This is a genomic window from Pandoraea morbifera (genome assembly GCF_902459575.1).
In the GTDB taxonomy this organism is placed as follows: Bacteria; Pseudomonadota; Gammaproteobacteria; order Burkholderiales; family Burkholderiaceae; genus Pandoraea; species Pandoraea morbifera.
Genome location: NZ_CABPSD010000009.1, coordinates 172,593 through 230,263, shown reverse-complemented (window position 1 = coordinate 230,263; position 57,671 = coordinate 172,593). Strand labels below are relative to the sequence as shown.

The 57,671-nt window shown below is 65.3% G+C and carries 42 protein-coding genes and 1 riboswitch (2 of these 43 cut by a window edge); of the genes, 24 read left to right on the top strand and 18 right to left on the bottom strand.

From position 1 onward, the window contains the following. The 12 genes from hemF to PMO31116_RS16215 form a co-directional block, all read left to right on the top strand. Positions 1–96 carry the 3' portion of an oxygen-dependent coproporphyrinogen oxidase gene (gene hemF, locus PMO31116_RS16270; RefSeq protein ID WP_150567639.1) on the top strand. 840 nt of this gene lie to the left of the window's left edge, so the window shows 96 of its 936 coding nt (coding positions 841–936); its start codon lies off the left edge, out of view; the stop codon is at positions 94–96. Between the two features lie 13 nt (positions 97–109). Next, positions 110–919 (top strand): nicotinate-nucleotide adenylyltransferase, encoded by an 810-nt coding sequence (locus tag PMO31116_RS16265; protein ID WP_281350159.1) that lies wholly within the window; start codon positions 110–112, stop codon positions 917–919. Between the two features lie 62 nt (positions 920–981). Then, the gene (rsfS, locus tag PMO31116_RS16260; RefSeq protein ID WP_150567638.1) at positions 982–1,434 is read left to right on the top strand and encodes a ribosome silencing factor; all 453 of its coding nucleotides are present in this window, start codon (positions 982–984) and stop codon (positions 1,432–1,434) included. A 34-nt stretch (positions 1,435–1,468) separates the two neighbouring features. Further along, the gene (gene rlmH / locus PMO31116_RS16255) at positions 1,469–1,939 is read left to right on the top strand and encodes a 23S rRNA (pseudouridine(1915)-N(3))-methyltransferase RlmH (protein ID WP_150567637.1); all 471 of its coding nucleotides are present in this window, start codon (positions 1,469–1,471) and stop codon (positions 1,937–1,939) included. A 290-nt stretch (positions 1,940–2,229) separates the two neighbouring features. Then, positions 2,230–3,561 carry a sn-glycerol-3-phosphate ABC transporter substrate-binding protein UgpB gene (gene ugpB, locus PMO31116_RS16250; RefSeq protein ID WP_023594666.1) on the top strand — a complete coding sequence of 444 codons (1,332 nt, stop codon included), beginning with the start codon at positions 2,230–2,232 and terminating at the stop codon, positions 3,559–3,561. Positions 3,562–3,697: 136 nt separating this feature from the next. Beyond that, complete coding sequence (gene ugpA, locus PMO31116_RS16245; protein WP_150567636.1) at positions 3,698–4,594, top strand: sn-glycerol-3-phosphate ABC transporter permease UgpA; 897 nt, start codon at positions 3,698–3,700, stop codon at positions 4,592–4,594. Beyond that, complete coding sequence (gene ugpE / locus PMO31116_RS16240) at positions 4,591–5,436, top strand: sn-glycerol-3-phosphate ABC transporter permease UgpE (protein ID WP_150567635.1); 846 nt, start codon at positions 4,591–4,593, stop codon at positions 5,434–5,436. The genes ugpA and ugpE overlap by 4 nt, the downstream gene beginning before the upstream one ends. A 2-nt stretch (positions 5,437–5,438) precedes the next feature. Then, positions 5,439–6,536 (top strand): sn-glycerol-3-phosphate import ATP-binding protein UgpC, encoded by a 1,098-nt coding sequence (locus PMO31116_RS16235; protein WP_150567634.1) that lies wholly within the window; start codon positions 5,439–5,441, stop codon positions 6,534–6,536. After that, positions 6,533–7,312, top strand: a complete 780-nt coding sequence (ugpQ, locus tag PMO31116_RS16230; RefSeq protein WP_150567633.1) for a glycerophosphodiester phosphodiesterase — start codon at positions 6,533–6,535, stop codon at positions 7,310–7,312. Before PMO31116_RS16235 ends, ugpQ begins: the two co-directional genes overlap by 4 nt. A gap of 166 nt (positions 7,313–7,478) precedes the next feature. Then, entirely contained in the window at positions 7,479–8,078 is a 600-nt protein-coding gene (locus tag PMO31116_RS16225; protein WP_145864378.1) for a Maf family protein, read from the top strand. 44 nt (positions 8,079–8,122) lie between these two features. Beyond that, a complete protein-coding gene (rng, locus tag PMO31116_RS16220; RefSeq protein ID WP_023872062.1) occupies positions 8,123–9,592 on the top strand; it encodes a ribonuclease G in 1,470 nt (489 codons plus the stop codon). Positions 9,593–9,622: 30 nt separating this feature from the next. Beyond that, positions 9,623–10,882, top strand: coding sequence for a cation diffusion facilitator family transporter (locus tag PMO31116_RS16215; protein WP_150567632.1), 1,260 nt, complete (start codon positions 9,623–9,625; stop codon positions 10,880–10,882). Between the two features lie 111 nt (positions 10,883–10,993). On the opposite strand, the gene rfbC is transcribed toward PMO31116_RS16215, so the two are convergent. From rfbC to msbA, 5 genes are all read right to left on the bottom strand, one after another. Further along, complete coding sequence (gene rfbC, locus PMO31116_RS16210) at positions 10,994–11,542, bottom strand: dTDP-4-dehydrorhamnose 3,5-epimerase (RefSeq protein ID WP_150567631.1); 549 nt, start codon at positions 11,540–11,542, stop codon at positions 10,994–10,996. 27 nt (positions 11,543–11,569) lie between these two features. Next, complete coding sequence (gene rfbA / locus PMO31116_RS16205) at positions 11,570–12,451, bottom strand: glucose-1-phosphate thymidylyltransferase RfbA (protein WP_150567678.1); 882 nt, start codon at positions 12,449–12,451, stop codon at positions 11,570–11,572. 13 nt (positions 12,452–12,464) lie between these two features. Further along, complete coding sequence (gene rfbB, locus PMO31116_RS16200) at positions 12,465–13,529, bottom strand: dTDP-glucose 4,6-dehydratase (RefSeq protein WP_150567630.1); 1,065 nt, start codon at positions 13,527–13,529, stop codon at positions 12,465–12,467. Positions 13,530–13,557: 28 nt separating this feature from the next. Further along, positions 13,558–14,142, bottom strand: coding sequence for a peroxidase-related enzyme (locus PMO31116_RS16195; protein ID WP_150567629.1), 585 nt, complete (start codon positions 14,140–14,142; stop codon positions 13,558–13,560). Positions 14,143–14,256: 114 nt separating this feature from the next. After that, the gene (gene msbA, locus PMO31116_RS16190) at positions 14,257–16,008 is read right to left on the bottom strand and encodes a lipid A export permease/ATP-binding protein MsbA (protein WP_150567628.1); all 1,752 of its coding nucleotides are present in this window, start codon (positions 16,006–16,008) and stop codon (positions 14,257–14,259) included. A gap of 163 nt (positions 16,009–16,171) precedes the next feature. Between msbA and recQ the strand changes: the two genes are divergently transcribed. Together recQ and PMO31116_RS16180 are read left to right on the top strand one after the other, a co-directional pair. Beyond that, positions 16,172–17,980 (top strand): DNA helicase RecQ, encoded by a 1,809-nt coding sequence (gene recQ / locus PMO31116_RS16185; protein ID WP_150567627.1) that lies wholly within the window; start codon positions 16,172–16,174, stop codon positions 17,978–17,980. A 78-nt stretch (positions 17,981–18,058) separates the two neighbouring features. After that, positions 18,059–18,856 (top strand): glycosyltransferase family 2 protein, encoded by a 798-nt coding sequence (locus PMO31116_RS16180; protein WP_425494800.1) that lies wholly within the window; start codon positions 18,059–18,061, stop codon positions 18,854–18,856. A 52-nt stretch (positions 18,857–18,908) separates the two neighbouring features. Here the strand turns inward: PMO31116_RS16180 and PMO31116_RS16175 are convergent, their stop codons facing one another. Continuing rightward, positions 18,909–19,760 (bottom strand): glycosyltransferase family 2 protein, encoded by an 852-nt coding sequence (locus tag PMO31116_RS16175; RefSeq protein WP_150567626.1) that lies wholly within the window; start codon positions 19,758–19,760, stop codon positions 18,909–18,911. 89 nt (positions 19,761–19,849) lie between these two features. Next, a complete protein-coding gene (dnaE, locus tag PMO31116_RS16170) occupies positions 19,850–23,437 on the bottom strand; it encodes a DNA polymerase III subunit alpha (RefSeq protein WP_150567625.1) in 3,588 nt (1,195 codons plus the stop codon). Between the two features lie 346 nt (positions 23,438–23,783). On the opposite strand from dnaE, the gene PMO31116_RS16165 reads away from it, so the two are divergent. Both PMO31116_RS16165 and gluQRS read left to right on the top strand, forming a co-directional pair. Next, positions 23,784–24,677: a sulfurtransferase gene (locus PMO31116_RS16165; RefSeq protein ID WP_150567624.1), complete on the top strand. Its 894-nt coding sequence runs from the start codon at positions 23,784–23,786 to the stop codon at positions 24,675–24,677. A gap of 86 nt (positions 24,678–24,763) precedes the next feature. Beyond that, entirely contained in the window at positions 24,764–25,663 is a 900-nt protein-coding gene (gene gluQRS / locus PMO31116_RS16160) for a tRNA glutamyl-Q(34) synthetase GluQRS (RefSeq protein WP_246185327.1), read from the top strand. A gap of 246 nt (positions 25,664–25,909) precedes the next feature. Here the strand turns inward: gluQRS and PMO31116_RS16155 are convergent, their stop codons facing one another. Then, a complete protein-coding gene (locus PMO31116_RS16155) occupies positions 25,910–27,394 on the bottom strand; it encodes a DEAD/DEAH box helicase (RefSeq protein ID WP_150567622.1) in 1,485 nt (494 codons plus the stop codon). A 258-nt stretch (positions 27,395–27,652) separates the two neighbouring features. Continuing rightward, positions 27,653–28,720 (bottom strand): bile acid:sodium symporter family protein, encoded by a 1,068-nt coding sequence (locus PMO31116_RS16150; protein WP_150567621.1) that lies wholly within the window; start codon positions 28,718–28,720, stop codon positions 27,653–27,655. 207 nt (positions 28,721–28,927) lie between these two features. On the opposite strand from PMO31116_RS16150, the gene PMO31116_RS16145 reads away from it, so the two are divergent. The 3 genes from PMO31116_RS16145 to wrbA all read left to right on the top strand — a co-directional run bounded on the left by PMO31116_RS16145 (position 28,928) and on the right by wrbA (position 31,288). Beyond that, on the top strand, positions 28,928–29,899 hold the full coding sequence (locus PMO31116_RS16145) for a LysR family transcriptional regulator (protein WP_150567620.1): 972 nt from the start codon (positions 28,928–28,930) through the stop codon (positions 29,897–29,899). A gap of 196 nt (positions 29,900–30,095) precedes the next feature. Beyond that, entirely contained in the window at positions 30,096–30,389 is a 294-nt protein-coding gene (locus PMO31116_RS16140) for a hypothetical protein (RefSeq protein ID WP_150567619.1), read from the top strand. 266 nt (positions 30,390–30,655) lie between these two features. Further along, entirely contained in the window at positions 30,656–31,288 is a 633-nt protein-coding gene (gene wrbA, locus PMO31116_RS16135) for an NAD(P)H:quinone oxidoreductase (RefSeq protein WP_150567618.1), read from the top strand. A gap of 224 nt (positions 31,289–31,512) precedes the next feature. On the opposite strand, the gene blaOXA is transcribed toward wrbA, so the two are convergent. Continuing rightward, a complete protein-coding gene (blaOXA, locus tag PMO31116_RS16130; protein WP_150567617.1) occupies positions 31,513–32,370 on the bottom strand; it encodes an OXA-62 family carbapenem-hydrolyzing class D beta-lactamase in 858 nt (285 codons plus the stop codon). A gap of 284 nt (positions 32,371–32,654) precedes the next feature. Between blaOXA and PMO31116_RS16125 the strand changes: the two genes are divergently transcribed. Then, positions 32,655–34,325, top strand: a complete 1,671-nt coding sequence (locus PMO31116_RS16125; RefSeq protein WP_150567616.1) for a hypothetical protein — start codon at positions 32,655–32,657, stop codon at positions 34,323–34,325. 121 nt (positions 34,326–34,446) lie between these two features. On the opposite strand, the gene PMO31116_RS16120 is transcribed toward PMO31116_RS16125, so the two are convergent. Beyond that, complete coding sequence (locus PMO31116_RS16120) at positions 34,447–34,902, bottom strand: carboxymuconolactone decarboxylase family protein (RefSeq protein ID WP_150567615.1); 456 nt, start codon at positions 34,900–34,902, stop codon at positions 34,447–34,449. A gap of 242 nt (positions 34,903–35,144) precedes the next feature. Here PMO31116_RS16120 and pdxR point away from each other — a divergent pair, with 242 nt between their 5' ends. Both pdxR and thiC read left to right on the top strand, forming a co-directional pair. After that, positions 35,145–36,659 (top strand): MocR-like pyridoxine biosynthesis transcription factor PdxR, encoded by a 1,515-nt coding sequence (pdxR, locus tag PMO31116_RS16115; protein ID WP_150567614.1) that lies wholly within the window; start codon positions 35,145–35,147, stop codon positions 36,657–36,659. A gap of 126 nt (positions 36,660–36,785) precedes the next feature. After that, positions 36,786–36,884: riboswitch (TPP riboswitch) on the top strand. A 73-nt stretch (positions 36,885–36,957) separates the two neighbouring features. Continuing rightward, positions 36,958–38,874, top strand: coding sequence for a phosphomethylpyrimidine synthase ThiC (gene thiC / locus PMO31116_RS16110; RefSeq protein ID WP_150567613.1), 1,917 nt, complete (start codon positions 36,958–36,960; stop codon positions 38,872–38,874). Between the two features lie 128 nt (positions 38,875–39,002). On the opposite strand, the gene PMO31116_RS16105 is transcribed toward thiC, so the two are convergent. Beyond that, positions 39,003–40,166: a hypothetical protein gene (locus PMO31116_RS16105; protein WP_150567612.1), complete on the bottom strand. Its 1,164-nt coding sequence runs from the start codon at positions 40,164–40,166 to the stop codon at positions 39,003–39,005. 454 nt (positions 40,167–40,620) lie between these two features. Here PMO31116_RS16105 and paeA point away from each other — a divergent pair, with 454 nt between their 5' ends. Then, positions 40,621–41,958 (top strand): polyamine export protein PaeA, encoded by a 1,338-nt coding sequence (gene paeA / locus PMO31116_RS16100; RefSeq protein ID WP_150567611.1) that lies wholly within the window; start codon positions 40,621–40,623, stop codon positions 41,956–41,958. Here the strand turns inward: paeA and recD are convergent. Genes recD through recC form a run of 3 tightly spaced genes read right to left on the bottom strand, consistent with a single transcriptional unit; the run spans position 41,918 to position 51,350 of the window. Continuing rightward, the gene (gene recD / locus PMO31116_RS16095; RefSeq protein ID WP_150567610.1) at positions 41,918–44,098 is read right to left on the bottom strand and encodes an exodeoxyribonuclease V subunit alpha; all 2,181 of its coding nucleotides are present in this window, start codon (positions 44,096–44,098) and stop codon (positions 41,918–41,920) included. The two genes, paeA and recD, sit on opposite strands and share 41 nt — an antisense overlap. Further along, positions 44,095–47,937, bottom strand: coding sequence for an exodeoxyribonuclease V subunit beta (gene recB / locus PMO31116_RS16090; RefSeq protein WP_150567609.1), 3,843 nt, complete (start codon positions 47,935–47,937; stop codon positions 44,095–44,097). The genes recD and recB overlap by 4 nt, the downstream gene beginning before the upstream one ends. Continuing rightward, positions 47,934–51,350 (bottom strand): exodeoxyribonuclease V subunit gamma, encoded by a 3,417-nt coding sequence (recC, locus tag PMO31116_RS16085; RefSeq protein WP_150567608.1) that lies wholly within the window; start codon positions 51,348–51,350, stop codon positions 47,934–47,936. Before recC ends, recB begins: the two co-directional genes overlap by 4 nt. A 266-nt stretch (positions 51,351–51,616) precedes the next feature. Between recC and PMO31116_RS16080 the strand changes: the two genes are divergently transcribed. Then, positions 51,617–53,839, top strand: a complete 2,223-nt coding sequence (locus PMO31116_RS16080; protein WP_150567607.1) for an FUSC family protein — start codon at positions 51,617–51,619, stop codon at positions 53,837–53,839. Positions 53,840–53,904: 65 nt separating this feature from the next. Here the strand turns inward: PMO31116_RS16080 and PMO31116_RS16075 are convergent, their stop codons facing one another. From PMO31116_RS16075 to PMO31116_RS16065, 3 genes are all read right to left on the bottom strand, one after another. Beyond that, complete coding sequence (locus PMO31116_RS16075; protein WP_150567606.1) at positions 53,905–54,543, bottom strand: response regulator; 639 nt, start codon at positions 54,541–54,543, stop codon at positions 53,905–53,907. 455 nt (positions 54,544–54,998) lie between these two features. Continuing rightward, entirely contained in the window at positions 54,999–56,489 is a 1,491-nt protein-coding gene (locus PMO31116_RS16070) for an efflux transporter outer membrane subunit (RefSeq protein WP_150567605.1), read from the bottom strand. A 307-nt stretch (positions 56,490–56,796) separates the two neighbouring features. Then, a protein-coding gene (locus tag PMO31116_RS16065) for a multidrug efflux RND transporter permease subunit (protein WP_150567604.1) crosses the window boundary here: on the bottom strand, positions 56,797–57,671 show its 3' portion. It continues 2,290 nt past the right edge of the window; only the last 875 of its 3,165 coding nucleotides appear in the window; its start codon lies beyond the right edge, outside the window; its stop codon occupies positions 56,797–56,799.

The following is a 57,671-nucleotide window of genomic DNA, read 5'->3' as shown; positions in this document are numbered from 1 at the left end:
CCGATCGTGAAGTGGCATTACGACTGGAAGCCGGAGCCGGGCACGCCCGAAGCGCAGCTCTACACCGATTTCCTCGTGCGCCGCGAGTGGGTCTAAGGGCCGCGTACGCATGACTGCCTCGTCTTCCGTTGCACCGCATACCCGCGACGCGCACACCGCACCGGGCACCTCCGACGCCCCTGCCCCGGCGCCCGCAACGGCCACCAGCGCCGCAAGCGCCGTCACTGCGGCCATGGGCGCCCGGCCGCGGCGCATCGGCGTGCTCGGCGGCACGTTCGATCCGATTCACACGGGCCATCTGGCGCTCGGCGCGCTGTTCGCCCGTACGCTTGCCCTCGATGAACTCGTACTGATGCCCGCCGGGCAGCAGCCGCAAAAGCAGGGCAGCACGCCTGCGGCCCACCGGCTGGCGATGACGCGTCTGGCCGCGCAACAGCTCGCGGCCGAGCTCGAACGCTCGCGACCCTTCACGCAGCTGCTCGTGAGCACGCGCGAAATCGAACGTGCCGGTCCCAGCTATACCGTCGACACGCTACGGGAAATGCGCCGTGAACTCGGGCCTCAAGCCTCGCTCTCGCTCCTCATCGGCTCGGACCAGCTGGTCCGCCTGGACACCTGGCACGCCTGGCGCGAACTGTTCGACTATGCGCACGTGTGCGCGGCCGCCAGACCGGGTTTCGACCGCGATGCCGCCTCCGCAGAGCTGCGAGAGGTGTTCGCCGAGCGGGAAAAGTCCGCGCTCGGGGTACAATCCACGCCATGCGGCGGCATCCTGATCGACGACTCACTGGCCGTCGACATCTCCGCCACCGAGTTGCGCGCCACGCTGGCGCACGCGCGAGACGCGGCCACGCCCCCGGCAAACCTGCCCGAACCCGTGTGGCGGTACATTCGCGCGCAACACCTGTACCGCGCCTGACGGTCCCGCATCGAACCGCCGGACCGCCACCCGGCGCCCCTGTATCACCAAATAGACGCACTATGGATATTCGTAAACTGCAGCGCCTCATCGTCGACGCCCTCGAGGACGTCAAGGCACAGGACATCAAGGTGTTCAACACCGAGCACCTCACCGCCCTGTTCGAGCGCGTGATCATCGCCAGCGGCACCTCGAACCGCCAGACCAAGGCACTCGCCGCAAGCGTGCGCGACAAGGTCAAGGCCGCCGGTGGCGACATCGTGAGCATTGAAGGCGAGGACGTGGGCGAATGGGTGCTGGTCGACACGGGCGACGCCATCGTGCACATCATGCAGCCGGCCCTGCGCCAGTACTACAACCTCGAAGAGATCTGGGGCGAGAAGCCGGTACGCCTGAAGGCCGCCGGCACCCGGGCCGGTGCCAAGGCCAGCGCGGCCGCTCCGGACGACGAGGATGACGAGGGCGACGAGAGCGGCGAAGCGAGCGCCCCGTCGACGCGCCGCAAGGCAAAGTAAGCCTGGCGTAGGCCGCTCCCAGGTTCCTGCCGTCATGCGTCTGTTCATTCTCGCGGTCGGGCACAAGATGCCCGGCTGGATCGAGACCGCCTTCGCCGAGTACGCCAAGCGCATGCCGCCCGAGCTGCGCATCGAACTCAAGGAAATCAAGCCCGAGCAACGCTCCAATTCCCGCACGGCCGAGACGGTCATGGCCGCCGAAGCGCAGCGCATCGACGCCGCCCTGCCCCGGGGCTGCCGTCTGGTGTGCCTGGACGAGCGCGGGCAGGATCTCACCACCATGCGCCTCGCGCAGTCGCTCACCGGCTGGCAGCAGGACGGGCGCGACGTGGCGTTCGTGATCGGCGGTGCCGACGGGCTCGACCCGGCGCTCAAGGCACGCGCGGACACCCTTATCCGGCTCTCCAGCCTCACCCTGCCCCACGGCATGGTGCGCGTACTCCTCGCCGAGCAGCTCTATCGCGCGTGGAGCATCACCGCCAATCATCCCTATCACCGGGTCTGAGCGCACTCGCGGCGTCGACTCCGGCCGGACCTTCCCGATGTCGGGAATAAGACAGAAATAAGTCATACCGTCTTGTGCAGTGCAACGCCACGTTGCACCGCGCTTGCCGCTGCCCGCAACCCTGCGTCGGCAGGCCTGTCCCCCAACGTTGTCAATCCCCGCCAGACGTGGCGTTGCAACAGCGTTTGTGCACTGCGAGTGGAAAAAACATGACAGCGTGTTAGTCTACGCGGCGCTACAAGGTTCGCATCGCGAACAACAAGACTTCTCGTGAACCACCGGAGATTGGCATGAAGCAACCTTCCCTGCGCAAGTTCGCCCTCGCCGGCGTCGGCGCCGCAATGATGCTCGGCATGAGCGCGTCGGCCCTGGCCGCCACCGAGATCCAGTTCTGGCATTCGATGGAATCGGCCCTCGGCGAACGCGTCAACCAGATCGCCAACGACTTCAACGCGTCGCAGAGCGATTACAAGATCGTCCCGATCTACAAGGGCAATTACGAGCAGGGCCTCGCCGCCGGTATCGCGGCATTCCGCGCCGGTAACGCGCCGGCGATTCTTCAGGTGTACGAAGTCGGCACCGCCACCATGATGCAGGCCAAGAAGGCCGTGAAGCCGGTCTGGCAGGTCATGAAGGACGCCGGCGAGCCGTTCGACGAGAAGGCCTTCGTGCCGACCGTGGCCAGCTACTACGCCGACAGCAAGACCAACCACCTCGTGTCGATGCCGTTCAACAGCTCGACCCCGGTGCTGTACTACAACAAGGACGCCTTCAAGAAGGCGGGCCTCGACCCGAACACCCCGCCGAAGACCTGGGCCGACGTGCGCACCGATGCACAGAAGCTCAAGGCCGCAGGGCTGTCGTGCGGCTTCACCATGGGCTGGCAGAGCTGGACGCAGCTCGAGAACTACAGCGCCTGGCACGGCCTGCCGTTCGCCACGAAGAACAACGGCTTCGACGGTCTTGACGCCAAACTCGAATTCAACGGCCCGCAGCAGACCAAGCACATCCAGTTCCTGGCCGACATGGCCAAGGAAGGCTCGTTCACGTATGTGGGCCGCAAGGATGAGGTGACCTCGAAGTTCTACAGCGGCGATTGCGGTATCGCCATGACGACGTCGGGTGCGCTCGCGAACATCGCCAAGTATGCGAAGTTCAGCTACGGCGTGGGCATGATGCCGTACGACGCCGACGTGAAGGGCGCTCCGCAGAACGCCATCATCGGCGGCGCCAGCCTGTGGGTGCTCGCGGGCAAGTCGGCCGCCGAGTACAAGGGCGTGGCCAAGTTCCTGAACTACCTCGCCTCGCCGGCCGTGGCGGCGAAGTGGCACCAGGACACCGGCTACCTGCCCGTCACGAAAGCGGCCTATGAACTGACCGAGAAGCAGGGCTTCTACGCGAAGAACCCGGGCGCCGACATGGCCATCAAACAGATGCTCAACAAGCCGCCCCTGCCGTTCACGCGCGGCCTGCGTCTGGGTAACATGCCGCAGATCCGCACTGTCATCGACGAGGAGCTCGAAGGCGTGTGGAATGGCAAGCAAACGCCCAAAGCCGCACTGGACAAGGCGGTCAGCCGTGGCGACGACCTCCTGCGCCGCTTCGAGAAGCAGGGCAGCTAAGCTGCCCCTGACGCGCGACGACACCGGTGCCGCAGGGACGATTCCTGCGATCGCCGCGAAACTCGCGACGTTACAATGACACCACCCGGCTCGCCGTCAACGCGGGCCGGGTTGGTTTTTTTTGATCGATACGTTTATGGCGCATAACACCAGAGAACGCCCCCGCTTCGGCACCGGCTGGCTGCCCTACGCGCTCGTCGCCCCGCAGCTCTTCATTACGGTCGTCTTCTTCCTGTGGCCGGCGGGCGAGGCCCTGTGGCAGTCCACCTCGGCGCAGGACGCCTTCGGCCTGTCGAGCCAGTTCGTGGGCCTCGACAACTTCACCGCGCTGTGGGGCGATCCGCTCTACCTCGCATCGTTTCGCACCACGATGATCTTCAGCGGACTGGTCACGGTCTGCGGGCTCGTCATCTCGCTGCTGCTCGCGGCCATGGCCGATCGCGTCACACGCGGCAAGCGCGCCTACCAGACGCTGCTCATCTGGCCGTACGCCGTGGCACCCGCCATCGCCGCGGTGCTGTGGGCCTTCCTCTTCAATCCCAGCATCGGACTCGTCACGTACGGCCTGGCCAAGCTCGGGATCGAGTGGAACCACGCCCTGAACGGCGGCCAGGCGATGTTCCTCGTCGTGCTCGCCTCAATCTGGAAGCAGATCAGCTACAACTTCCTGTTCTTCTACGCCGGGTTGCAGGCCATTCCCCGCTCGCTGGTGGAAGCGGCGGCCATCGACGGTGCAGGCCCGGTGCGGCGCTTCTTCGGTCTGGTGCTGCCGCTGATCTCGCCGACGACCTTCTTCCTGCTCGTGGTGAACCTCGTATACTCGTTCTTCGACACGTTCCCGGTGATCGATGCCGCGACCGGCGGCGGCCCGGGCCAGTCGACGATGACGCTGATCTACAAGATCTACTCGGAAGGCTTCAAGGGGCTCGACCTCGGCAGCTCGGCTGCCCAGTCGGTGGTGCTGATGGCGATCGTCATCGTGCTCACGGTCGTGCAGTTCCGTTTCATCGAACGCAAGGTGCAATACGCATGATCGAGAACCGTCGCGGCCTGGATATCTTCTGCCACGTCATGCTGATCATCGGCGTGCTGCTCGTGGTCTTCCCGCTCTATGTGGCGTTCGTCGCCGCCACGATGAACGAGCAGGAAATCTTCAGCGTTCCGCTCTCGCTCGTCCCGAGTACCCATCTGTTCGAGAACCTCTCGACCATCTGGGGACAGGGCACGGGCGACGCGGCCATGCCATTTGGGCTGATGCTGGGCAACAGCCTGTTCATGGCGCTGGTCATCACGATCGGCAAGATCTCGGTGTCGATCCTGTCGGCCTTCGCCATCGTGTATTTCCGCTTCCCCCTGCGCAACCTGTTCTTCTGGCTCATCTTCGTCACGCTGATGCTGCCGGTCGAAGTGCGCATTTTCCCGACGGTGCAGGTGATCTCGAGCCTCGGGCTCATCAACAGCTATGTGGGCCTGACGGTGCCGCTCATCGCGTCGGCCACCGCCACCTTCCTGTTCCGGCAGTTCTTCATGACACTGCCCGACGAACTCGTCGAAGCCGCGCGCATCGACGGCGCCGGTCCGATGCGCTTCTTCGTCGACGTGGTACTGCCGCTGTCGAAGACCAACATCGCGGCGCTGTTCGTCATCACCTTCATCTATGGCTGGAATCAGTACCTGTGGCCGATTCTCGTGACCAACGCACCGTCGATGACGACGGCCGTGGTGGGCATCAAGAGCATGATCGGCAGCGGCGACACCGCCACGCAATGGCAACTCGTCATGAGCGCCACGCTGCTCGCCATGCTGCCCCCGCTCGCGGTGGTGCTGCTCATGCAGCGGTGGTTCGTGCGCGGTCTGGTCGATTCGGAAAAGTAATCATGGCAAATCTCAAACTCCATAGCGTCAAGAAAACCTACGACCAGAAGAACTACGTCCTGCACGGGGTCGATATCGACATCGAGGACGGCGAGTTCGTAGTCATCGTCGGCCCGTCGGGCTGCGGCAAATCCACGCTGCTGCGCATGGTCGCCGGCCTGGAATCGGTGAGCGAGGGCAGCATCCTGATCGGCTCGCAGGTCGTCAATCAGCTCGAGCCGAAGGATCGCAACATTGCGATGGTGTTCCAGAACTACGCGCTCTATCCGCATATGGACGTGCGCCAGAACATGTCGTACGGCCTGAAGATTCGCGGCATCGACAAGAAGACCATTGACGAGCGTGTGCTCGCCGCCGCGCGCATTCTCGAGCTCGAACCGCTGCTCGCGCGCAAGCCGCGCGAACTCTCGGGCGGTCAGCGCCAGCGTGTGGCGATGGGGCGGGCCATCGTGCGCGAACCGGCCGTGTTCCTGTTCGACGAGCCGCTCTCGAACCTCGACGCCAAACTGCGTGTGCAGATGCGTCTTGAAATCCAGCGCCTGCATGCCCGCCTGAAAACGACCAGCCTGTACGTCACGCACGATCAGGTCGAAGCCATGACGCTCGCCGATCGCGTGATCGTCATGAACAAGGGCTACGCCGAGCAGATCGGCACGCCCACGGAAGTCTACGAGCGCCCCGCATCGCTCTTCGTGGCCGGCTTCATGGGCTCGCCCGCGATGAACCTGCTCAAGGGGCGCATCGACTCGGAAGGCCGCACGTTCCAGGTCGATGGCGGCGGTCCGTCGCTGCGCCTGCCGCCCACGAGCCTCGCGCACGCCAACCGCGAACTCGTGCTCGGTGTGCGTCCCGAGCACCTGATTCCCGCCGAACAGCAGAACGGGCTGGGCGCCTTCGCCGCGCAGACGAGCATCCAGGTCGACCAGCTCGAACTGCTTGGCGCCGACAACCTCGTGCATGGCCGCTGGGGCGACCAGGGCGTGACCGTACGCCTGCCGCACGAACTGCGCCCGGCGGCGGGCTCGATCGTGCCGCTGGCCATCTCCGCCAAGGCGCTGCATCTGTTCGATCCGGCCACGGGCAAGCGAGTCGAAGCATGAGCGATACCGCCCTCCCCCCGCATTTGTGGCCCCACTGGCCCTATCCGCGCATCGTGTCGCACCGCGGCGGCGGCAAGCTGGCTCCGGAGAACACGCTGGCGGCCTTCGACATGGGCGCCTCACTCGGCCTGCGCATGGTGGAGTTCGATGCCAAGCTCTCGGCCGACGACGTGGTGTTCCTGCTGCACGACGACACGGTCGACCGGACCAGCAACGGTCATGGCGACGCCGCGCACATGACGTACGCCGAGATCGAGAAGCTCGATGCGGGCAGTTGGTTCGACGCCCGGTTCGCGGGGCAGACGATGCCCACGCTCGAGCAGGTCGCCAAACGCTGTCTCGCGCTGGGGCTGGCCGCGAACGTTGAGATCAAGCCGTGCCCGGGCCGCGAGGCTCACACCGGCAAGCGCGTCGCCGAAGCCGTGCGGGCGCTGTGGGATGGACAGGCACAGATGCCGCTGCTGTCGTCGTTCTCGTATGAAGCGCTCGAAGCCGCGGCCGCGGCCGTGCCCGAATTGCCGCGCGGCATGCTCTACGAGGCGATTCCCGAACACTGGCGCGATGACGCCCGCCGTCTCGGTACCGTCTCCCTGCACGCCAGCCATCGATATCTGGACGGCCCCAAGGTCGCGCAAATCAAGGCGGCCGGGTTGCACATGCTCGTCTACACGGTCAACGACCCGGGGCTGGCTCGCGAGTTGGCCGCCTGGGGGGTCGACGCCATCTGCACCGACCGCATCGACCTGATCGGCGCCGACTTCCTCGAAGGCGCCTGAACCCCTTGAAAATGCCTTCGGGCGCACCACCCCCCACGCTGGCGGGCGTGGGCGCAAGGCGGCATAATAGGGCGTTCCCTCGCCCAGCCCATCCAGCGGCCCGGCACACGATTGCGAATCGAAACGAATTCGTGTGCCGGGCTGGACGAATTCAAGCCAAGCCGCCATGCCGTACATCTATCTCGCTTCGCAAAGCCCCCGCCGTCAGGAACTGCTGCACCAGCTCGGCGTTCGTTACGAACTGCTGCTGCCCGGGGCCGATGAAGACGCCGAAGCGCTTGAAGCCGTACTGCCTGGCGAGCCACCCGACGATTACGTGCAGCGCGTCACGCGCGCCAAGGCCGAAGCCGGCGTGGCGCGGCTGGCTCGCGCCGGCCTGCCCGCCGCGCCCATTCTGAGCGCCGACACGACGGTTTGCCTCGACGGCACCATCCTCGGCAAACCCTTCGACGACGCCGACGCACGTGCCGTACTCGCCCGCCTGTCCGGCACGCGTCATCGCGTGCTGACCGCCGTGGCGGTGTGCGCGCACGGGCAGATTCATCAGGCCCTGAACATCTCGCACGTCTGGTTCCGGCCGCTGCGTCGCGAGGAAATCGAGCGCTACGTCGCGTCGGGCGAACCGAAAGGCAAGGCAGGCGCCTACGGCATCCAGGGCAAGGCCGCGGAATTCGTCATGCGAATCGATGGCAGCTACTCCGGAATCATGGGACTGCCGCTGTGTGAGACCGCCGCGCTGTTGCGCCAGGCGGGCGTCGACTTCTGACGCGTACTGCATTTGCCAAGCCATTCGAGTCCGGTCGACACCTTATGAACGAAGACATTCTGGTCAACATCACGCCACAGGAAACCCGTGTGGCGCTCATGCAGCTCGGCGCGGTGCAGGAGCTGCACATCGAGCGTACGCTCTCGCGAGGGCTGGTCGGCAACATCTATCTGGGCAAGGTCGTGCGCGTACTGCCGGGCATGCAATCGGCGTTCATCGATATCGGGCTGGAGCGCGCGGCGTTCCTGCACGTGGCCGACATCTGGCACCCGCGCACGAACAACGACACCTCCACGCCACACCCGCAGCCACCCATCGAGAAGACGGTGTTCGAAGGCCAGACGCTCATGGTGCAGGTCATCAAGGATCCGATCGGCACCAAGGGCGCCCGGCTCTCGACGCAGATCAGCATTGCCGGGCGCACGCTCGTCTACCTGCCGCAGGAGCCGCACATCGGCATCTCGCAGCGTATCGAAAGCGAGGCCGAGCGCGAAGCGTTGCGCAGCAAGATCCAGGCGCTGGTCCCCGCCGACGAGAAAGGCGGCTTCATCGTGCGCACGATCGCCGAAGACGCGGCCGACGCCGAGTTGGCCAACGACATCGCCTACCTGCGCAAGTCGTGGCAGACCATCGGAGAACAGAGCACGCGCGTGCCTGCTCCGGCGCTGCTCTATCAGGACCTGAACCTGGCGCAGCGTGTGCTGCGCGATTTCGTCCACGAGGAAACCGGCAAGATTCTCGTCGACTCGCGCGAGACGTTCCAGAAGCTGGCCGAATTCGCCGCCACCTACACCCCGGCCGTGCTCGGCAAGCTCACGCATTACACCGGGGAGCGTCCGCTGTTCGACCTGTACAACGTGGAGACGGAAATCGAGCGGGCGCTGTCGCGTCGCGTCGACCTGAAGTCCGGCGGGTACCTGATGATCGACCAGACCGAAGCGATGACGACCATCGACGTGAACACCGGTGGCTACGTCGGTGCGCGCAACTTCGACGACACGATCTTCAAGACCAACCTCGAAGCGGCGCTGATGATCGCGCGCCAGTTGCGGCTGCGCAACCTGGGCGGGATCATCATCATCGACTTCATCGACATGGAAAGCGCCGAGCATCGCGACTCGGTGCTCGCCGAGCTGAAGAAGGCGCTCGCCCGGGACCGCACCCGCATCACCGTGAATGGCTTCTCGCAACTGGGGCTCGTCGAGATGACCCGCAAGCGCACGCGCGAATCGCTTGCCCACGTGCTGTGCGAGCCGTGTGCCGTGTGCCAGGGCAAGGGCCAGGTGAAGACGCCGCGTACGCTGTGCTATGACATCCTGCGCGAAATTCTGCGCGAATCGCGTCAGTTCAACCCGCGCGAGTTTCGTTTGATCGCTTCGCAGGAAGTCGTCGACCTGTTCCTCGAAGAGGAGTCGCAGCATCTGGCGATGCTCATCGACTTCATCGGCAAGCCCATCTCGCTGCAAGTGGAATCGACGTTCCACCAGGAGCAGTACGACATCATTCTGATGTAACGCGTCTTATCCCTCGTTCGCGCCGACGTCATGCCTTACACGAACTACGACAATCTTGCGGCATCGAGCGAGGCGCTCGACAAGCACGCGGTTGCACGTCACTCGACCTGGGTGAGCATCTGGGTCAACGTGGTGCTCACGGCGGCGCAGATCGTCGTCGGCATCTTCGCGCGCTCGCAGGCGCTGATCGCCGACGGGATTCACTCGCTGTCAGACATCGTGTCCGACTTCGTGGTGCTTGCGGCCGCCCGTGGTAGCGCGCGCGCGCCGGACGCCGATCACCCATACGGACACAGCCGCTACGAGAATGCGGCCTCGCTGTTTCTCGGCGCGATCCTGCTGGCAGTGGGCGTCGGGATGTTGTGGCGAGGCGTCGAGCGTTTGCTGCATCCGGAGGAAGTTCCGGAAGTCCACACGATTGCCCTGGTGGTCGCGGTATTCGTGCTGGTGAGCAAGGAAGGCCTCTTTCGCTACATGCTGCGCGCCGCCCAGCGCGTGCGCTCGGCGATGCTCGTCGCCAACGCCTGGCACGCCCGCTCCGACGCTCTGTCGTCGCTCGTGGTCGCATGCGGCATCCTCGGCAATCTCGCCGGCTATCGCATTCTCGACCCGCTCGCGGCCGCTCTCGTGGGGCTGATGATCGGGCGCACCGGTTGGAAATTCGGCTGGAACGCCTTGCAGGATCTCATCGATCGCGGCGTGGACGACGCCACGACCATCACGATTCGCGAACGCCTGCTCGCCACACCCGGCGTACGTGCGCTCGACATGCTGCGCACGCGGCGCATGGGCGACGAGATCGTCGTCGACGTGCACATCCTCGTCGACGCCCGGCTGTCAGTGTCCGAGGGGCACTACATCGCCGAACAGGCCCGCGCCGCAGTCATGCGCGAGCCGCAGATTCTCGACGTGCTCGTGCACGTCGATCCCGAAAGCGACGCCAAGGGTACCGCCTTGCAGGAGTGGCCCGCGCGCGCCGTGGTTGTGGGCGCGGCCGAAGTCCTGTGCCGGGCCAATGGCCTGGCCCTGCGCGACGTCAATCTGCACTACCTGAACAACAGGCTGGAAGCCGACGTGACCGTCGAGACGCAACCCGAACCGGCGTCGCCCGCATACTCGGCCGAGCCGACCGATGGCGCTTGGGAACCGGCGTCGCAGACGGTCGCCGACGCGCTCGCCGCACACTTTGCCCCGCTCGGACTGCGTCACGTCCGGGTGCTACGGGTTACGGGCGAGACGTCGGCAATGGCGGCAGACGCCGGGGCCGACACCCCCGGCGCCACTCCGTAGCCAAAAAATGAATCGGCCGCCGGGCCCTCGGTCGGTTGACGCGAGCACCACGGCGGCCGATGCGGATCGGGCACCAGGATCGGACGGGGCAAGCGACGCCCCGTCGCGACATCAGCCTTCGTGCCGGTAGTCCGCGAACAGCATGCCCTGTCGGTCCTTGTCGGAGACGAGCGGGGTGATGCCCTCCAGCGGCCAGGGAATCGCCAGCGTCGGATCGTCCCAGCGGATGCAACGCTCGAATTGCGGCGCCCAGTAGTCGGTGGTCTTGTACAGCACCTCGGCCGTCTCCGACGTCACGACGAATCCATGGGCGAACCCCGCGGGAATCCATAGCTGCTGCTTGTTCTCGGCGCTCAGTACTTCGGCGACCCACTTGCCAAACGTCGGCGAGCCCTCGCGGATGTCGACGGCCACGTCGTAGATCTCACCCTGAAGCACGCGCACGAGCTTGCCTTGCGGCTGCTGCACCTGATAGTGCAACCCGCGCAGCACGCCGCGCGCCGACCGGGACTGGTTGTCCTGCACGAACGTGAGCGTCTCGCCCAGCGCGGTGTCGAAGTTGCGCTGATTGAAGCTCTCGAAGAAATAACCCCGGGCATCGCCGAACACTTTCGGCTCGACGACCTTGACGTCGGGAATGGCGGTAGCAATCAGTTGCATGACGGATATCTCTGTGGGTCGGGGCGATCAGAAAACGCGCTCTCGCAGCATCGTCAGCAAATACTGGCCGTAGCCCGTTTTCGCAAGCGGCTGCGCCAGCTTTTCGATGTCTGCGGCCGTGATCCAGCCGCGGCGATAGGCGATTTCCTCCGGACACGCCACCTTCAGACCCTGACGGCTCTCAATGGTCTGGATGAACGTGCTGGCTTCGAGCATCGACTCATGCGTGCCGGTATCGAGCCAGGCATAACCACGCCCCATGATCTGGACATTGAGCTTGCCGCGACGGAGGTACTCGTTATTGACGTCGGTAATTTCCAGCTCACCGCGCGCCGAAGGCTTGATGGAACGCGCGATGTCGATCACGTCGTTATCGCAGAAGTACAGCCCCGTGACGGCGTAGCGCGACTTCGGCTCCTTGGGCTTCTCGACCAGCTCGATCGCCTTGCCGGCCTCGTCGAACGTCACCACGCCATAGCGCTCCGGATCGTGCACCGGGTAAGCGAATACCGAGGCACCGTCCTGCTGCGCGTTGGCCTTGGACAGCAACCCGGCGAATTCATGACCGTAGAACAGGTTGTCGCCAAGCACCAGGGCGCAGGGATCGTTGCCGATGAAGTCCGCCCCAATGAGGAATGCCTGCGCCAGACCGTCCGGCGACGGCTGCACGGCATATTGCAGATTCAAGCCCCACTGGCTACCGTCGCCGAGCAACTGCTCGAAGCGCGGCGTGTCTTGCGGCGTCGAGATGATCAACACGTCGCGAATGCCAGCCAGCATCAGCGTGGTCAGCGGGTAATAGATCATCGGTTTGTCGTACACAGGCAGCAGTTGCTTGGAGACGGCCAGCGTGGCCGGGTACAGGCGAGTGCCCGATCCTCCGGCCAGAATGATGCCTTTGCGTTTGATGTTCATAGGTACCTCAATCCTTCTTTTGATAGTGCGTTTCGATCCAGCGCTGGTACTCCCCCGACTGCACCTGGCGCACCCATTCGCCGTTCGCGAGGTACCACTGTACCGTCTTGCGCATGCCGGTCTCGAAGGTCTCGGCCGGACGCCAGCCCAGTTCGCGCTCGAGCTTGCGTGCATCGATGGCGTAGCGGCGATCGTGGCCAGGGCGATCAGTCACGAACGTGATCTGGTCAGCGTACGACTTGCCGTCGGCACGCGGTGACAATTCGTCAAGCAACTTGCACAGATGCTTCACCACCGACAGATTGTTTTGTTCGTTCCAGCCACCCACGTTGTAGACCTCGCCCAGCGTCCCCCGGGCAAGCACTTCGCGAATCGCCGAGCAATGATCGCCGACGTAAAGCCAGTCCCGCACGTTGCTTCCGTCGCCGTAGATCGGCAGCGGCTTGCCCGCTACGGCATTAGCGATCACCAGCGGAATCAGCTTCTCGGGGAACTGGTACGGGCCGTAGTTGTTCGAGCAGTTGGTCGTGAGCACCGGCAGGCCGTAGGTGTGGTGATAGGCGCGCACCAAGTGATCGGAGCCGGCCTTCGAGGCCGAGTATGGGCTGTTGGGTGCGTACGGCGTTGATTCGGTGAAGGCCGGATCGGTCGGACTCAGCGAGCCGTAGACTTCGTCGGTCGACACGTGCAGGAATCGGAACGCTTCGCGCGCTTCGCCCTCGAGCGAGCCCCAATAGGCGCGCGCGGCTTCGAGCATGGTGAAGGTTCCGACGATGTTCGTGTGCACGAAATCGCCCGGACCATGGATCGAACGGTCGACGTGGCTCTCTGCCGCGAAATGCACCACGGCGCGCGGGCGGTGCTCGGCGTACAGACGGTCAAGCGCGGCGCGATCACAAATATCGACCCGTGCAAAGTGATGACGAGTATCGTGCTCAAGACTGGCCAGGTTCGCCATGTTGCCGGCGTAGGTCAGCTTGTCGATGGTCACGACCGGCTCGTCGTGTTGCGCGAGCCAGTCCAGAACGAAGTTTGCGCCGATGAAACCGGCGCCGCCAGTCACGAAGATCATAAGTATCGAAAGTTTGTAAGGAGTCGGTTCAACGGGAACGCGGCACGCGCCCCATCAGGAAGAATTCGTCGTTCGGACGCATCGAAATCGCGTTGGCCAGACGGTTGGACATCCCGAAGAAGGCCGTGATCGCGGCAATGTCCCAAATGTCCTCGTCGTCCAAACCGTGCTCGCGCAGCGTGGCGTAATCGTCGTCGCCCACCTCGTGCGAGCGCTCGCACACCTTCATGGCGTAAGCGAGTATCGCCTTCTGGCGCGGCGTGAGGTCCGCCTTCAAATAGTTGACGGCCACCTGGTCGGCCAGCAACGGCTGCTTCTCGTAAATGCGCACCAGCGCGCCATGCGCCACCACGCAATACAAACACTGATTCGCCGCGCTGGTTGCGACCACGATCATTTCGCGCTCGCCCTTGCTCAGGTTGCCACCCTTGAGCATGAGGGCATCGTGGTAGGCGAAAAATGCCCGAAATTCGTCAGGACGATGCGCAAGCGTCAAGAATACATTAGGCACGAACCCCGCTTTTTCCTGCACCTCGTCGATTCGCGCGCGAATATCGGCCGGCAGCCCGGCGAGCTCGGGCACGGGAAAGCGACTGATCGGCGGTTGACTCATCGTGTTCACCTCATCGACGGGTAACGCAGGTTTCTCGCGCGCCTGCGACATCGCGATCCAAACGTAACAAAGGTAAAAAAACGTAGCGAAACGTTACGAGACGCCCGCGCGCCCTCAGGCTTCCTGTTGCTGGGCGTACTGGATACGGTGCAAATGGGCGTAAAGGCCATTATGCGCCACCAGTTCGTTGTGCGAGCCCTGCTCCACGATGCGGCCATGTTCCAGCACCACGATGCGATCGGCGCGCTCGATGGTCGACAGACGGTGCGCGATCACCAGCGTGGTGCGCCCTTCCATCAGCACCTCGAGCGCCGCCTGCACATGACGCTCGGACTCCGAGTCGAGCGCGGAAGTCGCTTCGTCGAGAATCAGGATCGGGGCGTTTTTGTAGATCGCGCGGGCAATCGCCAGACGCTGGCGCTGACCGCCCGAAAGGCGCATGCCATTGTCGCCCACCATCGTCTGCACGCCGTCGGGCATGGCCGCGACCGCATCGGCCAGGTTGGCCGCCCGCAGCGCCGCCTGCACGCGCTCCGGATCGATTTCCTGGCCGTAGGCCACGTTCGCGGCGATGGTGTCGTTGAACAGCACCACGTCCTGGCTGACGAACGCGATCTGGCTGCGCAGGTCGGCCAGACGCAGTTCATCCAGCGGAATATCGTCGAGCAGAATGCGCCCGCCGGTAGGGTCGAAGAAGCGCGGCACCAGATTGACCAGTGTCGTCTTGCCGCTGCCGGACGGACCCACCAGCGCCACCATCTCGCCAGGCGCGACATCGAGCGAAATCCTGTCGAGCGTCGGACGCTCGGCCGCACCGTAATTGAAGCTCACCTGATCGAACGTCACGCGCCCCTTGGCGCGCTCGAGCCGGCGATCACCGCCCGTGGGCTCGACTTCCACGTCCATCACTTCGAAAATCAGCTCGGCGGCCGTCACGCCGCGTTGCAGCGGCTGGTTGACGTCCATCAGGTGCTTGAGCGGCGAGACCACCAGCAGCAACGCCGTCACGAAGGCGGTGAAGCCGCCGACGGTCATCTCGCCCGACGACGATTCGATCATCGCCACCGTGATGACGATGGCCAGCGCGAGCGACGCGAGCGCCTGCGTGACGGGTTGTGCAAGCCCGCCCGACACAGTCACGCGCATGGCGTAACCGCGCAGCGTGCCGGTCATCTTGTCGAAACGTGACTTCTCGTAAGCTTCGCCGTTGTGGATCTTCACGACCTTGTAGCCGCCCACCGCCTCCTCGACCACGTACGACAACGCATTGGTCAGTGTCTGCTGCTCGCGGTTCAGGCGGCGCAGACGGCGGTTGATCTTGCCGACCAGCCAGCCGATGAGCGGCAGAATGACGGCCACCACGAGCGTGAGCCGCCAGTTCAGATAAAACAGATAGCCCAGCAGACCGACGACGGTAAGCGAGTCGCGCACCAGCGTAATGAGCACCGTGGTCAACACGCCGAGCACCTGGTTGACTTCGTAGACGATGGCGTTGATGAGCGTGCTGGTCGTCTCGCGCTGGTAGTACGCCGCCGGGGCGTGCAGCAGACGCTCGAACATCCGCACGCGCAGATCGAGCAGCACGCGGTTCGACACCCACGAGAGCATGTAGTTGGCCGAATACTGCGCCAGCCCCCGGATGACCGCCAGGCCGATCACTGCGGCGGGTACGTACCAAAGCTTCCAGGGATCGCCGCCCGAGAAGCCCTTGTCGAGTACCGGCTTGAGAACGGCCGGAATGGCGGCTTCGGTTCCCGCCACGAGCGCCATGGCAAGAACGGCCAGAAGGCCCATGTGCCAATACGGCTGGAGATAGCCCAGCAGACGGCGAAGAATCGGGCCGGTGGGCTTGTGCGTTGCGCTCATGTAAGTCGGGAACGGCGGAAAAACCGCTATTCTAACGTACCGGCCGGTCTCGCCGGGACGTGTCCGAGCGAGACTCGGACGCCACCGCAAAATTCGCCGTGGGGCCTGCGATTCGGGTCGTCAGGCGCGCCGCGGCGCGGGGGGAACCGGTATACTCCCGCCCATGGCAAGCGCACTCGAAGTCCTCCGTACCGTATTCGGCTATAACGCATTCCGTGGCGATCAGGCCGCCATCGTCGACCATGTGGCCGACGGGGGCGATGCGCTCGTCCTGATGCCCACCGGCGGCGGGAAGTCGCTTTGCTATCAGATCCCGGCGCTGCTGCGCCCCGGCATCGGCATCGTCGTCTCGCCGCTCATCGCCCTCATGCAGGACCAGGTCGATGCGCTGCTGCAAGCCGGGGTGCGCGCCGCCTATCTGAACTCCAGCCTCGGTTTCGACGAAGCGCTCGATACCGAGCGCCGCGCCGCACGCGGCGAGCTCGATCTGCTGTACGTTGCGCCCGAGCGCCTGCTGACCGAGCGCTTTCTCGATCTGCTCGATCGGCTCGACGAGCGCGGGCAACTGGCGCTGTTCGCCATCGACGAAGCGCATTGCGTCTCGCAATGGGGCCACGACTTCCGCCCGGAGTACATCCAGCTCTCCGCACTGCACGAACGCTATCCGCGCGTACCGCGCATCGCGCTGACCGCCACTGCGGATGCCGCGACGCGCGACGAGATTCAGACCCGCCTGGGACTGACCGAGGCGCGCCTTTTCGTCTCCAGTTTCGATCGGCCGAACATCCGGTACGAGATCGTCGATCGCGACAATCCCCGCAAGCAGTTGCTCGCCTTTCTCGGGCGGCATCGCGGCGAGGCCGGCATCGTCTACTGTCTGTCGCGCAAGAAGGTGGAGGAGACGGCAGCCTGGCTCGAAACTCAGGGTATTCCGGCCCTGCCGTATCACGCGGGGCTCGACGCCGAGGTCCGACGCACGCACCAGCAGCGGTTCCTGCGCGAGGAGGGGCTGGTCATGGCGGCCACGGTCGCCTTCGGCATGGGCATCGACAAGCCGGACGTGCGCTTCGTCGCGCATCTGGACCTGCCCAAGAGCCTCGAAGCGTACTATCAGGAGACGGGACGCGCGGGCCGGGACGGCGAGCCGGCCGAAGCCTGGATGACTTACGGGCTGAACGACGTGGTGGTCCATCGCAGCCGCATCGACGAGTCGAATGCGCCCGAGCTGCAGAAGCGCATCGAGCGGCAAAAGCTCGACGCCCTGCTTGGCTATTGCGAGGCGCCGCGTTGCCGACGCACCGTGCTGTTGTCATATTTCGGCGAGATGAGCGAGCCGTGCGGCAACTGTGACGTCTGCCTGAACCCGCCCGAAGTTTTCGACGGGACCATCGCCGCGCAAAAGGCACTCTCTGCGATTCTCCGCACGGGCCAGCGTTTCGGCGCCGGTCACCTCATCGATCTGCTGCGCGGGCGCAGTACCGACAAGATCCGCATGTTCGGCCATGAGTCGCTGCCGACATTCGGCGTGGGCGGCGAACTCGACGACCAGGGCTGGCGCGCCGTCTTCCGTCAATTGATCGCCCATGGCCTGATCGAGCCAGACAGCAGCCAGTACGGTGCGCTCACGCTCAACGCGGCGGCCAAGCCAGTGCTCAAGGGAGAAACGACGCTGATGCTGCGACGTCAGCGCGCCGCCGTGGGCAAGAAGGGGCGGTTTGCCGGTTACGCCTCGTCGCCGGCCATCGAGCTCGACGTCGCCGATCAGAAACTGTTCGAAACGCTGCGCGCCTGGCGGCAGGACATGGCCAAGACGCAGCAGGTGCCGGCTTACGTTATCCTGCACGACCGCACCCTGCGCGAACTCGCACAGCGCCGTCCGCGACATCGTGAAGGGCTGGCCGATATTACAGGCCTCGGCGAAGCGAAAATCGAACGGTATGGCGAAGCCCTCGTCGAGCTGCTCAATGCCTAGGCGCGCGACGCGTCGATCCGACCGGCGTCGACACCACGTCCGGGCCTCGGCCCCGATATTGCTATTTCGTGAGCGTTCATGACCGAAACCTCATTGTCCGCCGCGCCGTTGAGTGCCGCTGCGGCGCAGCGTCTGCCACTGACGGTGACGATCCTCACGCGCAATGAGCGCCACAACATCGCCGAGTGCATCGCGTCGGTGCAATCGTTTGCGTCGCAGATCGTCGTGGTGGACAACGCGAGCAACGACGGCACCGCCGACATCGCCCGCACCGCCGGCGCCGAGGTGTATGTCACACCGGATTGGCCGGGCTTTGGCCCGCAGAAGAACCGGGCCTTGTCGTACGCCAGCCAACCGTGGGTGCTTTCGCTCGATGCCGACGAACGCGTGACGCCCGAGTTGGCGACCGAGATCGCGGCCGCGCTCGGCGACACCTCCCGTGCCGGCTTCCGCATGCCCCGGCTGTCGCAGTTTCTGGGCCACTGGGTGCAGCACTGCGGCTGGTATCCCGACCATGTGCTGCGGCTATTCCGCCGCGAAGCCGGACGCTTCTCCGACAATCTCGTCCACGAACGAGTGATCGTCGACGGTGCGATCGGAACGCTGTCGCACCATCTGCTGCACTACAGCTACACGGAAGTACGTCAGGTGGAGGACAAGATCCAGCGTTACGCGCGAGCCGGCGCCAGGGAGATGGCATTGCGCGGCAAGCGAGTCTCGCCGCTCAAGCCGTGGATCAATGGTGGGTGGGCCTTTGTTCGCACCTACTTCCTGCGCCGAGGATTCCTGGATGGCGCGACCGGCGCCGCCATCGCGCGGATGAACGCGCGCAGCGCCTTTCTGAAGTACGACCTGCTGCGACGCGGGGAAAGCTGACGTCGCCCCCAGGCGGAATGGCAGTCACGGCCTGCGCGTCCGCGCCGACGCGTTACCTCGCCAACGCCCGCTTCACGCGGGAACGGAAAAGCTCCCAACGCAACTTCCCGTCCTGGACGGGCTCGGCCAGGCGTCCATCATTGCCGGTCGGCACCGGCTTGCCACGGCGCAGGTAGTAGCGATCGAAGATCGACTGTGTCATGCCCCACTTGCGCAAAAACTGGGTGCGGCCGTCGTTCTTCACGACCTTGCCCGTGCTCTTGCACTGGAAGTGATACACGAGGCTCGCCCCCACGCCGACGAAACGCCGGGCGCCCGCGGCCCACATCTTCATGGAGAAGTCGTTGTCGCTGCTCATGCCCGGGCTCAGCTCGGTGCTGTAACCGCCCACCAGGAACCACCAGTCGCGATGCACGAGGGTCGGCGGCCAGGTGGCGCCAAACCAGTCGGGCTTGCGGTAGTTCGGCACGGCGGCAAGCAGCGCGGCTTCGTCGAACGTGTCGACCTCTCGGCCGAAGTCATGCACCAGCACACACGGATTGCCCGTGTCCACCGGCTCGATCATCGTGCCCGACAGCATGAACGCCGTGTCCGGCATCGCTTCCGCGCGCTCGATCAGCGCGGTATCCCAACCGGGGCAACAATACATGTCGTCGTTCAGATAGACGATGTACTTCTCGCGCGCGAGCGCCGCCGCCTGGTTCACCGCGTAACAGATACCGATGTTGTCCGGCGATGCCGTATGGTCCAGGCCTTCAGCTCGCACCCAGTCGAGCGAACCATCGGAACCGTCGTTCACGTGCACGATGATCTGGTGCGCGTAGCGCGAGTTCTGGCGAATGCTGCGCACGCAAAGCTGCAGCAGCGCCAGGTTGTTCCACGTCGGAACGATGATGGAGAACATCGGGGTTTCCTTGTTGTGTCTTTCGGCAGCGGCGCAACGCGGCACCGCTGCCGACCGCCTGCGCGCATTTCTGCGCCGGGCCGCTCGTGTCAGTAGATGACCTGCACCGAGTCGGTCGTGAGCCACTGGCGAAGCTCGCCGAGCAACTCGTCGCCCGGCTGCACCTTCCAGTCGTCGCCCAGCCTAGACTCGCATTCGGCGTCCGGGCGGCGATAGACGATGTGCACCGGCAGGCCATTCTGCTTTTCGCCATCGCCGTCGCCGTTACCGCTACCGTTGCGCCGGCCAAAGCCACCACCGCCACCGCCGTTAAACCCGCCACCACCATTGAAGCCACCGCCACCACCGCCCGCCCCGGCCGTCGCGGCCACGCGATACATCGTGCAATGCGGCTGGAGGGTGGCGCGCAGGCGCGTCCAGTCGGCATTGCCGTTGAACGACAACTTGAGCGCCCGCGCAAAACGTGCCCGCGCGCGGCCGAGATCCATCACGCTTTCGGTGGTGAAACGCAGCCCGCCCGTAAAGCTGTCCGGCCGCGCATTGCCCTGGACGATCAGCAACTCGTCTTCCTTGAACAAATGCTTGTTGGCCTCGAACTGCTCGTTGAAGATCGTGACTTCGAGCGTGGACGTGCCGTCATCGAGCTGCACGATCAGCATCTTGCCGCGCTGCGTCATCATCGTGCGCATGCTGGAGATCACGCCGGCGACCAGCTTGTCGCGGCCGTCGGTGAGATCGCGAATTCGCGTGCGCACGAAACGCCGCACTTCCTCCGCATACGAGTCGAACATGTGACCCGACAGATAGAAGCCGAGCGCCTGCTTCTCTTCCTGCAGTTTGCGCTTGTCGGTCCATGCGGGCTCGTCGGCCAACTCAAGCGGCGCCTGAAGGCTCTCGTCGCCGAGATCAAAGAGGCTGACCTGATTGGCCGCGGCGCTCGCCTGCTCCGCGGCCTCCATCGCCATCGGCACGGACGCCATCAACTGGGCCCGGTTCTCGTGAATCGTGTCGAACGCCCCGGCACGAATCAATGCTTCGATGGTGCGACGGTTCACCACGCGACGGTCGATTCGCGCACAGAAGTCGAAAAGATCGGTGAAGGGCTTGCCCTCGCGCGCCCGCAGAATTTCCTCGATGGCCGACTGACCGCTGCCTTTGATGGCGCCCAGACCATAGCGCACGGTTTTCGCGTCGGCCGGTTCGAAGCGGTAGGCGGAGACATTCACGTCGGGGGGCAACACGCCAAGACCGTTCGCGAGGCAGTCCTCGTAGAGAATCTTGACCTTGTCCGTGTCGTCCATGGCCAAGCTCATGTTGGCGGCCATGAATTCTGCGGGATGGTGCGCCTTGAGCCAGGCGGTGTAATACGCGAGCAGCGCGTAGGCGGCGGCGTGCGACTTGTTGAAGCCGTAGCCGGCGAACTTCTCCATCAAGTCGAAGATTTCGTCCGACTTTTCGCGCGTGAGGCCGTTGGCGGCCGCCCCCTTGGCAAAGATCTCGCGATGCTCGGCCATCTCCTCGGCTTTCTTCTTGCCCATCGCGCGACGAAGCAAGTCGGCGCCGCCGAGCGAGTAACCGCCGATGATCTGCGCCATCTGCATCACCTGCTCCTGATAGACCATGATGCCGTAGGTCTCCTGGAGCACCGGCTCGACGCGCGGATCCGGATATTCCACCTTTTCCCGGCCATGCTTTCGTGCACAGAAGCTCGGAATCAGGTCCATCGGGCCCGGACGGTACAACGCCACGAGCGCGATGATGTCTTCGAAGCGGTCGGGCTGGGCATCCTTCAACATACCCTGCATGCCCCGGCTTTCCAGCTGGAACACCGCCACCGTATTGGCTTTTTTCAGAATGCTGAACGCTGCCGGATCGGTGAGCGACACCTGATCGAGCGACCAGTCCTTCATCTCCGGATGCAACCGCTTGATGTAGCGCTCCGCCCAGTTCAGGATCGTGAGCGTGGTCAGTCCCAGAAAGTCGAACTTCACGAGGCCGACCGCCTCCACGTCGTCCTTGTCGTACTGACTCACGACCCCGCTGGCGTCTTCCCCGCCGCCCTGCGTGTAGAGCGGGCAGAAGTCGGTCAGTTTGCCCGGGGCGATCAATACACCGCCCGCGTGCATGCCGACGTTACGCGTCAGGCCCTCCACACGCTGCGCCAGCTCGATCAGTTGCTTGACTTCGTCCTCGGTCTGATAGCGCTCGGCGAGTTGTGGCTCTTCCTTGAGCGCGTCGTCGATCGTGACGTGCTTGCCAGGCTTGAACGGGATCAGCTTGGAGATGCCGTCAACGAAGTTGTAGCCAAGATCGAGCACGCGACCCACGTCGCGCACCGCGGCCTTGGCTGCCATCGAGCCGAAGGTGGCGATCTGCGAGACGGCGTCGGCACCGTACTTCTCCTTCACGTACTGAATGACCCGATCGCGCCCATCCTGGCAGAAGTCGATGTCGAAGTCGGGCATCGACACGCGCTCCGGGTTCAGGAAGCGCTCGAACAGCAGGTTGTATTTGAGCGGGTCGAGATCGGTAATGCCCAGCGCGTAGGCAACGAGCGAGCCGGCACCGGAGCCACGGCCCGGCCCCACCGGCACCCCGTTGTTCTTCGCCCACTGAATGAAGTCGGCCACGATCAGGAAGTAGCCGGGAAAGCCCATCTTGATGATGGTGCCCGTCTCGAATTCGAGCCGCTTGTAGTAATCGGGACGCTGCTTGTCGCGCTCGGCCTCGTCGGGGAAAAGCATTTCGAGACGCTTCTCCAGCCCCTCCTTGGACAACTGCACGAGGTAGTCGTCGAGCGACATGCCGTCGGGCGTCGGGAACAGCGGCAGCTTCGGCTTGCCCAGTTCGAGCGTGAGGTTGCAGCGCTTGGCGATCTCGACGGTGTTGGCGATCGCCGACGGCACGTCTTCGAACGCGGCGATCATGTCGTCCTGCGTGCGGAAGCTCTGGTCCTGCGTGAAGCGCCGCACACGGCGCGCATTGCCGAGCATCTCGCCTTCCGAAATACACACGCGCGCCTCGTGCGCGGTGAAATCGTCGGCCGTCATGAACTGGATCGGATGCGTGGCCACCACCGGCAATCCGGCCCTGGCCGCGAGCTGCACGGCCTGCTGCACGTAAGCCTCCATGCCCGGCTGGCCCGTGCGCTGCAACTCGATATAGAACGCGCCCGGGAATACGTCGGCCCAATGCCTGGCGCATTGCAGCGCCAATTCCGGATTGCCCGCCGCGAGCGCCATGCCGACGTCGCCCATCTGCGCGCCTGACAACGCCAGCAAACCGCGCGCCATGCCGTCGGGCTGCAGCCAAGACGCCTCGATTTCCGCCCGCCCGCGCCACTGGTTGCCCAGCCATGCCTTGGACAGCAACTGGCAGAGGTTCAGGTAGCCTTCACGGTCGCGCGCAAGCAGCAGCAGCCGCGAGGGCTTGTCGCGATCGGCCGGATTCGTGATCCAGGCGTCGCAGCCGATGATCGGCTTGACGCCCTTGCCGCGGGCTCCCTTGTAGAAACGAATGGCGCCGAACATGTTCGCGAGGTCGGTGAGCGCAAGCGCGCCCTGACCGTCCTTGGCGGCGGCCTTGACGACGTCGTCGAGCCGCACGATGCCATCGGCGATCGAGTATTCGGAATGGAGACGGAGGTGGACGAAGCGAGGTTCTGACATGGGCGACATTGTAACGCGGCCTCCCCGTCTTCCGCGCCTTCCGGAATTCCGAAATCGCCGCGCATGCCGGATGAACGCCTGCCACGCGCCGCATGAGCGAATACAGGAATCGCCAGGCGCGCGCGCCATTCAAAATGACAGGGGGTCGCGCAACAAGGTCTCGTCGCCGCATCGCATCCTGACCACCGATAACAGCGCGCCCCGCCCCACGACGGCCCTGGCGCGGCACCGCCCGGATATCCGGCGGCCTGCCAACGCCACCCGCGTGCGATTTGCCCTGAATCAAGCACGAACGTGCGCCGAATCGGCGATAATGGCGGTTTATTGCTTCACGCATCCTGCGAATTCCGTTGCCATGTCCATCGTCAATATCGCTGCGTACAAGTTCGTCACGCTCGACGACATCGCGACCCTGCGTCCGGCCCTGCTCGAACGCTGCCAGGCACTCGACCTGAAGGGCACCATTCTCCTCGCGCCGGAAGGCATCAATCTGTTTCTCGCGGGCGCACGCAACGCCATCGACGCCTTTCTCGCCGGCCTTCGGGCGGACGCCCGCTTCGCCGATCTCGAGGTCAAAGAAAGCCTCTCGGACACGCAGCCGTTCCGCCGGATGCTCGTGCGCCCCAAAAAAGAGATCATCACGATGAAGATGCCGGTCATCAAGCCGGCTGACGGCCGCGCCCCCGGCGTCGACCCCGTCACGCTCAAGCGCTGGCTCGACGCCGGACAGGACGACGAGGGCCGCCCGGTCGTGATGCTCGATACGCGCAACGATTTCGAAGTCGATGTCGGCACGTTCGAGAACGCCGTCGATTACCGCCTGACCAAGTTCTCGGAATTCCCCGACGTGATCGCCGCGCATCGGGCCGAGTTCGAGGGCAAGACCATCGTGTCGTTCTGCACGGGCGGCATCCGTTGCGAGAAGGCCGCGATCTACATGCGCGACATCGGCCTGGAGCACACCTACCAGCTCGACGGCGGCATTCTCAAGTATTTCGAAGACGTGGGCGGCGCGCACTACCAGGGCGACTGCTTCGTGTTCGACTACCGCACGGCGCTCACGCCTGAGCTGGCCCCGTCCACGACGAAACAGTGCTTCGCGTGCCGTGCTGTCGTCACGGAGCAGGCGCAACGCAGCGCCGAATACATCGAAGGCGTACAGTGCCCGGCATGCGCCGGCACCCGCGCGAGCGCCGATGCTCGAACGCAGACGGCCGAGTGCGCCGCGTCGCTGGCGGCGTCGGCCTGAGCCCTTCGGTGAACCGTTTGCCGGCGAACGGCGCGCGCTCGCCTGACGGGGTTGCACCCCGGGGGGACGACGGGCAACCTGCGCACGTGCAACATCCCGGTCGATATCGCGGGCGCTTTGCCCCCTCGCCGACCGGGCCGCTGCATCGCGGATCGCTCGTCACCGCGCTGGCCAGTTGGCTCGATGCACGCGCCCACAACGGCGTCTGGATCGTGCGCCTGGAGGATCTCGATGAGCCGCGATGCGTGCCTGGCGCGGCCGACGACATTCTGCGCACCCTGGGCCGTCTGGGCCTGCACTCGGACGAGCCGATCGTCTGGCAAAGCCAACGCCATGCGCGCTATGAAGCGGCGCTGGCCTCACTCACGGCGCGCGGACGGATCTATCCGTGCGGCTGCACGCGCCGCGAAATCGCCGACTCCCTCACGCGCATGCATGCGCGTCACACCACGCTCGCGTACCCGGGAACCTGCCGCGACGGCCTGCATGGCAAGACGGCCCGTGCGTGGCGTCTGCGCGTGCCCGACGGCAACGCCGCGCGCATCGACTTCGAGGACCGCTGGATGGGCGCACAGTCGCAGAATCTGGCCACGGAGGTCGGTGACTTCGTGCTCAAGCGCGCCGACGGTCAGTGGGCTTACCAACTGGCCGTGGTCGTCGACGATCAGTCGCAGCAGATCACCGATGTCGTGCGCGGCGCCGACCTGCTGGACTCGACGGCGCGCCAGATCTATTTGCAGGCCTGTCTGGATGCCCCCACGCCGCGCTACTTGCATGTACCGCTCGTGGTGGCGGACGACGGCGAGAAACTGAGCAAGCAGAACGGCGCCTCGCCGCTCGCGCTGGGCACGCCCGATGCCGTGCTCGCGGCGCTCAAGGATGCCGCGCGTCATCTCGGCCTGCCGGCGTCGCTCACGATGGTGTCGCACCGCGAGGACTTCTATGCCGCCGCCACCCAGGCATGGCGGGAGCGATGGGGCAAATAGCGTCACAAAGGGCGAGCGGCCGACACCATGTCCAACAAGGCATGACGGGCGCGGATCATTCGATCGCCAATCGACCCGATCGACCTGATCGCCCCGACCGAACGGAACAGCCCGATCAGTCGAAAGCCCCGCCCGGGTCGGCACCCTCGTCAGCGTTCGTCCAACAAAAAAAGCCAGCGTATGCACGCTGGCTTTCTTGTTATCGGCTGCGGACGGGGCTCAATCTGACGCCATGTCCAGGAGCGCTCAGTTACTCGCCTTGCGGGGGAAACCGGCGAGCAAGGCGGCAACCTGACGCTTCGGCGCCTTCTCCGGCAGTGCGCCAAAAGCCGTCGGCGCACCGGCGTCTTGCACGGCACGGCTGTCGCGCTGCGCGTCCGATGCGCTCGGCGACGGCTCGTAAGGCTTGTAGAAGAATTCGTCCTCAGGGCGCACACGACGCGGTGCCCCGCTGCCAACGCTGCGACCGACACGCAAGCCGCCGTCATGACGGCTGTGGCGCTCGCTGCGCTCGCCCCGATCGCTACGCTCGTAGCGATCGCCGCGGTCGTCGCGCGAACGGCTGCGGCGCTCCAGCGTCAACTGGCCGCGCTTGAGCTCTCGCTTGATCAGCTTTTCGATTTCCACGAGCTGCTTGCGCTCGTCCGGCGCGCACAGCGAAATGGCTTCGCCCGACGCCCCCGCACGGCCCGTACGGCCGATCCGGTGTACGTAGTCCTCGGCGTTGTATGGCAGGTCGTAGTTGATCACGCCCGGCAGGTCGGAGATATCGAGACCGCGCGCGGCCACGTCGGTGGCGACCAACGCACGGATGCCACCCTGCTTGAACGCCTCGAGTGCCTGCATGCGCTCGTTTTGCGACTTGTCGCCGTGAATGGCGGCTGTCACGATGCCATCGCGCTCGAGCTGACGCGCCAGACGACTCGCGCCGATCTTGCTGTTCACGAACACGATGACCTGCTTGAGGTCGCGCTCGCCCAGGATCTGTACCACGGCGGCGCGCTTGTCGTCCTCGTCGACCTCATAGACGACCTGCTCCACCTTGTCGGCCGTCGCGTTGCGACGCGCCACTTCGATCGTGACCGGATTCGTGAGGTAGCTCGAAGCGAGCTTCTTGATCTCGTTCGAGAACGTCGCCGAGAACAGCAGCGTCTGACGCTGCTTGGGCAGCAGGTTCAGAATGCGTTGCAGGTCCGGAAGGAAGCCCATGTCGAGCATGCGATCGGCTTCGTCGAGCACGAGCATCTTGACCTGGCTGAGGTTGACCGTCTTCTGCTCGACGTGATCGAGCAGGCGTCCCGGCGTGGCGATCAGGATTTCCACTCCGCGGCGCAATGTATCCTTCTGCGGGTTCATGTCGACGCCGCCGAACACCACGGTGTTGCGCAACGGCGTGTGCCCCGCGTACGAACGCACGTTGTCGGCCACCTGATCCGCGAGTTCGCGCGTCGGCGTGAGGATCAGCGCGCGCACCGGGTGGCGGGCGGGCGATGCACTCGTGTTCGCGTCGGGGAGCAGTCGCTGGATGATCGGCAGGGAGAAACTCGCGGTCTTGCCGGTCCCCGTCTGCGCGGCACCCATGACGTCACGACCGGACAGCACCACCGGGATGGCCTGCGCCTGGATCGGCGTCGGCTGGGTGTAGCCCTGCTCGGCAATGGCCCGCAAGATGTCCGCATGCAGCCCAAAGCTATCGAAGCCGGGGGTCGGAACAGCATTTACATCAGCCATGGTGATGGGACATCTCTTAAAAAAAACGGGGGCCGCCACGCGGAAGGATCCGCATCAAAGCTCACTCGCGAAGATTCAAGGGGCGCTGCGCGCCATGCTCAAGGTGGCGCGAGAGGGGTCTGTCAGGGGACAGATGCGTCGGGCGCCGCCGGACCGGGGTGGTCGTCAAGAAGCGAAACAACCGCAATTCTAGCACTTGCGCGCGACCAACGTGTGACAACGGGCCCAGCCGGGCCGTGATGCAGGCGCGACGGACGCTCAGCGGCCCGCGCCGGCGTTGGCGCTGCCGTCGGATTTTGCGTCGAGCGCGACCGGCTTGGCGGGGCCGGCCTTGAGCGTCTTCGACGATTGCGCCTCACGCTGGCGATTCGCGTATCGCTGCGCCAACACGGCGCACACCATCAGTTGCATCTGATGAAACAGCATGAGCGGCAGCACGATCGCGCCCAGCGGTCCGGTCGCGAACAGCACCTTGGCCATCGGAATCCCGCTGGCGAGGCTCTTCTTCGAGCCGCAGAACACAATCGTGATCTCGTCTTCTCGCGAGAAGCCGAGCCAGCGCGCCGAGAAGGTAGTGAACGCCAGCATGACCGCAAGGATCACGGCGCAGCAGCCGAGCAGGCCCAGCAGCGCGAGCGGCGGAATCTGGTGCCACAGCCCCGTGTTAACCGCCTCGCTGAACGCGGTATAGACCACCAGCAGGATCGAGCCCTGATCAACGAACTTGAGCATCCCGCGATTGCGTTCGACCCACTTGCCGATCGCCTTGCGTGAGAGTTGACCCGCAATGAACGGCACAAGCAGCTGGAGCATGATGTTGCCGATCGAGTCGAACGGCGAGGCGCCGGTATTGCCATCGTGGTGAACCACGACCAGCCCGACGAGCAGCGGCGTGATGAAAATGCCGAACAGGCTCGACGCCGACGCACTACACACCGCCGCAGGCACATTGCCTCGCGCGATGGACGTAAACGCGATAGCCGACTGCACCGTTGCTGGCAGCGTGCACAGGAACAGCACGCCGAGGTACAGCTCTGGGGTCACCATCCAGGAGAGCAGCGGCTTGAGAACCACACCGACGATCGGGAAGATGGCGAACGTGCTGGCAAACACCAGCAGGTGCAGGCGCCAGTGTGTGGCGCCGGCGAGTACCGCTTCACGCGAGAGCTTCGCGCCGTGCAGGAAGAACAGGGCGGCAATCGCCACGTTGGTCAACAGATTGAAGGCCACCTCGCCCTCGCCATGCGCCGGCAGGAAGCTGGCCAGTGCGACGGTCGCCACCAGCATCAACGTGAAATTGTCGGGAAGAAAACGCGGTCTGGCCATTGTCGATCTCGATTACGCCTGAAAAGACAAAGCCCGTACGCCAGGACACGCACCGGCGGCATGTCGCCGCCCGTGGGGTCTCAATCGATCGGCGGGCGATCAGAAGTGACCGGAAGTGTGCGCTCGCGATACGGGTTTTCACGTATTAGACCGCAAGGCCAGTTAAAATACAAATTCATTTAAAAATTTTATTCATACCAAATCCGCATGAATATCTCGCTGCGCCAGCTCAAGGTGTTCCTGGCAGTGGCCGAACTCGGTAGTTTCAGCCGCGCCGGAGAGGATATTGGCCTGACTCAGCCAGCCGTAAGCCGTTGTATTCGGGAACTGGAACAAGAGCTCGGCCTCAAGCTGGTGGACCGCACCACTCGTGAAGTCACGCTGACTGAAGTGGGGGCGAGCCTGTCGGCCACCCTCGCCCGGGTGCTCGACGAGTTGGAAAGTGCCTTGCGCGACACCCACGGCCTGGCCGAGGAGCGCCGTGGCCGGGTTCGCGTGGCCAGCGCACCGACCATTTCGGCCAATCTCATGCCGGAATGCATTTCGGCCTGTGCCGCCCGCTATCCGGACATCACGCTGATGCTGCGCGACCAGGTCCAGACGCTGGCGACCGACAGCGTGCGCCATGGCGAAGTCGACTTCGGGGTGATCGTCGCGTCCGAGGGCACCGACGATCTCGTCGGCGAGCCGATTATGGTCGAGCCGTTCCTGGTGGTGTGCGATCGCTCACATCGGTTCGCGAAACAGGCGGCCGTGGACTGGAAAGCGCTCAATGGCGAGAAACTCGTGCTGCTCGACTACGCGTCGGGTAGCCGCCCGCTTATCGACCGCGCGCTGGCAGAACACGGGGCTTACTGTCAGGTGGCGCAGGAAGTCGGACACGCAATCACCGTGTTTCGCATGGTCGAGGCCGGCATCGGCATCAGCATCATGCCGGCACTGGCGCTGCCTGCGATGCCCGGGCCCGAGAATGGCGGGCGACTCATCGCCCTGCCGCTCGTACCGCAGATCGACCGGACGATCATGCTAGTGCGCCGCAAGAACCGCACCCTGTCACCCGCGGCCCAGTCCGTGTGGGAATTGATCCAGCAGGTCACGGCCGCCACACCGCACGCGCTCGCGGCACCATCGCCCCCCACAACTCGGAGCGAAGACAGCAACAGTAAAAATAACAACTAAATGTCGCTTTTTGATCAAAATTAGGCGACATTTGCCGAAATAAATCCGTAGACAATCGCATGCCACCCGAGCATTGTGAGTGAGCGCCTGCTACAATTGCGGTGCGTCGACTCCCCCCAAAGCGCGTGACGGTCTGTCCATCGCGCCTCGACGACATGCCCGCCGCTGGCGGGCATTGTGTTTCTCGTATGGCGTCATGGACTTGTTCATCAAATACTTCAGCCCGCTTTGGCTGTTCGAGGCGGCCGCCGATCTGTCGTTCTGGCAGCGGCATCAACTCGACGCACGCATGCACGTCGTGAGTCGATTCCTGTGGCGATATGTGATGCGCTGGTGCGTTGTCAGCGCGATGCTGCTCGTGCCCGCGGCCCTGCTGGCGCACGGCCTTGCCGCGGCAGGACTGGCTCTGGCGGGTGGCGTATCGGCCAGCGTCACGGTATTGATGGCGGCACTCGCCCTGGGGTGCCTCATTGGCTCGCGCCTGCGTTGATTCCCACGTAACCCCCCGCTCGTCGCGACATCGCGCCTGCGGTGCGGCACCACGCAATCAACACGTCCGCACAGGGTCAGCCCCGAGCCGGCATGGCGTGGGCGTCAGGCCCACATTCGGCCGGCGCCTGACCTTCGGTACGCCGGACCTGTGCCTCGCGTGATCGTGTTCACGTTTCGTCATGTGCGTCGACTATGATGGAACGGCTCACCTCGCGCGACATGACGTCCGCGACGCCAGCCATTCTCGACCCATAGGAGATTCACATGGCCAATGCCAAGATACTGGTGGTGTTCTACAGCATGTACGGGCACATCTACACGATGGCCGAAGCCGTTGCCGAAGGGGCTCGCGGCGTCGCCGGTGCGGAAGTGAGCGTCATGCAGGTCCCCGAACTCGTTCCCGACGACGTGCTGGAAAAAAGTGGCGCGAAAGCGGCACGAGCGGCCTTTGCGAACGTGCCTGTCGCACGCGTCGATCAACTGCCGGACTATGACGCGATCATCTTCGGCACGCCCACGCGCTTCGGCAACATGACGGCCCAGATGCGCAACTTCCTCGACCAGACCGGCGGCTTGTGGGCCAAGGGTGCGCTCGCCGGGAAGGTCGGCAGCGTGTTCGCCAGCACTGCGACCCAGCACGGCGGACAGGAGACGACGATCACGAGCTTCCACACCACGTTGCTGCACCACGGCATGATCATCGTGGGCGTGCCTTACACGGAACCCGCGCTCACCAACATGTCGGAAATCACCGGGGGCACGCCGTACGGCGCAACCACGCTGGCGGCTGCCGACGGTTCCCGCCAGCCCAGCGAGAACGAATTGAAGATCGCCCGCACGCAAGGCCGGCACGTGGCCGAAATTGCGGCCGCCCTCAAACACGGACGCGCACTGTAATCCGCGCCAGGCGCGGCGCGGTGGTCACGCCCCAACGCGTTCCCACGGCGCAGCGCCCTTCGCCAGTTGATTCGGTGGATTTCGGTTGATTCGGATAGTGCGGCAGGAAATCGAACGCAGTCGGCCCGCAGCCGAACTGGCGGCACCGGATCACCGATCACCGGTCACTCATCACCGATCACCGACCGCGACGGCACGCCAAACCGCGATGACCCGATGCGCCATCAGATCAACTTCAGATCCTTCAGCACCGCCCTCACGATGCGCGCGCGTTTCGGGGCGTCCGCGTCCGACATCATGTCGATGTTGATCGCCACGCTGGTGATGTTGCCGTCGCGCTCGATCCAGCCAACCCACCAACCGATGTCGGGCTTCTTGTCGACGAACCAGCCAGTCTTGCCGTGCAGCACGTAGTCCGGCGTGGCTTCGACGATCGACATCTGGCGCACGATGTCCTGCGAGCGCGCAGAAAACGGCAACGAACCACGCGCAAGACGCTGCAGGAAGTCCACCTGCTCACGCGCCGAAATCTGAAGGCTGTCGTCGACCCAGTAGGCGTCCGGTGCACGGCCAATGGTGCGGTTGCCGTAGCCCGCCTCGTTCAACTTCGCCTGCGCATACTGGCGCCCGATCTTGCGCGAGACGACCTGATAGCAGGGCAGGCACGACACGCGAAATGCAGTCCTCAGGTCCATCGCCGCGTTCCAGTGCTTGATGCGTCGCGGCTTGCCGTCCCAGGGAATGATCTCGCGCTCGCTGTCCAGCGCGCCCGAATCGAGCGCCAGCAGACTGTTGAAGATCTTGTAAGTCGACGCCGGCGACATGCGCTTCTCGGCACGTGCGGCGTCGTAGGCCTGATAGGTCTGCGTGCGAGCATCGAGCACCACGATCGTGCCCTTCACGCCTTCCGCGGTGAACAGCTTGCCCCAGTCGGCGCGCTCGGTGATGCGCACCGGCGCGACTTTGGTCGCGTCGGCCGCATAGGCTGCGGGATGGGCCGCCAGCGAGACCGGCAAGACGACCGCGGCGACCAGACGCCGCCACAGGGCAGCACGCCACCGGCAAGAGATTATCGTTTTCATTTCGTTATCCTGATTTCGTGGGAGGTTCGTCAGGCATGCGGGACGTTGCGGACCTTTCGAGGGCATCGCCGGCATGCTGTCCGGACGCTGGCCAGGCGCCCGCTCTCAAGAGCGTATGCAGATTAGTGCGGGTTTCGACAGACGCAAAGCAAAGCTACCGTAACCGACGTAACCGCCGTATCATCGGTGCGCCCCTCCCAAGCCCGCGACATTGCGGCGCTTGCTGCGCGCCGCCCGGCGCGAAGCGGGTGCTCCTCTGACGTCATTCGACGAAACTCGACGCCATGCCAGACATTCCCGCCACCGTCACGAACGTCAGCGCCGCCGGCGCCTCGCTTCTCGCCGTGCGCCTCGACGCGCCACAAAAAATCAATGGCGAGGCGGTCCGCTATCAAAGCCTCTGGTTGCTCATGCGGGTGTATTTCGCGGCGCTCTACGAGACTTCGCCCGTCTCGCTCGCGTCGTTGAAGTCCCGCTTCGGGCAGACGTCCGGCGCGGCAGGCGATCTGCGCATGCTGATCAGCCGCGCGTTTTCGGATTTCGCGCGCTGGCATGTCGCGGTCGGCTGGGGCGAGGATCGCCTCGCCGACCCGCGCCTGCTGCCCACGCGGGGGCGTGGCAAGGGACCGTTCTGGCTCGCGCCCCGGGAAATTCCGCGGATCCGAGTGACGATCGGCAATACCGCGCCGGACACCCCGCGCCGCGCGCTTGCCGCCTTTCTCGGCCTGCCGCAGGACACGGCGCCCGATACACAATCCCCCGCACTCGACTACGTCATGCAGGACATCGCGTTCTGGCATCACCTGACGCTGGGCAAGCGCGACATGCAGGACGGCGTGTTCTTCGCGCCAGCGCAAGCGAGCGCACCAGGTGACCTACGGCGTCAGCGCACGGGCGCCATCCCATCGTTCCATGCCGCGCAAGTCTGCGCGGTCGACGACGTGCAGCGAGGCATCGCGTTGCTCGCCGAGACGATCGTCTGGCGCCGCACGGGCGACGCCGCGCGCACGAAGCGGACCCTCGCCACGCTGGCGGAAACGTTCGGCGCGAACCCGCCGGGCTCGCCCACGCTGCGCGCCATGCACTGGATCGTTCAGGCGTGGCAAGCCTATGCGTTGCGCGACGAAGCCGGCGCGTTCGCCCATCTGCAACGCATCGGCGACGACGCGACGCTCGCCCCGTGCCTCGTCTACAACCCCCGGATTCGCTTCGAGAGCCGCAACCTGCAGGCATTGCTGTACAAGTCGCACGCCGCCCGCCCGGGTCCAATGCCGGCGCGCGCCCAATCCGCCGCCGATGCACTGGCCGCCTTTTCCGACGCGCTGCAGGCCGCATTCGAAGCCGATTCCATCGAACTGGCGCAACACGTTGCGGCCAACATCGGGCTGACGCTCTGGTTGTTCTGGCAGGGTGCGCTCATCGACCCGGGACGCCGCCTCGCCGCTGCCGATGTGCAGCGCCAGGCGCTGCGGTGGATCGGTCTGTCGGAATGGATCTGCGATCGTTTCGGCGTGGGCGGCAATTCCGTCTGGAACACCGTGTTCCTGTTGCGTATCGCGCGCGGCGCCGTGCCGGTGCGGCGCGATCCCGATCTTGCAACGTTGCGCGCAAGCACGCCGCTTGCCGTCGACGCGTTTCTCGACGCCGTGCAGCCGTTCGGCGCACCGTTTTCGCGAGCCAAGGGATTCACCCGCTGGACCGATGTACTGGCCACCACGCTCGCCGATCACGAAGAGGGGCGCGTTCGCCTCGAGCCGCTGCAGCTCGCCAACCTATGGTTCGAGATGTTGTGGTTCGCGCTGCATCAGGACGGGGACTCCCCGCAGGCGCTACACGCGGCTCGCTCGCTGGGAAGGGTGCTGCCGATGCTTCCGCCTCCCGATCGACGCTTCTTCCGCGACGCGCTTCCACTCATGCCACGCGAGTTCCAGCGTGAAGTCCGGCAGGCACAGTGAGCCTGCGCCACACCAGTCGCACACCGGTCGCACATGGATCGCGCGGCGAGCGTGCGCGAGCGGAACTCGCGGCCCGCTCGGCGCAGATCCATCGCACCGCCAACCCACGTCCGGACGCAGTTCAGCGCACGCCTTGCGGCACCTTCGGCAGCGGTGCGCGAAATGCGATGGCCATCCGGTTCCATGCGTTGATCGTGGCAACGGCGAACGTCAGGTCGGAGATTTCCTTGTCATCGAAATGGGCGCGCAGCTCGGCGAATACCTCGTCGGGCACGTGTCCGTCCTGCACATTGGTGACGGCCTCCGTCCATGCCAGCGCAGCGCGCTCGGCAGGCGAGTACAACTCCGTCTCGCGCCAGGCGTCGAGCAAGTGCAGGCGGCGCGGCTCGATACCGACTTTCAGCGCGTCGCTCACGTGCATGTCGATGCAGTACGCGCAGCCATTGAGCTGCGAGGCGCGCAGCCACACGAGTTCCACGAGACCGCCCGGCAGTCCGCAATCGTGAAAGTAGTGGCTCAAGGTGCCCAGGTATTCATATGGACGCGGGGCGGCTTTGATGTAGTTCAGACGCAGCATGGATGCTCTCCGTTCGGTTGAGGTCGGTTCGTATCGGGAATTCTCATCGTTGACGATACGCACGTCTTGTCTTAATCAGAAGAGCCAAAAGCGAATAAAATTGCTAGGCCATAGTGAGCCAAGCCGCGCATATTCCCGGTCGGGCGAACCGCGCGGCTCGCACGGCGCGCCAAGACCGTCGGATCGTCTTGGCACGACACCCGCCGTCCGCCGCCCGAGTCACCGTCCTGGAACCGTGTGCCATGTCCGATAAATCGAGTCCGTCCGCGCTCGCGGTGTTGCATCTGGCCGACGCCCCTCAGTCCGCCGGCCTGCCTGCGTATCGCGCGTTGTACGAGCGGATTCGCGACGGCATCCTCTGCGGCAAGCTCGCGCCCGCGTCGCGCCTGCCATCGACCCGTGCGCTCGCCAGCGAACTCGGCGTGGCGCGTGGCACTGTCGAAGCCGCTTACGAGCGGTTGGTCGCCGAAGGATTCGTTATCGGGCGGGGGGCGGCCGGCAGTCGCGTCAACCCGCAGTTGGCCGCCAAGGTCATGCCGCCTGCGACCATCGGGTCGCGCGGCGCCAGGTCCGGCGACCTGGGCAGCGCCGCCTGGCGCGACTTCGGCGAGAACCCCGGCAGCCTCCCGTTGAACGCGGCGGGCATGCCGTTACCCATGCAGAACGGCATGCCCGCGCTCGACGAATTCCCGCGCAAACTGTGGGCTCGCCTGGCGGCGCGTCACGCGCGGCACCTCGGTGCCGACGGACTTCATTCCCAAAGCGCCGTCGGCTGGGCGCCGTTGCGCGACGCCATCGCCGGCTATCTGGCCATCGCTCGCGGCATCCGCTGCGACCCCGCGCAGATCATCGTCACGGCGGGTTACCAGGGCGCGCTCTCGCTCATCGCCCGGGTGTTGCTCCACCCGGGCGATGCCGTGTGGTGCGAGGATCCCGGCTACTTCCGCGCATGGCAGGCGCTGCGCATGACGGGCGCCACGCTGGTGCCCGTGCCCGTCGACGCGAATGGGATCGATGTGGCGGCCGGCGAGCGCACGGCGCCCGACGCGCGCCTTGCGGTCGTCACGCCATCGCATCAATCGCCGCTGTCCGTCACACTACCCCTCGCTCGGCGGCTGGCCCTGCTGGCGTGGGCGCAGGCGCGCGATGCCTGGATCGTCGAGGACGATTACGACAGCGAATTCCGTTACACCGGCGCACCGCTGCCCGCGCTCAAGAGCCTCGACGGCGGCGAGCGCGTGCTCTATGCCGGATCGTTCAGCAAGGTGTTGTTTCCCGGATTGCGTCTCGGATACCTCGTCGTGCCGCATTCACTTCGCGACGCTTTCGTGGCCAGCACTTCGCTCGCCTCGCCTGCCCAGGGGTGGATCGAGCAGGCAACGGTGACCGATTTCATCACTCAGGGGCATTTCAGCCGCCATATCAAGCGAATGCGGCAACTGTACGGCGAGCGCCGCGCCGCGCTTGCGCAGGCACTGCGTCAATACGTCGGCACGCGCCTGGAACTCGCGCAGCAGGCGGGCGGCATGCACCTGCTCGGCTGGCTGGAAGCGCATCGCCAGGATCGCGACCTGTGCCGCGCCGCGCTCGCGCAGGGTCTCGCGCCAGGTGCGTTATCGTTTTTCAGCGTTGCCCGGACAATGCCGCCCGCGCTCGTCATGAGTTTCACCAATGTGCCGCAAACCCAGGCTGCAGACGTTGCGCAACGGCTTGCGCGCGCGTTCGAGAACGATGACAAAGCCCGCGCGGCGCCATAATTCGCCATCCGGTTTGCCCGCATCCCGGATGCAGCCTGCATGACGCGCCGCACCATCATCCGTTCACGTTTTTCGGGACACATCGTGCTTGTGCTCGCCCGGCATGTCGGTGTATCGTTGCCGCAAAGCTAAGCGCAGGGGTCCTGCAACGTGAGTTGTGGGTGAGAAATACCCTTAGAACCTGATCTGGATAATGCCAGCGCAGGGAGCGTAGAAATTCCTCGCCCCCGTTCATGCTCCTGAGCCGCTTTGCGCCGAAATTGTCGGCGTCAACACGTGCCCCGCCAGGAGACATTGCATGAACGCCAACCCGAAGTTCCTCTCAGCCAACGCGCGCGTGGATGAAGCCGCGATCGCACCGCTGCCGAATTCCCGCAAGATCTACGTGCAAGGCTCGCGCCCCGACATTCAGGTGCCGATGCGTGAAATCTCGCAAGCCGACACCCCGACGAGCTTTGGCGGCGAAAAGAACCCGCCGATCTACGTGTACGACACCTCGGGTCCGTACACCGATCCGAACGCCAAGATCGACATCCGCTCCGGCCTGCCGGCTCTGCGTGCCGCATGGATCGAGGCGCGCGGCGACACCGAAGCCCTACCCGGCCTGACCTCGGCCTACGGCCGCGAGCGCGCCGACGATGCCGCGACGGCCGACCTGCGCTTCCCGGGCCTGCATCGCACGCCGCGTCGTGCCAAGGCCGGCAAGAATGTGACGCAGATGCACTACGCGCGCCAGGGCATCATCACGCCCGAGATGGAATACGTCGCGATCCGCGAAAACCTGCGCCGTCAGGAGTACATCGAGAGCGTGCGCCAGACCGGCCCGCAGGGCGAGCGTCTGGCGAAGCTGCTCTCGCGCCAGCATCCCGGCCAGCATTTCGGCGCCAGCATCCCCGCGGAGATCACGCCGGAGTTCGTGCGCAGCGAAATCGCTCGCGGGCGCGCCATCATCCCGAACAACATCAACCACCCGGAATCGGAGCCGATGATCATCGGCCGCAATTTCCTCGTGAAGATCAACGCAAACATCGGCAACTCGGCCGTGACGTCGTCGATCGGCGAGGAAGTCGACAAGATGACGTGGGCAATCCGCTGGGGCGGCGACACGGTGATGGATCTGTCGACCGGCAAGCACATCCACGAAACGCGCGAGTGGATTCTGCGCAACAGCCCGGTGCCTATCGGCACCGTGCCGATCTATCAGGCGCTCGAAAAGGTCAACGGCAAGGCCGAGGACCTGACGTGGGAAATGTTCCGCGACACGCTCATCGAGCAGGCCGAGCAAGGTGTCGACTACTTCACGATCCACGCCGGCGTGCGTCTCGCCTACGTGCCGATGACGGCCAACCGCATGACCGGCATCGTCAGCCGCGGCGGCTCGATCATGGCCAAGTGGTGTCTCGCGCATCACAAGGAAAGCTTCCTGTACACGCACTTCGAAGAAATCTGCGAAATCATGAAGGCGTACGACGTCGCCTTCTCGCTGGGTGACGGCCTGCGCCCCGGCTCGATCTACGACGCCAACGACGAAGCGCAGCTCTCCGAACTCAAGACGCTGGGCGAACTCACCCAGATCGCGTGGAAGCACGACGTCCAGGTGATGATCGAAGGCCCGGGCCACGTGCCGATGCAGCTCATCAAGGAGAACATGGATCTCCAGCTCGAGTACTGCGACGAGGCGCCGTTCTATACCCTCGGACCGCTCACGACGGACATCGCGCCGGGCTACGACCACATCACGTCGGGCATCGGTGCGGCGACCATCGGCTGGTACGGCACGGCCATGCTGTGCTACGTCACGCCGAAGGAGCACCTGGGTCTGCCGAACAAGGACGACGTCAAGGAAGGCATCATCACGTACAAGCTTGCCGCCCACGCCGCCGATCTCGCCAAGGGCCACCCCGGTTCGCAGATTCGCGACAACGCGCTGTCGAAGGCGCGTTTCGAGTTCCGCTGGGAAGATCAGTTCAACCTGGGCCTCGATCCGGACAAGGCTCGCGAGTTCCACGACGAGACGCTGCCGAAGGATTCGGCCAAGGTCGCGCACTTCTGCTCGATGTGCGGTCCGCACTTCTGCTCGATGAAGATCACGCAGGACGTGCGCGATTACGCGGCCAAGCAAGGCATTACGGACGAAGCCGCCCTCAAGCAGGGCATGGAAGTCAAGGCCGTCGAGTTCGTCAAGAGCGGCGCCGAGATCTATCGCCGTACCTGATGCATCTCCGCGCGCCAACGCCATGGGCGTCGGCGCGGACGTTGCGATGCGAAGCGCCCGGGGCAGGTCATGAAATGACCCCGGGCGCTTTTTTCATTCGCGACGTGCTAGAGCCTCAGGCAAGCCCATCAACCGACGGCTGGCGCGGGACTGCTGGCTTGCGCGGGTGCCGTCGGGACGCCATACATCGAGAGCTTGTTGCGCAGGCGTTGCGTGGCGATGTGCGCCGGCAGCGTCGACATCGACGTAGCCAGGGCGGTAAATGCCTTGGTGTTCGTTGCGGGCAGCACTGCCGCATCCATCACTTCGGTATGACGCATCTCCCAGTGGCGGGCGCCCAGATGCTCGACACCCAGCGCCAGCCGCGCCCACTCGTCGGTTCCCATGCCAACGGACGGCGGCAAGTCGCCGCGGACCAGGGCCTGATGCATCGGCAAACTGTCGGCGAACCCGACCCGAAGCATCCATTCGGTGCTTTGCTCGTCGGGCAAAACCCGCGATCCCGAGTGCAGCCGATCGTTGAGTTTCCCAATGAAGCCGCCCGGTGCCTCGAATGTCATACAGGCCTGCGTCCACTCCTTCTTGCCGGCGAGCGACGGCTTGCCCGTCCAGCGGCGCGCCGTATCAGCCACGGTCCGCGTCACCGTTTCCCGCGTGGACTCGAAGGACACGGTGCCGTTGCGCCCTTCCGTGCCCAGCAGGGCGCCCGCGACGATATCGCGGCAGATCTGCGCACGCTCGCTGCGCCCGTCCGGCATGACCACCGGATGCTGACGCCCATCGATCGACGCGCCACGCCCGTTGGGCAACGGCACGCTTGCGCATACATGCAGCGCCGCCAGCGCAGATGGGCAAAGTACCGGCTGTGCAACACGCGGGGCGCCGGTGCGTGGCGCCATGAGTAGGGAGTCGCCCCCATGCGTCGGGTCGGCTTCGGCCGATTTCATCGATTCCATCGATTCCATTGATTCCACCGATCCGTCCGTCACGACGCCAACGTCGCCGCCGGATGAGACCGCCTGGAAATCGGGACGCATTGCGTGGTTCGCAACGACCGGCATCGACCTGGCCGATGCCCGGTCGACCGACCACGGGTGATGCGATGCCGCCACACGTGCGTTCGCGACGTGCGCCAACGCAGCGCCGGCGATGCCGCCCGCCCGGGAAACCGGCTCCATGGATGCGAGCGGAGGAAGGGATGTCAGACCGACCGTGCCGGGCGCGGGGATCGCGGGTTGAATGCCTTGCATCATCGTGAAGTCCTCATCGGAGAAGGCGTGGTTCGTGGCCACGGCCCCGACACCGTGTCGAGGCAGGCATCACGATGCACGAGAGGTGCCGCGCCGATTGTCGGTTCTGTACGGCGTGTCTCGCGGCTCGTGCAAGCCACCGCCCGGGAGTAGACAAGGCGCGTGCTGCACGACGCGTGTCCCGTGGCGCACGCCCGTCGCCCGCGACGCATGGCGTGTCCCATTACGCTCACGACGGCAGGATCGCCTGTCGATACGGCCCCGACTTATGGCATGCTATCGGACAGCGGTACAGCCCGAACGGCTGACGCGGCCCGCCAGACGGCAGGACCGACCCCGGGCGCACAGTGCGCGCCCAGCCCGAAGGCATCTCAAAATGACGGCCCCCACGGGCCTTGTTTTGAAATGTCTCCCTGCCACCGGACCCTCCCCCGTGCGAACCGGTCCGGCCTGCGTCGCGGCCAGGTACCGCCATCGCACGTTCAGGGAAAACAATATGAGTGGTTACGGCTTTCTTTTCAGTATCTTTCTGTTGGTGCTGGCAAGCGCCTTCTTTTCCGCCGCAGAGATCTCGCTGACCGCCGCCAAGCGCACCAAACTTCAGGTGCTCATGGAAAAAGGCGACCAGCAAGCGGTGAAGGTGCTTGCGCTCAAGGAGCAACCCGGCAATTTCTTCACGGTCGTGCAAATCGGCGTGAACGCCGTGGCCGTGCTCGGCGGCGTCCTCGGCGAGAGCTTCCTCACCGGCTATCTGTTTGCCTGGATTTCCCCGTTCGTGGATCAGGCGCTGGCCTTGCGGCTCTCCGGCATCGGCTCGTTCCTGTTCATCACCATCGCCTTCATTCAGTTCGCGGACCTGATCCCGAAGCGTCTTGCAATGGTCAATCCCGAGCGCGTCGCCACGGCCATCATCGATCCGATGCTGCTTTGCCTGAAGATTCTGCGCCCGCTGGTGTTCGTCTTCAACGGCGTCGCGAACCTGTTCCTGCGCATCTTCAAGCTGCCGACGCACGCCATCGAGAACATCACGTCCGAGGACATCGCGGCGATGGTGGGGGCCGGGGCACAGGCCGGCGTGCTGCGCAAGCAGGAGTTGCATCTGATCGAAAACGTCTTCGAGCTCGAGTCGCGCACGGTCGGATCGGTGATGACATTCCGCGACGACGTGGTGTACTTCACCATCGCCGAGGACGAGCGCAGCATTCGTCAGAAAATCACCGAAAGCCCGCATTCGAAGTATCTCGTCTGCCGCGATGAAATCGACAACGTGCTCGGTTACGTCGACTCGAAGGATCTGCTCCAGCGCATTGCCAGCGAAGACCTGTCGAGCGTCATCCGCAATCTGGATCGCCTTTATGCCAAGAAGCTGCTGGTGATTCCGGACACGTTGAACCTGTCCGAGGCACTTGCGCGCTTCAAGGAAACCCGCGAGGGGTTCGCCGTCATCATCAACGAATACGGCCTCGTCGTCGGTGTCGTGACACTCAACGACATTGTCGGTGCCCTCATGGGCGACGTTGTCCACCCCGCCGACGAGGACCAGATCGTGCAGCGCGACGAGTACTCCTGGCTCGTCGACGGCGTAACGTCGGTCGAAGACGTCAAGAAGGCGCTTGGCATTGACGAATTGCCGGGCGAAGGTGAGTTCGAGACCATCGCCGGCTTCATGATCTATCAACTCAAGCGCATTCCGAAGAAATCGGAAGCAACGGAGGCCGCCGGCTACAAATTCGAAGTGGTCGACATCGACAACTACAAAATCGACCAGTTACTCGTCACGCGCCTGGGCGCCGTCACGGAAGCCGCGATGGCGGCGGCGAAGCCGGCATCGTAGCCACCACCTCGCGCAAGCGGTCGGTCAGGCCACCGTCGCGCTGCGTCGGCCGCGCAATGGCAGATGCGATGACCGGCCACGGCGCATAAAGCGCGGCTTGCCGGCGGGCACGCGTCACGCCCGTATAGATCAATTCCCGCGAGAGCACACGGCTCGCCTGCTCGGGCAGTACGATCGCGACGCGATCGAACTCCGAGCCTTGCGACTTGTGAATCGTCATCGCGAACGCGGTCTCGTGCGCGGGCAGGCTTGCCGGCGAGTAAAGTCGGTAGCCGCCGTCCGGCGTGGCGAACGCCACACGCAGCGTATGGGACGGACCGAGCGGCAGGGCTATGCCGATGTCGCCGTTGAACAGGTTCAACGCGTACTCGTTCTGTGTGACCAATACCGGACGCCCCGCAAACCATGCCCCGCCCCCTGCCCCGAGGGCAACCCCCGCGCGTCGCGCCAGCACGGCCGTCAGTTGCGCGCCAAGGAACTCCACGCCGCGGCGTGCGCCGCGCGTGGCGCACAGCACCCGGAATTGTCCGAAGGCGGCGAAAACCGGTTGCGCGACCATGGCGATGTCGGCCGCACTCGCCGCCGCAGGGTCGCCGAGCCGATCGATCGTCTCGAAGGCCTGCGTCAACGCCTCGAGGTAGGCCGAATAGCCGTCGGCGAGCGCGTGGAGACTCATTGGCGACAACTGGACGCCGCCATCCTCGGTCAGCGTCACCCTGTCCGCTCCCGCCATTTCCGTCATTTCCGCCACCTGAACGGTGTCCGGCGCGACAAACTCCTTGCGCGCCTCGATGACCTTGCCTGCCTTGATGGCGCTAGCCAGTCGACCAATGGCCGAGTGGGCGCCGAAACGATAGGTCCGCTCGAGCCAGACCACCGCATCTTCAAGCCCGCGTGCGCTCTGCGTGCTCGCCGCTTTGGCATCATCGGCAGTGGCGTCGCCACCGCCTTGACCGTGCGCACGAGGCCTGGCCAACGGGCCCGTAAGCGGTGGACGATCCTGTGGCCACCCCAGCGCGTCGAGCAGACGCGAACGCATCTGCGGCGAAAATGCACGCCGCGCACTCAGTTCACCGAAGACCGCCCCCGCCTCCACGGCGGCCAACTGGTCCTTGTCACCCAGAAGAATCAGGCGAGCGTCCTCCGGCACGGCTTCCAGCAGTTGCGTCGCCATCGACAAGTCGATCATCGATGCCTCGTCCACCACGATCAGATCGTAGGGCAGCGGATTGCCCGCATGATGCCGGAAGCGACGTCCGACCTGATCCGCGGACTCGGGGAGCACGCCGAGCAGACGGTGCAGGGTGAGTGCCGCCTCGGGCAGCGCCTGACGTACGGTCTCGGGCAGGTCCTGGCGCGCGGTGAGCGCCTCCTGCATGCGTTGCGCGGCCTTGCCCGTCGGCGCCGCCAGCGCAACGCGAAGGTCGGCATCGCGTTCGAGCAGACAGGCGAGCAGACCGACCACGGTCGTGGTCTTGCCTGTGCCAGGACCACCGCTGAGCACCACCAACGAGCGTTGGAGCGCAAGCGCGGCGGCCGCCATCTGCCAGTTCGGCTCCGGTTGTCCATCCGCCCCCGTCAGCATCCCCTCGCCGAAGTATCGCCGCAAGCGCGCACGGTCCTCGGGCGTGACGGTCGCGCCCTGCCCGGACGAGAGCTTGCGTCCGAGCGCTGCCGCCAGGCGCGCTTCGTAGCCGTAATAGCGTGCCAGATAGAGACGATCACGCTCGTCGAGCAACAGAGGGAACGCCCCGGCCGGCGCATCGGTCGTCGACGCGCCGGTCGACGCGATTGTTGGCGCAGCGTTCGTCAAGGCATGCGCCAGGCTAGCCCGGGCGCACAGACCACTGGCGAACAGGGCTTCTCTCCAGACGGCCAGCGCGGGGGCATCGCCAGGAAACAATTCGCCGCTGGCCTGAGTATCGAGCAGGTCCCCCAGGGGCACGCACACGTGACCTTCGGCAGTCGCGAGGCTCACGGCAAGCGAGGCGCGCCAGACGTAGCGGCACATGACCTCGTCGGCGCCGTTGCCTTTGGCAAGCAGGGCCATGCGGCGAGCGAAGCCCTGCGCGAGACGCACGACGCCGCTGTCGGCCTGCGCCCCCGGCGGCGTCTCGGCGGTGCGACGCAGATCGTTCATGCGCCCTCCCCATCGGCCGCCAGCGGGGCCGGTCGCGCGTCCAGCGCCAGCGCCTCGGCGAGCGCGGCGTTGTCTCCCGCGGCGAATAGCCGATCCAGCGCGTTTACCATCGCGAGCGACGGCTTGTCGAAGAAGACGCCGGGGACATCGTCACCGGCCAGATGGGCGGTGGCCCAGTCGGGCCTCACGCCCCGAACGAAGAGGTAGAGGCTTCCGCCCATGTCACGGTCGTAGTCGTAATCGGGCAAACGGCGCCGCAGGTAGCGATGCAACGCCAGTGTGTAGAGCAGATATTGCAAATGGTAGCCATGCTCGGCCATCGCCTCGCGCAAGCCCTCGGCACCATAGTTCTCCGGGGCGGTGCCCAGGTAGTTCGACTTCCAGTCGAGAATCCACCACTGTCCGCCGTGACGGAACACCAGGTCGATGAACCCTTTGAGATAGCCGCGCAGCACCGTGGCGTCAAGTGGCAGGTCCGGATAGCCGAACTGTCGCAGCAAACCTCGCAGTGCTTCGAGCGAGACGGCATCGGCCGGATAGGTGAATTCCATTTCGGTGAGTCGCTCGGCCAGCGACACGTCGGCGAGCTGCATGCCGGGCCTCAGTGGCGTGACGAGCGTGTCGGCGAGCATGTTCATCATCATGGCGCGCCAGGTGTCGTTGCTTTCGGCGCCGCGGCCGGGCGGACGCTCGCGCAATGCACGCGAGACGGCGTGAGGCCACTGCGCGCGCGACTGGAAATCCGCCAGTTCGAATACCCGGTGCAGGCTCTCGCCGGCCGCGGGACCTCGCGGAAAGCGAAGAATGTCGTCGGACGGCGGCCAAACGTCATCGCCTTCCGGCGGCAAGGCAAACGTCGGCCCCGCGTTGGCCTGCGCGTCGTAGTCGGGACGCGTACGCTCAGGCGCGCTGAGTTGTCCGCCACCCAGTTGCGGCCCAGTGTGCATCCCGGCCAGCAGGCCCGAGAAGCTACCGATGCGCCACGCTTCACGCAATGCACGTGAGCTGGTGCGCGTGGCGAGCTCGGGGGCCGCCTGATGCGCAACACGCGTGCCCGCGTCAAGCGCATCGCCGGTCGGCAATGGCACCACATCGAGCGGGCCGCCGACCAGGGATTTCCATGCTGCCCGGATGGTCTGCACCCGTTCGTCCGTATCGATCGTCGACGCGATCCACGCGTCGAACGCGATCCCCTGCCCGGCCGCGAGCCAGTTGAGCATGCCGCCGCAAGCTTCCTTCACGCTGCGCCGCGACGAGTAAATGCCGGCGGCCAGATAGCAACGGTAAACCGCGCGTGTCAACGCAACGTAAAGCAGTCTCGCCTGCTCTGCCGATTGCTCCTGCCGCAGCGCGGCGGCGGCCGGCGAACCCTTGCCCGCCGCGTCGGTGAAATCGATCACTGCCGTCGGTCCGTCGTGATACTCAAGTCCGTCGAGACCACCGCCGTCGCGCACCGCGCCGTCCCACAGGAACGGGCAGAACACCACGCCGTACTCCAGGCCTTTCGATTTGTGCACGGTCACGATCTGAACCAGGTTCTGGTCTGACTCGAGACGCAATTGCGCTTCCTCGCCACCGCCGGCATTGCGCTGCGAGGCCAGCCAGCGCAACAACGCCGGCATGCCCGGCTGCTCGGCCCAGCGCGCCTGCGCCAGCTCCGCCAGGTGCATGAAATTGGTCAGCCGTCGCTCGCCGCCGGGCTGCGCCACCAGACGCGCCGCCAGCCCGAGTTCGCGCATGAGCGTACGCCACATCGCCGAGAAGCCCCGATCCGCCCATAGCTGCCGATATCGCTGAAGTCGCTCGATCCACGCGATGGCCTCGGCGTCGGACGCCTCGCTCGTCTGCATGCGATACAGCGCGGTGGCATCGAGACCGAACAGTTCTGTCGCCAGCGCCGAGCGCAGCGCACGAACGTCGCCCGGCGACTCCACCGCTCGCAGCACCCGCAACAGGGTTTCCGCCTCGTCGCTCGCGAATACGGAGTCCTGCGTGAGTTCCACGCTGCCCACGGCATGTTCGGCAAGGCGCGCCTTCATCAGCGCCCCCTGACGGTGGGTCTGGACGATCACGGCAATATCTCCCGGCGCGAGGGGACGCTCTCCAACGAGCACGTCGCCACGCGAGGCACCGGACAGCAAGCGCGCCACCTCGGCGGCGGTGGCCTTCGCGCAGGCTTGCAACGCATCGTCCTTCGACAGCGGCTCGTCATCGTCCGGCAGCCACCAGACCGTGAAGTCGGCGACGTCCCGCACGTCGGCGAGCGCAGGGCGACGCCGCGCGCCCGGCCGCACCGGCGGATACTCGAGCCCTTCGAGCACGAACGCCCGGTCGTTGGCACCGAACAGACGGTTGCCGGCGTCGATGATGGCCGGCGTCGAACGCTGATTGACCGCCAGCGTGTATGCGGCGTCGGCGTTCTCGCGCGCGGACAGATAGGTGTGCAGATCGGCCGCGCGGAAACTGTAGATGGCCTGCTTCGGATCGCCCACCATGAACATCGGCCCGCGTCCCTGCGCCTGCGAGGTTGACGTGCGGCGTCCGTAGATGGCGCTGAAGATCGCGAACTGCAAGGGATCGGTGTCCTGAAACTCGTCGATCAGAGCGCAGGGATAGCGCTCTCTCAGGGCGTCGGCCAACGCCGGATGCTGCGTGAGTGCGCGCGCAATGTTGCCGAGCAGGTCGTCGAACGACACCACACGCAACTCGCGCTTGCGAAGCGCCAGTTGCTCGGGCGCCTGCGCCAGCCAGTCGCGCAGGATTCGCAGCCATTGCATGGCGTAGCGTTCGTCGGCGTCGGCGCGCGCACGAACCAGCACATCCGCCATGTCGAAGAACCGATGCTCGGGCGGCGCCTCTCCCTTCTTGATGTCCCTGGCCAGACGTGTGCTCGTGAGCAGTTCGGCCTTCTGCCCGAGCAGCGCGCCGACGTCGCCGGCCGACAGGTACCGGCGCCACGCGGCAACTGCCTGGGCGAGCGACCCTTCGTGATAGATGTTCTTTTTATACGACGGCAGCGCGGCGCGCATCAGATCGGCGATGACGGTGGCTTGCGCCTCCCAGCATTCGCGCGCGGCCCCGTAGGTCGCGAGCAAGGCGCTGTCTGGCGATGTCTGGGCCGCGTCGACTGCGGGCGGCCAACGCAACGCCGACATCGGCTTCTTCAAACGGCGTGCCAACTGGTCGGTGAGCGTGCCCGGGGACCGTTTGCGATCGACGAGCCACGCCGCGAAGCCGTCGTCCTGCGACGCGAGCGGCTCGACAACCCGTCGCCAGTACTCCACAGCCAGATCGTGGCGCACACCGTTGTCGTCCGGCACCAACTCGTAGGCAAATGGCAGCCCGGCCGCGAACGGGACTTCCGCCAACGCCCGCTGACAGAATCCGTGAATCGTATGAATCGACGCCTGATCGAACCCGCGCAATGCCGTCTGAAGACAGTCGCGTACCGCTTTCGGCGTCATCTCGCCGCGTTCGATCAGCCCGGCGATCATCACGCTGAACAACGGGTCGTCGCTGGCATTGGGATCGAAATCTTCGAACCGCTCCACCTCATCCACGTCCTCGTCATGCCAGTCGTTCAATGCCTCATCGAACACCGGTGCCATGGCGGCCACCAGTCCGGCCAGGCGAGCGCGAATCCGCTCGCGCAGTTCGGCGGTCGCGGCATTGGTGAAAGTCACGACGAGAATCTGCTCGACCGTCAGTTGCTTCTCGAGCAACAGCCGAACGTAAAGTGCGCAAATATTCCACGTCTTGCCGGTGCCGGCCGACGCCTCGATCAGGCAGACGCCGTCGAGATCGCATCCGAACACGTCGAGGTCGATGAGCTGCGTCATGCGCCCTCCACGACTTCGAGATGTTGAACCACCGGCCCGAACACGGTATTCGCGAGCAAATCGAAAGGCGTCGCCAAGGGATTCTCCACGCCGCGCCAAAGTAGCCGTGTGTAGGGATCGTCGGCATCACCGCGCGCGAACGCCGAACCTTGCCAGGCGCTCTCGGCCTCGGCGGCCTTGCCGGTGCTCGCCAGCTTCCACGCGCTGCGTGCAAAAAACGGTAGCGGGCGCGTCTGCCCCAGCCGGTACAACGCCACCCATTGGGCGAGCAACGTCGCCGCGTCTTCCACGGGACGAAGCGCGAATGTCTCGTCCTCGCCGTACCACAACGTTCTTGGCGCCACCTCCAAACCGGCATGGGCGCCCTGCTGCAAATGCGCACACAAGGCAAGATGCGCAAGCCACGCGGCGAGCAGATCGCTTGGACGCATGCTGCCATAGCGATACATCACCAGGCCGTAACGCGAAACCGGTGCGAGCCGCCCTTGCAGCAAACACTGCGCCGAAAGGGTCGCGTCACCGTGCCATGCCGCCGGCGTCGATGCCTTCCACGACGGCGGCAGTGCGGGCGTCAACGGCAGCGTCACCATTAGCTCCTGCGTCCCTTCAGCCTGGGCCTCGCGCACCTTCGCCGCGAGCGCGCGCAAACCGCCCAGCTCGCGTCGTCGCCACACCGCCCCGGTCGCGCCGCCCGGCAACTCGTGACTCACGCTGGCAATTCGTTCGATGGCGTCGGCAGGACGGCTGGCGTCGCGTGCATCGTCGCGCAGCAGTCGCGGCAGCAACCGGGCCGCCAGCGCATCGCGGCCCGCCCAATCCAGCACGAACGGCTCGTCGTCCTCCACTTCAGTGAGCATCTCCCCAAGCGACAGTCCCAGCCTGTCCCTTGCCCACGCACGGCCCGGATGCCGCCAGAAGCGGAGCAAGTCGTCGAGCGTCAGATGGGTCTGTGCCACGGCGGGCAGTGCTTCTCGCACGAAGGGCGCCTCGGGAGCGTCTGTTGCGGGCAACGCCAGGGGCTCGGCCAATGCCTGTGCGGCCTCGCCGTTGGACGCGTCGTAGCTGAAGAGGGACGCATCGCGACCGTCGAAATATGCCGGGGAAAACGGCTGTAACGGATGCAGCACGATCAGGGCGTCGCGCGCCTCGCGCTGCGCCTCGAGCGTGTACCCCCCGGCTACCGGCGCGAGCAGCTGCCCGATGAAATCGAGCAGTTCGTCGACCGCGGTGGACGGCGGGAGCGGCGCGTTGTCGCGCACGCTGCGCCCCGTATAGGTGATGAGAAAACGATCCTGGGCGCTGAGCATCAGGTCGAGGAAGAGGTTGCGCTCGTCGTCGCGTCGTTGACGATCGCCTCGCTGCGGCAAAACGCGCATCAGGTCGAACTCGTCGGCGCGTACGCGCCCCGGGAGTACGCCGTCGTCCATGCCGATCATGCACACCACGCGGTAGGGCAAGAGGCGCAGGCTCGGGATGGCGGCGAACGTCACGCGCCCAGAGGGCACGCCGCCGCGCGTGGGATCGTCGAGGGCGTCGGCCAGCACGCGGGCGACCACTTCGACCGGCACGCGAACCTCCGGTGCGCCGTCGGCAATGGCCGAACCGATCTGTTCGATCGCCATGCGCACCTCGGCCACATCGTCGGCAAAACGCGGCTCGTCGGAAAAGAACTGCTCCAGCATCGCGAGCAACTGATCGCGCCACTCAAGCCCGGTGCGCTCGGTCTGCAGCGCAACGGACGTCATATCGAGATCGTCGATCAGGCGCGCCAGTTGGCCAAGCAACTCGGCGCGACCGCCCTCGATGCCGCCGACCGGCAACCAGTCGTCGACCGGCAGGGCGTCATCCGGCAGCGCGTAGCCGAGGAACAGCCGCATCATGGCGTCTCCCAGCGTATGACGCTCCAGCGCGGGTGCCGCCGCCCCGTCGTCGACGGCGGCCTGCCGCGGCGCCTCCAGGCGCAGCAGCGCGTCGCCGCGCCAGCCGCGACGGGCACCGGCGGCGTGCAGCCAGTTCTGGATGGCGTCGAGCACATTGCCCCCCAGGTCATAGCGTTGCGCCACGGCTTCCGTGCGCGCCAGTTCCACGAGACTCGATGCCGCGACCCGCTGCTGCGGCAACGCCAGTATTGACGCGAAGGCGCGGGCCACCGGATTGGTGCGGGTGGGCGGCAGCCCCGTCACGAGATAGGGAATGCGAGGGGTGGCCGTCCCGAATACGGCATCGATGAGCGGCGCCGCGCGCCCCAGATCGGGCACGGTGACGAGCACGTCGTCGGGCCGAAGATCGGGAATCTCGTCGAAGCATGCGAGCAGCCGGTCGTGCAACACCTCGATCTGGCGCGCCAGACTGTGGCACACATGCACCTGCACCGAACCATCGGCACCGACCCCCTGCGGGGTGCCGTGACGACCGTCGTCCAGCGTGAGGATGCCGTTCTGCAAGGCAGCGAGCAGCGTCGGGGCAGGATTGGGTTGAAACAGCGCCCGGTCTTCGATCGCTTGTGGCGCGAGATCGGCATACAGCGCGTCGATGTGGGACTGCGTCTGGCGGCCCCACTCGGCGAGCAGGGGATGCCCCACCTCCCGGTGCGCCGCGCCCTCGCGACGCGTGAGATACGACAGGCGCGACGGCGGGACGATGTCGAACCAATAGCTCTCGCACGGGTTGAGGACGTACAGATGGACGTCGATCAGGCGAGACATCGCCTTGAGCAGGGCCATCGACAACGGCGGCATCGACGACAGTGCGAACACCGACACGCGCCTCGGCCAGCCATGAGGCACCGTCTCCTGCGTCAGTTGTTCGATCCGGTCGATTGCCCGGAGCGTGGGATGACGCTCGCGGATGTCCAGATGCGCCAGCACCTTTCGCCACAACGCACTCTGCCAAGCTTCGTCGTCACGCTGCACCTGGCCCCAGCCCGGCGATGCGCACGCATCGATGGGCTCGCCGGCCTGCCAACGCTCGAGCCAGTTCGGCCGGTAGGTCAGATACTGGTCGTAGATGTGCGCCAGCCGCTCCGCCAGTTCGAAGCGCATGACGTCGTCGGCGCCTGCCAGATAGCCGGCCAAACGCGGCGAGTTCCTGACCCACGGCTGGGCCAGGCACTGGTACAGCGGCCAGACGAGCCGGTCCGGCGCGAACGGCGAACTCTCCGGCACCGTGAGCAGCTTGCCCGCCATGTCCCAGAGCCACTGGGCGAGATAGGTCAGCCGGACGTTCGCGCACACGCCGAAGACGTCCGCGTAGTCCAGTTCGAGCCGGCGCCGCACCGCCACGCTCGGCACGACGATGGTTTCCGTGTCGAAGGGATTCCCGGCGGCGTCGCCCTGGCCGGGAGACTGCGCGAGATCGCGCAGCAACGCGGCTTCGAGCGTGGTGAACCGGTTGGAAAAGAATAGGTGGAGCATGCGGGCGTGGCGGCTGATCGGGTCTGTTCGCAAGCATAGCAAATGGCCTGCCGCACAGCCCATCGGACGGATCCTGAATTCCGCCCCTGCATGCGTGACGCCTGCCGACTACACCGCGCATGCGCGCATTGGCGCACGTTGGCGCAACGCGTGTAACCGGCGGTATCCCCTCTTCGCGGCGCGCGGGCCTTCGGCTAGACTCTCTGTGCGCCGCGCCGTACCCCGTCGCGCGGCCGCCTTTGCTGCGGAACCCTCGCACCCGACGCATGGACTACCAGACCGATATCAAGAAGTTCCTCTATAGCCACTACTTTTTCAGCGGCACCCGTCAGGCAGTGGGTGTCGTGCTGCCCGCTCTCGTATTGTTCTGGGGCATGGACCAGCACCTGCTCGGTATCGAAGTCGCCTCCGGAGCGCTCTGCGCGAGCGTGGTCGACATCAACGGGCCGCTGCGACACAAGCACACGGAGCTGCTCAGTTGCACGCTGCTCGGCGCCCTCACCGTCCTCATCACCGGCATGGCCACGGCCGCCCAGCCATGGCAACTGTGGATCACCACGTTGATCCTGACGTTCGGCCTCTCGATGCTGGTCGTGTATGGCATGCGCGCCTCGCTCGTGAGCTTCGCCTGCCTGATGATGATGGTCCTGAATGTCGAGGCCGATCTCACGCGCCATCAGGCCGTGCTGGACGCGGGCGCCGTGCTCGCGGGTGGGCTCTGGTACACCTATTTCAGCCTGGTCGTATGCCGCATCTGGTGGTTTCGCATCGAACAGCAGACGCTCGCGGAGAGCTTCTTCGTCACCTCGGAATATCTGGCGGCCAAGGCAGCCTTTTACGATACCTCGACCGACATCGACGAGTGCTACCGGCGCCTGATCGCCGCGCAGGTCAATGTCGTGGAAAAGCAGCAGGCCGCGCGCGAGATCATTCTGCGCAACCTGCCGCGTCTGCGTACCGGCACGCTCGAGCCGCGCCGCACGATGCTGTTCAACCTGTTCATCAACATCGTCGATCTGCACGAGACGGTAGTTTCGGTGCACACCGACTACCCGATGTTGCGCCGCGAATTCGCGGACAACGACGTACTGCTGTTCTTCCGCGACATGGTGCGCAAGATCGCGAACGAGGTGGATGCCATCGGCTACGCCATCGCCACGAACGAGCCCTCGCGGGCGCAGCGCAGCTGGCGGGCCGAATTTCGGGCCATCGAGTACGAGATCGAGTTGATGCGCAAGCAGCAGTTGCCGCAGCGCTCGCCCGAGGCCTATCAGGCGCTCACCAGCACCTTCCGTCGTGTGTGGAGCGCCACGCGCATTGTGGAGCGCATGCATCGCAATACGGATCTTTCCACGGCCGGCACGGCCACCGAGGTGCAGATCGATCAGGCACTGCTGCGCTTTACCTCGCGCCAGAGCTTTTCGCCGAAGCTGCTTTGGAAAAACCTGACTTTCTCGTCGCCGAGTTTTCGTCATGCCCTGCGCGTGACGATTGCCATCACGGCCGGCCTGATCATCTGCGAGAACTGGTCGGTGCTCGCCGGTCAGGCGCACAGCTATTGGGTGCTGCTCACCATCATCGTGATTCTGAAGCCGGGCTTCAGCCTGACGAAGCAGAAGAACGCCCAGCGTCTGACGGGCACGCTCGTGGGCTGCGTGAGCGTGCTGGTCATTCTCTCGTTCGTGCAAAAGTCCTGGGTGCTGCTCGCGCTCATGTTCTTCTGCATGGTCATGGGCAACAGTCTCTCGCTCTTCAACTACGGCCTGTCGGTTGTCTTCATGTCGTCGTACGTGTTGTTGCTGTTCCACTTCCTGCTGCCGGGATCGCTGTCGGTCATCGGCGAGCGCGCCATCGACACGCTGATCGGCTCGGCGGTCGCGCTGGTGTGCTCGTACCTTTTCCCGTATTGGGAGTACCGTCTGATGGGACCGCTCATTCGTCAGGCCGTGCAGTCCACCCGAGCTTACCTGGAAGCGAGCGCGGGGCGCGACGGCAAACGCGACGACCTGGCCTATCGCATGGCGCGCAAGGACATGCACATCGCATTCGGCAATTTCGGCGCGGCGTTCAAGCGCATGATGCTCGAGCCGAAGTCCAAGCAGGTCTGCGTCGGGGAACTGAACGATTTGCTGGTGCAGAACCACGTCATGGCGTCGTACATCACGGGCATGGCGGATGTGCTGCCGCGCAGGATCGCGGCGGACAAGAGCGGCGAGCTCGAGCAGGTGGTCTCGGCCATCAGCGATCTGCTGTCGCAGGCGGTGGCCGCGCCGGCGGCGTCGGTCCCGACGGACGTGCAGGCCGCGACCGAGGCCATGCGCGATTACACGCGGCGTCTCGATGCGCTCGTCGTGGCGCAGGAACAGCAACCGAATGCGTCCGAGGCGCAGGTGCAGGAAATCAAGCAGGTGGTGCATCAACTCAAGCAGATGCTGCGCGCCGGTGAGCTGATTCTTCGGGACATGCGAGGGATTCGTCTGCCCGCGTGACGCGCAGCCGCCACATGTCACGCGTCGCCCCCCCCGGCGGGAGGGCCTGGGCATGGCCCGCGGCGTCAGGCAATGCCCGAGCGCGTGGCGTAGTGATAGAGATCAACGTCACGGTCGAGGCCGAGCTTGCGCATGGCGTTGGTCTTCTGGGAACTGACGGTCTTGACGCTGCGGCTGAGCTTGAATGCGATTTCGCTGATGGTGAGCCCCGAGACGAACAACCGCACCACTTCGACTTCCCGTCCCGAGAGTTTCGTCGCATCGATCTCGGTCTCGTCGGCCACGGCGTCGTGCAGTCGCGTTGCCAGTCCCGCCGGGATGTAGCGGCTGCCGTCCGCCACGACGCACACGATGTCGGCGATCGAGCTTTGCTCATCAAGCTTCGAGAGAATCGAATGCACGCCCAGCTTGAGCATGCCGCGCAGTATCGCCAGATTCTCCAACATCGTCACGACGATGATCTTGATGTTGGGAAAGTAGCGGCGCACGTAACCGATGAGAAACAGACCATCCTTGAAATGGCCGCCCGGCATCGAGAAATCGGTCACGAGAATGTCGCACGGCGCCCTGGCCAGCAAGGTCACCAGTTCCGACGAATTGGCCGCTTCGCCGACCAGATGAATCATTTCGCGCTCTTCGAGCAGGCGTCGTATCCCAAAGCGCACAATCGGATGGTCATCCGCGACCACGACATTGATCGTCATCCCTGTCCCCCTCCTTATTCGTCATCTGGCAGCCCCGTAGTGGCCGTGCGCGCCACATACCATGCACGGTGGGTGCCCCGCGTCTGCCGTCGCCACGAAGCGGGATCATTCTGGCAAAAAGCGGTCGTGCCGATCGGGTGGGAAACGTCACATAGTCACGCAGGCCGCCTGACCCTGCCACGCGGCGTGCTCATCCCGCGCGAGGCCCACGTGCTGCCCGATAGAGCGGTAACTGCCGTCTAACTGCTTGACGCGACTCGCACGGAGATGAAATAGCTCAGACACGCGGTGCCCGAGTCTGTGCTACTCGCGTCACCGGCGTTCGGCGGTTTCGCCGGGCGCGCTTACCGCATTCCGAATGCGAAGTTCGGAAATTACTTAAACACCGGAGGCGAAATTAGTGCTCGGCCACGGCCAGGCATCGGTGGATGCGTAGTGGCTCGGGTGCCGCCGGGTCACTTCCCGGCGATGGCGCCCGAGGCTTTCGCCACTTCGGGCGCGGCGTCGTCGCGGGTCGCACCCCCGTTGTCGGTCGGCAGGCCATGCCAGCCGCCGCCCAGCGCCGTCACGAGCAACACGTTCGCGGTGAACTGACGTCCGAGAATCGTGAGCGAGGTGCGCTCGGTCGCATAGGCCGTGGCCTGGGCCGTCAGCACGTTCTGAAACGCGACGGTGCCGGCCTTGTACTGATTGAGGATGAGCTGGGCCGCCTCGCGCGACGACTGCACAGCCTGCGTCTGCACGGCGGCCTCGCGGCCGAGATAGTTCAGCGCGGCAAGGTTGTCCTCGACCGCCTGGAACGCCGTGAGCACCGTCTGTCGGTAGGTCGCCACCTGTGCGTCGTAGGCCGCGATGGCAGCGTCGGTCTGTGCCCGGCGCAGACCGCCGTCGAAGAGCGTGGCGGCCAGCGCGGGTCCGACCGACCAGAACCGGCTCGGCAACGTGAGCCAGTCGGCAAAGCTGCTGCTCTGGAAACCGCCCGTGGCCGAGAGCGTGAGCGACGGGAAGAAGGCCGCCTTGGCCACGCCGATCTTCGCGTTTGCCGCGGCCACCGCGCGCTCCGCCGCTGCGATGTCGGGCCGGCGCTCGAGCAATTGCGACGGCAGACTGACCGGCACCGGCGGCAGGGCCGCACGCAGCGGCGCGGCGGCGAGCGAGAACGTCGCTGGCGCCTTGCCGACGAGCAACGCGATCGCGTGCTCCAGCTGGGCACGCGTGACTTCGATGTCGAGCGCCGACGCCTGCGCCGACTGCAGTTGCGACTGCGCCTGAATGACGTCGGATCGCTGTGCGACGCCGACCGCGTACTGATTCTGCGTCAGTCTGAGCGTCTCCTCATACGCGGCAACGGTACGATCGAGCAGCGCTTTCTGCGCATCCGTCACGCGCAGATCGAAATAGTTCTGCGCGAGCAGCGCCTGCGCTGACAGCCGCGCGTTGGCCAGATCGGCCGCGCTCGCCTGCGCACTGGCATTGCCGGCCTCCACCGAGCGACGCACGCTGCCCCAGATATCCGGCTCCCAGCTCGCCGTGCCCGACAGGGAATAACTGTTGGATATGCCGCCTGCGCCCGAGCCGCTGACCGCCGTGTTGCTCACCCGCGAACTGGAGCGGGTCAGTCCGGCGTCGGCGCCGATCGTCGGGAAGAACGCCGAGCGTGCCTGCGACGCCACCGCCAGGGCCTGGCGGTAGTTCGCCTCGGCCACCTTGATGTTCTGGTTGTTGACGTCGACCTGCGACATCAGGTCGGAGAGTATCGGGTCCTGGTAGATCGCCCACCAATCGCCCTTGGCCGCGGCGTCGTTGGGCTGCGCGAACTTCCAGTCGCCGGTCTCCTTGAATGCCGCCGGCATGTCGATCTCCGGGCGAACATAGTCCGGCCCCACCGCACAGCCGGCGAGCCACAGCGCGGCGCTCGCGGCGAGGAATGTGGCCGTGCGACGCATGAGCCGCGGCGTCTGCACACTCCGCCCTCGCACGTCGCACGCGGCCGGGACGGCGCGAGAGCAGGCGGGAACGGCTTGACGATTCGGGGTACGGGACATGGCACACATCGGCCCATCGGCCGGGACTTGGGTTTTGGAAAACGCATCGGGTAACGCGGCGGCGCGCACGCCCGGTAACGAACTGACGGACGCCGCCAATGCAGCCGACGGGCCGAAGATGGCGATCCATCGCGACGAAGCGAGCGTGGCGAGCGAGGCGATGACGCCAATGCTCGCGCGGGCAGACCCTCGCCGACGGCAAACGCGATCAGCCATGTTCCACCTCCCCGGCGTCGCCGTGACCGGTGCGTGCGCGGGCGCGCCAGCGGGCCCAACGCAGACGCAAACGGTCGAGGTACAGATACACCACCGGCGTGGTGTACAGCGTGAGCACCTGGCTCACCAGCAAGCCGCCCACGATGGAAATTCCCAGCGGCTGGCGCAGCTCGGCGCCGTCGCCCGTGCCCAGGGCCAGCGGGATCGCCCCGAGCATCGCCGCCATGGTCGTCATCATGATCGGGCGGAAACGCAACACGCAAGCGTGGAAGATCGCCTCGCGCGGCGGCATGTTGTGGCGCCGCTGCGCATCGAGCGCGAAGTCGATCATCATGATGGCGTTCTTCTTCACGATGCCGATCAGCAGGATCACGCCGATGAGCGCGATGATGCTGAACTCCGTGTCGAAGAGAATCAACGCCAGCAATGCCCCCACCCCCGCGGACGGCAACGTCGAGAGAATCGTCAGAGGATGGATGTAGCTCTCATAGAGCACGCCGAGCACGATGTACACCGTGAGCAACGCCGTCAGAATCAGGATCGGTTGCGACGACAGCGCCGACTGGAATGCCTGCGCCGTGCCCTGGAAGCTGCCGTGCACCGAAGTGGGCATGCCAAGCCGGCCCACGGCGTCCTGGATCGACGCCTGCGCCTGCGATAGCGAGACGCCCGGGGGCAGGTTGAACGAGATCGTACTCGCGGCGAACTGCCCCTGGTGAGACACGCCCAGCGCCGTGTTGGTCGGCTTGTAGCTCGAAAACGCCGAGAGCGGCACCTGCGCGCCCGCCGACGTCACCACATAGATGTCCTTGAGCGACTCCGGGCTCTGCCACCAGCGCGGCGCGACTTCCATCACGACCTTGTACT

Excerpts from the sequence above, each read along its gene's own strand:
- rsfS (WP_150567638.1), top strand. The coding sequence starts at position 982 with ATGGATATTCGTAAACTGCAGCGCCTCATCGTCGACGCCCTCGAGGAC.
- PMO31116_RS16175 (WP_150567626.1), bottom strand. The coding sequence starts at position 19,760 with ATGTTCTCCATCATCGTTCCGACGTGGAACAACCTGGCGCTGCTGCAG.
- PMO31116_RS16080 (WP_150567607.1), top strand. The coding sequence starts at position 51,617 with ATGGACTACCAGACCGATATCAAGAAGTTCCTCTATAGCCACTACTTT.
- PMO31116_RS16265 (WP_281350159.1), top strand. The coding sequence starts at position 110 with ATGACTGCCTCGTCTTCCGTTGCACCGCATACCCGCGACGCGCACACC.
- rng (WP_023872062.1), top strand. The coding sequence starts at position 8,123 with ATGAACGAAGACATTCTGGTCAACATCACGCCACAGGAAACCCGTGTG.
- PMO31116_RS16070 (WP_150567605.1), bottom strand. The coding sequence starts at position 56,489 with ATGCGTCGCACGGCCACATTCCTCGCCGCGAGCGCCGCGCTGTGGCTC.
- msbA (WP_150567628.1), bottom strand. The coding sequence starts at position 16,008 with ATGAGCGCAACGCACAAGCCCACCGGCCCGATTCTTCGCCGTCTGCTG.
- PMO31116_RS16125 (WP_150567616.1), top strand. The coding sequence starts at position 32,655 with ATGCCAGACATTCCCGCCACCGTCACGAACGTCAGCGCCGCCGGCGCC.
- PMO31116_RS16165 (WP_150567624.1), top strand. The coding sequence starts at position 23,784 with ATGTCCATCGTCAATATCGCTGCGTACAAGTTCGTCACGCTCGACGAC.
- ugpB (WP_023594666.1), top strand. The coding sequence starts at position 2,230 with ATGAAGCAACCTTCCCTGCGCAAGTTCGCCCTCGCCGGCGTCGGCGCC.
- PMO31116_RS16155 (WP_150567622.1), bottom strand. The coding sequence starts at position 27,394 with ATGGCTGATGTAAATGCTGTTCCGACCCCCGGCTTCGATAGCTTTGGG.
- pdxR (WP_150567614.1), top strand. The coding sequence starts at position 35,145 with ATGTCCGATAAATCGAGTCCGTCCGCGCTCGCGGTGTTGCATCTGGCC.
- recC (WP_150567608.1), bottom strand. The coding sequence starts at position 51,350 with ATGCTCCACCTATTCTTTTCCAACCGGTTCACCACGCTCGAAGCCGCG.
- PMO31116_RS16145 (WP_150567620.1), top strand. The coding sequence starts at position 28,928 with ATGAATATCTCGCTGCGCCAGCTCAAGGTGTTCCTGGCAGTGGCCGAA.
- dnaE (WP_150567625.1), bottom strand. The coding sequence starts at position 23,437 with ATGTCGCCCATGTCAGAACCTCGCTTCGTCCACCTCCGTCTCCATTCC.
- rfbC (WP_150567631.1), bottom strand. The coding sequence starts at position 11,542 with ATGCAACTGATTGCTACCGCCATTCCCGACGTCAAGGTCGTCGAGCCG.
- ugpA (WP_150567636.1), top strand. The coding sequence starts at position 3,698 with ATGGCGCATAACACCAGAGAACGCCCCCGCTTCGGCACCGGCTGGCTG.
- PMO31116_RS16075 (WP_150567606.1), bottom strand. The coding sequence starts at position 54,543 with ATGACGATCAATGTCGTGGTCGCGGATGACCATCCGATTGTGCGCTTT.
- paeA (WP_150567611.1), top strand. The coding sequence starts at position 40,621 with ATGAGTGGTTACGGCTTTCTTTTCAGTATCTTTCTGTTGGTGCTGGCA.
- ugpQ (WP_150567633.1), top strand. The coding sequence starts at position 6,533 with ATGAGCGATACCGCCCTCCCCCCGCATTTGTGGCCCCACTGGCCCTAT.
- PMO31116_RS16150 (WP_150567621.1), bottom strand. The coding sequence starts at position 28,720 with ATGGCCAGACCGCGTTTTCTTCCCGACAATTTCACGTTGATGCTGGTG.
- PMO31116_RS16225 (WP_145864378.1), top strand. The coding sequence starts at position 7,479 with ATGCCGTACATCTATCTCGCTTCGCAAAGCCCCCGCCGTCAGGAACTG.
- wrbA (WP_150567618.1), top strand. The coding sequence starts at position 30,656 with ATGGCCAATGCCAAGATACTGGTGGTGTTCTACAGCATGTACGGGCAC.
- PMO31116_RS16140 (WP_150567619.1), top strand. The coding sequence starts at position 30,096 with ATGGACTTGTTCATCAAATACTTCAGCCCGCTTTGGCTGTTCGAGGCG.
- rfbB (WP_150567630.1), bottom strand. The coding sequence starts at position 13,529 with ATGATCTTCGTGACTGGCGGCGCCGGTTTCATCGGCGCAAACTTCGTT.
- rlmH (WP_150567637.1), top strand. The coding sequence starts at position 1,469 with ATGCGTCTGTTCATTCTCGCGGTCGGGCACAAGATGCCCGGCTGGATC.
- ugpE (WP_150567635.1), top strand. The coding sequence starts at position 4,591 with ATGATCGAGAACCGTCGCGGCCTGGATATCTTCTGCCACGTCATGCTG.
- PMO31116_RS16120 (WP_150567615.1), bottom strand. The coding sequence starts at position 34,902 with ATGCTGCGTCTGAACTACATCAAAGCCGCCCCGCGTCCATATGAATAC.
- recD (WP_150567610.1), bottom strand. The coding sequence starts at position 44,098 with ATGAACGATCTGCGTCGCACCGCCGAGACGCCGCCGGGGGCGCAGGCC.
- PMO31116_RS16195 (WP_150567629.1), bottom strand. The coding sequence starts at position 14,142 with ATGAGTCAACCGCCGATCAGTCGCTTTCCCGTGCCCGAGCTCGCCGGG.
- PMO31116_RS16180 (WP_425494800.1), top strand. The coding sequence starts at position 18,059 with ATGACCGAAACCTCATTGTCCGCCGCGCCGTTGAGTGCCGCTGCGGCG.
- PMO31116_RS16235 (WP_150567634.1), top strand. The coding sequence starts at position 5,439 with ATGGCAAATCTCAAACTCCATAGCGTCAAGAAAACCTACGACCAGAAG.
- PMO31116_RS16215 (WP_150567632.1), top strand. The coding sequence starts at position 9,623 with ATGCCTTACACGAACTACGACAATCTTGCGGCATCGAGCGAGGCGCTC.
- thiC (WP_150567613.1), top strand. The coding sequence starts at position 36,958 with ATGAACGCCAACCCGAAGTTCCTCTCAGCCAACGCGCGCGTGGATGAA.
- recB (WP_150567609.1), bottom strand. The coding sequence starts at position 47,937 with ATGACGCAGCTCATCGACCTCGACGTGTTCGGATGCGATCTCGACGGC.
- recQ (WP_150567627.1), top strand. The coding sequence starts at position 16,172 with ATGGCAAGCGCACTCGAAGTCCTCCGTACCGTATTCGGCTATAACGCA.
- blaOXA (WP_150567617.1), bottom strand. The coding sequence starts at position 32,370 with ATGAAAACGATAATCTCTTGCCGGTGGCGTGCTGCCCTGTGGCGGCGT.